This is a genomic window from Canibacter zhoujuaniae (assembly GCF_011752005.1).
In the GTDB taxonomy this organism is placed as follows: Bacteria; Actinomycetota; Actinomycetes; order Actinomycetales; family Microbacteriaceae; genus Canibacter; species Canibacter zhoujuaniae.
In genome coordinates this window covers 115,343-172,368 of the sequence record NZ_JAAIJZ010000003.1, presented here as the reverse complement: position 1 = coordinate 172,368, position 57,026 = coordinate 115,343, and the positions used below count along the sequence as shown (strand labels likewise).

Sequence of the window (57,026 nt, the reverse complement as noted above, 5' to 3'; positions counted from 1 at the left end):
GCCGTGACGACTCACGCGGCGAGAGCTACACCTTCACTATCAGTGGTAAGGATGTTGCGCGTAGCGATATTGACTTCGGTGTTGTTGGCACCGGCGTTATTACGGGCAGCATTTTCAACGACGGTGATCGCGACGGTGTTTTTGATGGGGCTGAGAATACTTTCGAGAATGTTGTTGTAGGTCTTTATGATGCTGACGGTAATCCGGTGCTCGACTCTGAAGGTAAGCCGATTACTGCGGTTACTGATAAAGACGGCGGTTATGTAGTTGAGAAGCTGTGGCCGGGAGAGTACACCTTGCGCATTGTTGATGTGCCTGCTGGTTACAAGTTGACCACTGATGAGGTGCTTTCGGTAGAGCTTACGCCTGAGCAGATGACTGCTGAGCAGCAGGACTTTGGTCTGATTGGCGCTGGCAAGGTGACCGGCACTGTCTGGAATGATGCGGATCGCAGTAATCTGCCTGACCCAAGTAAGGGTTTCCCGAATGTGAAGGTTAACCTTTTCGATGCTCAGGGTGAGCTGATCGGGACTTCTGAGACTGATGAGAATGGTTTCTTTGAGTTCGGTGATCTTGAGCCTGGTAGCTACACGGTGAAGATTGATCCTGATACTGTGCCTGCTGGTTTTGAGTTCAGTTTTGGTGCTGACGGCTGGTCGGTTACCTTGGATGCGGGCAATGAGTGGACTGCTGAGGCTAATTTCGGGCTTGTGAAGTCGCCTGAGCCGATTAAGGCTGCGCCTCGGAAGCCTGGTCTGGCTATCACTGGTTCTAGTGGTGAGTTTGCTGTGATCGGTGTGATCTTGGTTGCGCTTGCTGCTGGTGTGCTGCTGGTGGCCGGTCGCCGCAAGGAGGAGCAGGAAAGCTAGCTAGCTGACTAGGTTAGTTGTTGGGGGTTCGGGTGTTACTCGGACCCCCAAACTATTACCCCAAGCTACCGCTATTTGTGAACGATTATCATTAAGGGGTATGCTGGAGGGTATGCTAAAAAACGGTTTACGAAAGAGAATCGCCACCCTAATCGGTGCTTTCGCAGTCTGCGGTCTCGCGCTTGCTGGATGCGCCACAGGCGGCACCTCTGACACCGGAGCAGCACAGAGTAGCGGCAGCGCAGAAGGCAAACTTAAAGTAGTTGCGAGCACCACCCAGGTGCAAGACTTTGTTGCGCAAATTGCCGGTGATCGTGTGCAACTCACCGGGCTTTTAAAACCGGGTGCCAGTGCGCACAATTTTGATCCAACCCCAGCTGATCTAGTCGCACTCGGCGAGGCAGACATTCTCTTTCTAAACGGAGTCGGGCTTGAAGAATTTCTCGACTCGGCAATTAAATCGAGTGGCTTTCACGGCAAAATTGTTGAGGCGGCAGACGCTGTAGACCTAGAGGCCGCTGCAGAGATAACCGCAAAATCTGCCGCGCAGGGTGAAGCTGATCACGACGGTCACGCTACCGAAGCTGAGGATCACGATCACGATCATGATCACGATCACGGTGGTGTCAATCCGCACATTTGGACAGCACCGAAAATGGCTCGGCAGATGCTTGACCCAATTGCAGAGGCGCTGAGTAAAGCAGACCCAGAAAACCGGGAGTACTATCACGAAAACGCGACAGCCTATGGTGAAAAACTAGCTGCGCTTGACAGCTGGATTGCGTCAGAATTCGCGAAGGTGGATCCTGCTAAAAAACGGTTTGTGAGCAGCCATAATGCTCTCCTGTACTACCTTGACAGTTATGGCATAGAGTTTGTTGGCAGCGTGATCCCGAGCTTTGAAGATAACTCCGAGCCGAGTGCTGCGGAAATTAACGAGCTTGTTGCCAACATTAAAAAATCGGGTGTGCAGGCTATCTTCTTTGAGTCAAGCGTTAGTGATCGGCTCAGCAAAACCGTTGCAAACGAGGCAAACGTGGTGCTTGTCACAGATCCGATTTATGCTGATGCTGTCGGTGTAGAACCGCCGGCAAACACCTACATCGGGGCAACGATCGCCAACACAGAAAATATCCTGCAGGCGTGGGGATACGATCCTTCTCCTGTGCCACAAGAAGTCACAAACTAGTGCGGGAGTAAAAGGCGGCATTCGATCTGGCACAACCTTGTTCGAGAACTGTCTAACCTCACACCCCAGTCAAGCGATACAGCGAGATGAGTAAAACTTTAACAAGACCGATCCCGCCACGAAAGCCTGCGCAGGCAGCAGCCGTGGTTGATCTGCGAGACGCCAGTTTTGGCTACGCCGGCAGGGCAGCGGCAGCAAACATCACCGCCACCCTGCATGCGGGCGAGTCGGTTGCTTTAATCGGGCCAAACGGCAGCGGAAAATCGACGCTGCTGAACGGTCTCGCCGGGCTTACTGAGCATCTTGGCGGCAGCGCGCAGGTGCTCGGGGTGCGGCCCGGATCCGCAAACAAACAACTGGGGCTGCTGCCTCAAGCAGACAGTCGCAACCTGCAGATTCCTGTGTCTGTGCAGCAGGTCCTCGCAATGGGTCTCTACAGTCACCGCCGTGCGCTGCAACCGATCGGAAAAAACGGCAAAGCCGCCATCAGTGAAGCCTTGTCGACTGTAGGCCTGACAGAGCACGCGAAAAAACTTTTCTCAGACCTCTCCGGCGGGCAGCAGCAGCGTGCAATTCTTGCTCGCGCTCTCGTCGCAAAACCACGCCTACTGCTGCTAGATGAGCCGTTTAACGGTCTCGACCGGCCCAATCGCGACGCCTTACTGCGCACTATTACAGCTCTTAGAGAGAGCGGATGTGCCGTTGTTGTGAGCACGCACGACCTTGAGATAGCGCGAGATGCCTGCACTCACGTGATGCTCCTCGACCAGCGTATGATCGCGTTCGGCACTATTGCCCAAGCGCTCACCCTTGAAAACGTCGCGGCCACATTCCACGACACAACTGTTGAGATAGACGCGCACAAACTCACTACTCGCCACGAAGACACCGGGCATCAGCACCACGTGCACCACGGCGACCACATTCACGAGATGCACACGCACGCCGCCGCAGATCCTGAAGAGTGCCCGTGACCTTCACAGACTTACTTGCCGCCTTTCAACTGCCGTTCATAATGCGCGGTTTATTAACCATGCTCATGCTCGCAGCTGCAGCCAGTATTATCGGGCTTTTCGTGAGTTTTCGAGACCTCGAGTTTGTCACTGACGGGCTCGTGCACGCGGTGTTTCCCGGTCTAGTAATCGGCTATATTATTGGCGGATCAACACTCCTCCTACCTGGCGCGCTTGTTGCCGCAACGATCGCGGTCGTGCTTATCACCCTCCTCACGCAGCGCGGCAAGCTCGGTAATGATGCGGCTGTCGCGGTGATCCTCACCAGCGCGTTCAGCCTCGGCATCGTGCTCGTTTCACGGCAGCAGGACTATGTGAGCGCCTTGAATGCGCTGTTATTTGGGCATCTGCTGACCGTCACCGCGACGCAGCTGATCGCCCTTAGCTGTGTAGCGCTGCTCTCAGTGCTCATGATCCTCATGACTTGGCGACGACAGATCTTCCGTGCGCATGATGTGAGCGGTTTCCGCGCCGCCGGTTACAGTGTGCTGGCTACCGACCTCATCCTCGGGGTTGCGATTGCGTTTCTGATAGTGGCTGGTGTGCAAGCGCTCGGTAATCTGCTGGTTACAGCGCTGCTTATCGTGCCAACAGCAGCCGCTCGGCAGCTCACTAACAGACTCTGGGGAACGGTGCTCCTGGCGTTTCTGATCACCGCATTCGCCAGTTTCGTAGGCATTGCTTTTGCAATTTGGTCGTCATTCGCGCTGGGCGTAAACACCCCCGCGGGTGCAGCGGTAGTGCTTGCCCTCATCGCAATATACGGGCTGACCCTGCTGCCTTCTCTAGCTCGCAAACTACAGAGCAGAAAGGTTGCGCAGTGACACTAAGCTATCTCGAACGCGCAGCCGTTGAACTTCTGCTGCTCTCCATGCTTGCTGCGATAGTCGGGCCGCTGATTGTGATGCGTGGGCGGGCTTTCTACTCGGTAGCGCTCAGTCACGCAACCTTCCCCGGTGGCGTAATAGCCGCAATGCTGGGGATTAATGTGCTTTTCGGGCAGGCGGTTGCTGCCCTCCTCCTGACAGTGTTGCTCGCTTTGCTCAGTCGTGTTAAGCGACAGGGGGCGGGCACGGCAACGGGTATCGTGCTGGTTTTCGGTTTTGCGCTCGGATCCCTGCTCGCTTCCCTGCAGGGTGGCAGCTCAATTCCGGTTGAATCGCTGCTTATCGGTTCTCTATTCGGTGTGCAAACAACAGATATTGTGGTTGCCGCAGTAGTGCTTGGCAGCGTTGTCGCAGTGCTCGGTTTCACACATAGAGCACTGTTTTATGACACATTCGATCGCATCGGATTTCGGGCGGCGGGCGGCAATCCACTGCTGCCTGAGTTAGTGGCGACAGCCATCACCGCCGCAACAATCGTTGTGGCAATGCCGGCCGTGGGCGCAATTCTTGCGGTCTCGCTTGTTGTTGGGCCGGCCGCAACCGCACAGCTTTTAGTGCGAAACATCGCCTGGGTGCCGCCGGTCGCATTCATTTTGGCGGTTACCGCCAGCGCAGTCGGCCTGTGGCTGTCATGGCATTTTGCAGTTGCCGCCGGAGGCGCAATCGGCCTGGTTGTCGCGCTCTTGTTTTTGCTGTCACTCGGTGTGCGCGCGATCCGCACCTGACATATTTAAACTAAACACATTACAATCTTGTGCAGAGCCCTAAGGAGCGAAAATGGTTGTAAAGCGGAACACCTGGCAGCGTGAGGCTGTGCGGGCGGCCATGGCGGCCGAGACCGGGTTTGTGAGTGCCCAACAGCTGCACGATCGTTTGCGCGCTGAGGGCAGCACCATCGGGCTTGCAACCGTCTACCGTTCGCTCGCCACCTTGGTGGAACTGGGTGAGGCAGACATGCTGAACTCACCCGAGGGTGAAAACCTCTTTCGATTTTGCAGCACAGACCACCATCACCACCACCTCATTTGCCGCAAATGCGGGGCAGCGGTTGAGATTGCGGCCGCCCCAGTTGAACGCTGGGCGCAAGAAGAAGCAAAGCGACACGGCTACAGTGACGTAAAGCACGTGATCGACATCTTCGGTATCTGCGCTAAATGTCGTTAATCTAGCGCGGTAATCAAACTTGCGCAGGCTGTGCTAACTAGCGTAAGCTTGATTCTTGGCTGTGTTCTCTCCTAGGAGCGCAGACCGTGACCCGTGCCAACCGGCCGGGACGCAGACAAGAGATCTTGGGAAGAATCACTGCGATTCTTCGGTACTGAGAGGAAACATTTATGGCAGCAGTGTGCCAGGTGACCGGAGCCGTTCCAGGCTTTGGCCACAACGTATCACACTCACACCGCCGCACCAAGCGTCGGTTTGATCCAAACATTCAGAAAAAGACCTACTTCGTGCCTTCACTCGGCCGCAAGGTTACCCTGACCCTGTCAGCAAAGGGAATCAAGGTTATCGATGCGCGCGGTATCGAAGCCGTAGTTGCAGATCTGCAGAAGCGTGGGGTGAAGCTCTAAAATGGCAAAAGCTCAAGACGTTCGCCCAATCATTAAACTGCGCTCTACCGCAGGCACCGGTTACACCTACGTAACCAAGAAGAACCGCCGCAACACTCCAGATCGACTCGTGCTCAAGAAGTACGATCCGGTAGTTCGTAAGCACGTTGAATTCCGAGAGGAGCGCTAATCATGGCGAAGAAAAGCATGATCGCTAAGAACAAACAGCGCCAGGAAGTTGTTGCGCGCTACGCAGAGCGTCGCGCAGAGCTGAAGAAAGCTCTCGTAGACCCAAACGGCACCCCTGAGAGCCGTGAAGCTGCTCGTCGTGGCCTGCAGAAGCTGCCACGCAACGCTTCTCCAGTGCGTGTGCGCAGCCGCGACGTAATCGACGGTCGTCCACGTGGCGTACTTTCAAAATACGGCGTCAGCCGTGTGCGTTTCCGCGATATGGCACACCGCGGTGAGCTGCCAGGCATCACCAAGTCAAGCTGGTAAACGCTTATACATATACTGACGTAAGGGCGGGCACTGTTAAGTGTCCGCCCTTATGCTTTTGCATTCTAGGTGTGCGGATGAAGCGGTATCGTTATGGATGGATTCAAAATCGAGAGCTGGGAGAAGTAAATGCTGCGACACGTTGTGATGTGGAAAATGAACGGCGCCACCGTCGAGGCGCGAGCTGAGCAAGCCGCCGAGTGCGCTGCGGCGCTTAAGGCTATGGACGGTAAAATTCCGACTCTAGAGCATATAGAGGTGCATGCGGAGAGTCTTGGAGCTGAGGGCAACTGGGATTTAGTTTTAATCACTGACTTTGCAGACGCGGCAGCCCTTGCAGAATACAGCGTGCACCCGGAGCATCTGCAGGTTGTCGAGATAGTGAAACCGCGCTCTGCTGCGCGCGCCGCAGTTGACGCCGAATATTAAAGACGATGTAACCCTTGCGCCTATCTCAGCTATGGAAATCGAAGATATTTGCAAGCCTCGAAAAGCGCAAAATCGGGTTAAAAACCATAAAAAACTCTGAGAAACCGGAAAATTGCGGGGCAAACACTAAAAAAGTCGCCGCAAAACACCGCTAATAGGCGATTACTGGGGTAAATTAGCGTCAGATCAACTGATCGACTCCGTGGCACCGTCACGGTGGAAACTCCCCTTGTGGGGCTTCCCTTGAGTCTTAAACAATTAGGGTGGATACCCCACTTTGAAAGGATGACAAATGTCACTCAACAAGACTGAACTCGTTGCAAAGGTAGCTGCAGAGACCGGTCAGAGCCAGGCAGCAGTAAACAGCGTAATCGACGGTCTCTTCAGCGCAGTTGCTGAGACCCTCGCTAACGGCGGTAAAGTTTCAATCCCAGGTTGGGTAACCTTCGACACCATCGAGACCGCTGCTCGCACTGGCCGCAACCCACAGACCGGCGAGACCATCAACATTCCAGCTGGTAAGCGTGCAAAGGCTACCATCGGTTCAAAGCTGAAGGCAGCTGTTAAGAAGTAAATCTTTTAAAAGAATTTAGATCCCGGGGTCGCAGCTATCGCGGCCCCGGGATTTTTGTCTCCGGTAGGCTAGACGGGTGAGTAAATCTGTCCGTATCTTTATACCAGCGCTAATACTGCTGCTGGTGACGACAGCGCTCACACTCGCCGCCGGTCTCGATATGGGTGGTGCTAGCGCTGCACGAGCGCTGCTGGATCCCGGTGTTTTTGTGCGTTATGCGGTGCCGGCCTCGCGCACGGTTGTAAACGTGGCTCTGGCGATAACGGTCGGCTCTCTCGTTCTTGCACTCTGGGCGCTCGACCCCAAGAGTAAACTGTGGGGAAAAACGATCGACCTTGCCGCCGGTGCGGCAGCAGTGCTGACAGTTGCCGGGATGCTCGCAACAGTGACAACCTTTATTGATGTCAGCAATCAGAGCTTCAGCGCAGACGCACAGTTTGGCGCGGCGCTGCTTCAGTTCATTACCGAGTTCGAGCTTGGACAGTACTGGTTCTTACTGGTTTTAAGCGCGGCTCTCACAACTGTGCTCTGCTTTGGAATCCGCTCTCGGAAGCTCCTGCTGCTGCCGCTTCTCACAGCTGGGCTGACACTGCTGCCGCTTGCGGCGCAGGGCCATGCCGCTGGCGCAAGCGGGCATAGTCTCGCCGTCAACGCAATTTTTATGCACATAACAGGCGCTGCAGTCTGGCTCGGTGGGCTGGTAGCGGTGTCTTTAATAGCAAGCAGTGCAAAACCACAGCAGCTCGTGAATATCGTGCAGCGCTACTCATTTTTAGCGCTGTGGGCGTCGTTTATCGTCGCTGCATCCGGCGTCGTTAGCGGCGTTATTCGCCTGTCAACTGTAGACGATATTTGGGGCACTGGTTACGGCAGGCTGCTGATCGCCAAAGCTGTCACCTTGGTGTTAGCTATTGCCTTCGGGGCGTGGCAACGGCTGCGCATTATTAACTCACTGGAACGCGCAGCAACCGGGGCGGTTGCCGGAAAGCAGGGGTTTGCCGCGATCCGCAAGACTTTTGTAGCTCTGGTGCTTTTGGAGCTTGCCGTGATGGGAGCAGCCTCTGGTTTTGCTGGTGCCCTCGGCCGCACTGCAACCCCGCAACCTATCGAAGTAGCGCGTGAATCACAGCGCGAAATCACCCCTGCAGAGTATCTAACGGGGGATCCGCTCCCGCCTGAGTTTACACCTGCAAGCATATTCAACGCGTGGAAATTCGATTTGCTGTGGGCTTCTTTCTCGCTAGGCGGTATTGCGCTCTATCTCTTCGGGGTGTGGCGCTTGCGAAAACGCGGCGATAGATGGCCGATTCTGCGCACTGCATCTTTCATAACCGGAATGCTGCTTTTGGCATACGTCACGAACGGCTTCTTAAATGTTTATGAGGCATATCTGTTTAGCATGCACATGCTCGGGCACATGTTCCTGACTATGTTGATTCCGACCCTCCTGGTGCTTGGCGCGCCGGTAACTCTGCTGCTGCGGGCGGCCGCAAAACGCCGCGACGGTTCTTGGGGTGCGCGTGAGTGGGTGCTGTGGCTGACTGAGACCCCGTGGGCAAAGTTTGTAACGCACCCGATTGTGGCGTGTTTTATTTTCGCAGCCTCACTCTGGGTGTTCTATTTCACGCCGGTGCTGCGCTGGGCGATGGAGTCCCACCTCGGGCACCAGTGGATGATTGTGCACTTTTTGCTCTCCGGCTATTTTTTCACCCTGACGCTGATCGGCATAGATCCGGTGCCGAAACGCTATCCGCACACACTGCGCATGGTTTTATTACTCGTCACTATGGGGGCGCACGCCTTCTTCGGAGTTACGATCATGAGCGGCACCGGCCTGCTTGCGGCTGATTGGTTTGGTGCGATGGGGCGCACATGGGGGGCGGATCCTTTACGCGATCAGCAAAACGGCGGCGGTATCGCTTGGGGCATTGGAGAGCTGCCAACTCTTTTGATTATGCTGGTCTTGGCGTGGCAGTGGGCGCGTTCGGATGAAAAAGAGCAGCGCCGCCGTGACCGCGCCGCTGAGCGCTCCGATGAGGCAGAGTTGCGCGCTTATAACGAGATGCTGCAGCAGCGTGCGGCACGCGACGCTGCAAAGCAAGCGCGCCGCTAACTGGAGCGTAAATAAAAACCGCCACAAGGGGGAGCTGGGAGGCTGCTTGTGGCGGTTTTATAACCTGGGGGGATATTCGCGAATTCACCTATAGAGTGTTGCGTCAAGGCAAAAAGTGACAGCGTTTAAAAAAAGTAACCTTCGGCGTGTCGCCTGGTATCGGCCGGATTTTACGCGTTTGCAGATGCGCCGGCTGATCGTGCAATAATGGAAGAGAGCCCATCTCTAGGGCGAAGGGCATTTATGCGAAAGCTTAATTATTTTAATCCGAAGCGGGCAGAGCAAGAGCTGTTAACAGCGGCCCGACAGGGGCAGGCTGATGCCTATTCTGCGCTGTGGAAAAAACACAATCGTGCGGTCACCGCCGCGATGCGCACACTGGCCTATGACAACGCTGAAGATGTCACCGCTGAGGCATTTGCTCAGGTTTGGGAGCGGCTCCAGAAAGACGCAGAACCAATAAAGAACTTCCGCGCCTACCTCATGACGGTTGCGCGCAACATCGCTGCGACTTGGTATCGTGACGCAACTAGGGAGCGGGCACGACTGCTGCACGAGATCGCGTTGGATGCCGCCGATGTGTCGGTTGAGGAGCGTGAAAACCGCCGTGATATCGCTCTCGCCTTCAAACAGATTCCACCGCACTGGCAGGAGCTGCTGTGGCTGCTCGATGTTGAAAAGTTGCCTCGCACCCTCGTTGCAAATCGGCTTGGGCTCAGCCCGAACACCGTGACCGTAAATGCGCGTCGCGCACGCGAGCGCCTGCGTGAAGAGTGGCTGAGCGTGCAGCTGCCGGTGCAACTGATCGGATCCCACTCTGACACGCTCAAAAATCTACCCAGATATGTGCGCGGATCACTCAGCGCAAAGATGCGTCAGCCTCTCGATGAGCATCTCGAACACTGTGAAAGCTGTGGGCGCATCTACGCTGCGCTCAGCGATTCTGACAACCGCCTGGGTCGGGCGGCTGTATTCGCGCTGTGGACGGGCGGCGTTGGCGTTGCTGTTGCGGCGGCGCAGGGCACTGCTGCGACAACCCCAGCTGCAGCAGCGGTCTTACACATAAAGAACTTTGTTCCCCAACAGTTGTTGAGCTCAACTGCTGTTGCGGCCGGTGTTGCCTTGGTAACAGTCGCCGGTGCGGCTGCGGCAGTCACGCTGCCCACCTCCCCAGCCACGCAGGAAGCTACCAGCTCTGACACCTCTAATTCTGCTGCTAGGGATAGCTCTAGCGACACACGCGCAAGCGGGGAGGAGGGCACACCGCTTGCAGACTTCGACGATGTTGAGCTCGCAGTTGGCGATCTTGACGGTGACGGCGTTGAAAACACCCCTGCGGATCACGCTATCGCCCACGCTCCAGATAACAGCGAAACTCCGCTTCAGCAATCCGGCGCAGTCGCTGGACCATTTTCATTCACGCAGACTGGTGCCGCTAACCCCCGTAACGAACGCGCAGCTGAGGCACCGACTAGTGTGCCCGTAGATGTTTCACAGCTAATGCCGGTTGGCGGGCCCGATCCGAAACCAATTACACAAGTGATAGTGCCAGAGACTGCCGAAGAGCCCGCTGATGAAGATCCAATAACCGACGACTCTAGCGCCGTGCTCACGGAGCCAGAGCAGACGGAAGCCGAGCCGCCCACCCTAGACGTGAATGAACCTGATTACTCAGAGACCTCTGACGGCTCGAGCTCACGCGACCGATCGGCAATCCTTGAGTGCGGTGACAGAGAGTTTCTTGGTGAACTTTCCTGCATTTTCAGTTTTCGCTAGTCGGTTAGACTAACCAGTTATTTGCGCATCTTTCCGAGAGAGGGCGCACGAAATCTAACGCTGGAAAAGAGCGATAGTCTCGAAGTGATGCGTGTGCGGGAACATATCCAGCCCGTGCATTTCTAAGAGATCGTATCCGCCAGCCAGCAGTGTCTGCGTATCACGCGCTAACGCTACCGGATCGCAAGCAACATAAACTATATTTTTCGGTTGCAGCGCTATTAGGCTTCCGGTTACGGCATTACCCGCCCCCGCACGTGGCGGATCAATTACCACGGTGCCCTTCTTTAGACGGTCGCGGGCTATCGCCGATCCCTTATATAGGTCACGTAAATAGTGCTCAACCTTGGCGGTTAGCGCCTGCGCGCCCGCAAAATCTGCGAGGTTTTCGGCGGCAAGATCGGTGGCAGACTCAACCGACTCGATAGAAGTAATTTTGGCTCGCTCACCGGCCGCGTCAATAAACGCTGCCGCCAGAAGACCAACCCCGCCATACAGATCAAGATTGTAACCACTCGGGTCAACGGCGTCACCGAGTGCGGTAACGGCCGCAGAGACCTCACCGTATAGCCGTTCTGCTGCGCCGCGGTGCACCTGCCAGAAGCCGCCAGCACGCACCTGAAAATCACGGTTGTTAACGGCCTCATAAACCACGTCTGCCGCGCCAACGGGCGCCTTTTCACCTCGGTAGGTCAGCAGCATACGCGGGTCATCGGCGCTTGGTGCCACCAAATCGACTCGTGTAACGTCAGGCATCCGTTCATCAAGCGGAGCAATTAAGCTGAGCTGGTCAGAGGCGAGAGGCAGCGACTTGACAGGAATTACCCTGTGGCTGCGGGCAGCGTAGGGGCCGACGATCCCGGTTTCAGGGTCGGTGTGCAAACTCACTCGGGTGCGCCACCCCAAACCGTTCTCGTAGTCGTCACCCAGCAGCGGGTCGATGCTGACATTGGGGACGGCGTCGGCCGCGATCCGCCCCTGCCTGATCAGCGCATCTCGCAACACCTGCGCTTTCAAATCACGCTGGTGACCGAGTGCGATATGGCCGAATTCTGCGCCTCCCACACGGTCTTGCGGATCGCGGCTAATGTCGGCCTCAGCCCACACATGCGCTGTGCGGAAGGGCGACGGCTGCAAAACCTGCACAGTGACCGCGCGAGCAAAATTCTTTTTAAGTTCAATAATGCGTGCGCGCACCTGCTCGCCCGGCAGAGTGTCTGAGATGAAAACAACGCGCCCGCTGCTGTGGCGCGCGACGCTGACGCCACCGTGGGCGATGCCTGTGATATCAAGGACGACATCATCTCCGACGTGCAGTTCTGCTGAAGTAGTCATTTAATTAGTGTATCTAGGGTGTTAGCGCAGCGGCTTAGGATTGAAATATGCGTTTAGTTCTTGCCTCGACTTCTCCGGCGCGGCGCGCGGTGCTCACCGCCGCCGGCATCACCCCAGTTTGTTTTGCGCCCACTGTTGATGAGGCCGCCGCAGTTGCAGCTGCTGAGAATGAACAGGGCACGCCACTCACCGCAGCGGAAACAGTTGACCTTCTGGCAAAACTGAAGGCGCGCGATGTTGCTGCCCGCTACGGCAGCGCAGCTGACGGTCTGGTGCTCGGGGGCGACAGCGTTTTTCTGCTCGACGGCGAGGTGCTCGGGAAGCCGCATTATCCTGATGTTGCCCTGGGACGTGCGAAAAAACATCGCGGTCGCACCGGCACGCTGCACTCCGGTCACTGCTTGCTTGAGGTTAAAAACGGTGAGATTGTTGGGGAGGCGTCGCTAACCGACACGGCTCTTGTAACGCTTGCTCCCGATGTTACTGATGCGGAGCTGGCTGCCTATGTTGCAAGCGGTGAACCCCTAAAGCTCGCTGGTGGATTCGCGATTGACGGTCGTGCTGGCGCGTTTATTAGCGGTATTCAGGGCAGCCCGAGCTGTGTTATGGGGTTATCGCTGCCTGCTCTGCGTCAGCTGGTGCGTCGCTTAGGTTACGAATACACCGCCCTGTGGACTGCGTCTGCATAACTTCCGTTTGAGTATTACAAAGCAGCGTTAAGACAGAGATAGTTTGCGCAGTAGAATTGCGAATGAACCGCAAATTTGCGGCGCAATAATTGAAGGGACCGATAACTGGTGGCAGATTTTGTTGACATCCGAGGTGCAGAGCAAAACTTCGGCGACAATGCCGCACAGCGCGAAGTGCGCGCGAACGATCGTGGCTTTGTCTTTCACTCATGGAGTGCACAGGGTAAGATCGATCCGCTGCCCGTAGCCAAGGGCGAGGGTGTGCGTTTCTGGGACTACGACGGAAAAGAGTATCTCGACTTTTCTTCACAGCTTGTAAACCTGAACCTGGGTCACCAGCACCCTGATTTGGTGCAGGCTATCCAAGAGCAGGCGGGGCGGCTTGCAACCATTCAGCCAGCATTCGCTAACGATGCGCGCGGCGAATTAGCGCGTTTGATCGTTGAAAGCAGTTTTGAGGGTGCGCGTTCAGTGTTCTTTACCAACGGTGGTGCAGACGCGAACGAGTATGCGATTCGGCTGGCTCGGCACCATACCGGCAGGCAAAAAGTGCTGTCACGTTTCCGCAGCTATCACGGCTCAACAGGCACTGCGATCACGCTCACCGGTGAGCCCAGGCGGTGGGCAAACGGTGTGCTCGATATCAACGTTGTGCACTTCTTCGGGCCGTATGAGTATCGGTCAGAGTTTTATGCTGAGTCGCCAGAGCAGGAGGCTGAGCGCGCTTTACGGCACCTTGAGCACACTATTGAGCTTGAGGGCCCGGACACAATCGCCGCGGTCATCCTCGAGACAGCAACCGGCACAAACGGTGTTTTGGTGCCGCCGCCAGGCTATTTAGAGGGTGTGCGTGAGCTGACTAAAAAGCACGGCATCATGCTGATCTGCGATGAGGTGATGGTGGGCTTTGGCCGCTTGGGCAGCATGTTTGCTTTCCAGCAGTTTGGGATCACTCCGGATCTCGTGACCTTCGCGAAGGGTGTGAATTCAGGCTACGTTCCACTCGGCGGCGTAGTGATCAGCGAGGAGATCCACAACACCTTCTCAGAGCAAACCTTCTTCGGCGGCCTCACCTACTCAGGACACCCGCTTGCCTGCGCAGCTGGTGTGGCCACCTTTAATGTTTTCGAACGTGATGGCATTGTTGAGCGAGTGCGCGATTTGGGCGAGCGTGTTGTGCGCCCGGCACTTGAGCGGTTGGTCGAAAAGCATGAGTCGATTGGCGAAGTGCGCGGTCGTGGGCTGTTCTGGGCGTTGGAGCTGGTTGTTTCACGTGAAACACGTGAGCCGCTTGTGCCGTTCAATGCGGCAGGTGACGCAGCTGCGCCTATGAACGCTGTTGCGGCAGCGTGTAAGAAAGCTGGTTTGTGGCCGTTCGTAGCCGGTAACCGTTTGCAGATTGCGCCGCCGTTGATCATCTCGGAGGAAGATCTCGTGCGTGGCTTAGAGATTATTGACGGTGCGCTTGACGTTGCAGATGCTGAAGCGGCAAAGCTGCGTGGTTAAACCAGTTAGTTACTCAAAAATTTATTATCACCATTAGATAACGTTTTTGCCTGAGCTTAGGTAAAAGTGATTCAGCCTGATACTCCTAGTAGGCTTTTGGTGAAAGATATTTGCGTGCGCAACGAAGCGATACTGTTGCAGGATGCGTTCGCAACAGCACGGAGGATATATGAAGAAAAAATTTTATGGCTCAATAGCTTTAGCTAGCACAGCTGCGCTGCTGCTTGCTGGCTGCGCTGGGGGCGGCGACAACAGCGGTGGCTCAAGCAATGGAATTACCGTCGGCACAACCGAGGTGGTTACATCACTCGATCCCGCTGGTTCTTACGACAATGGTTCATTTGCCATCGCGACAAATGTTTACCCATTCCTGCTGAACAACCCAGTGGGTGAGGCAACTGTAGAGCCAGACATCGCAGAGACAGCTGAGTTCACCGGCCCAACCGAATACACTGTCACCCTCAAGAAGGGTCTGACTTTCGCGAACGGTCACGACCTCACAGCATCTGATGTTGTGCACACATTTGAGCGTATGCTCAACATCGACGACGCAAACGGGCCGCAGAGCCTGTTAGAGGGTATGGAGTCTGTAAAAGCAACTGATGATCTCACTGTTGTTTTCACCCTAAAAGCTGAGCACGATCAGACTTTCCCACAGATTCTGTCAAGCCCAGTGGCTCCGATCCTCGATGAGGAAGTATTCCCGGCTGATAAATTGCTTGACGATGCAGCCGTTATTGAAGCCAAGCCGTTTGCTGGCCAGTACACACTCGAGCGCTTCGACAAAGGCAACCTTGCCGTGTTTAAAGCTAACGACGCATACAAGGGCATTTGGGGCGCTCCAAAGACTGAGCAGATTAACGTTCGCTACTTTGCAAACGAGTCAAACCTGAGCCAGGCTATCGAAACTAAAGCTGTTGATGTTGCATTCCGTTCACTCTCGGCAACCGATGTTGCAAAGTTTGAGAAGACTGACGGTCTGAACGTTGTGCACGGCCCCGGTGGCGAGATTCGCTACATCGTGTTCAACTTCGACACCATGCCCTACGGCGCAGCAACTGCTGAAGCAGACGCTAACAAAGCTCTTGCTGTGCGCCAGGCGGTTGCAGATTTGATAGACCGTGAAAAGATTGCGCACGAGGTGTTCAAGGACACCTACACCCCGCTCTACGGACATGTTCCTGCCGGGCTTGAGGGTGCTGCTGAACCGTTGAAGTCTCTGTACGGTGACGGTAACGGTGGCGCTGACGCTGCGAAAGCAGCTTCCCGTTTGGAAGCTGCCGGTGTTGAGACTCCGGTTACCCTTGACCTGCAGTATGTTGCTGAGCGCTACGGCGCTGCGGCCACCGAAGAGTACGCGCAGATTAAAGCAATGCTCGAAGCTGATGGTCTCTTCAACGTAAACCTGCAGACCACTGAATGGGGTGTCTACTCAAAGGAGTACAGCTCTGGTGCATACCCAGCCTTCCAGCTCGGCTGGTTCCCTGACTACTCAGACGCTGATAACTATCTCACGCCGTTCTTCCTTGAGGGTGGCTTCTTGAAGAACCACTACAACAACGAAGCGGTAAATACCCTGCTGCGTGAACAGGTGGCGACAGATGACGCCGCGAAACGCGCCTCACTCATTGAAGAGGTGCAGAACCTCACCGCTAACGATCTGCCAACCGTCCCACTGCTGCAGGGCGCACAGGTTGCAGTAGCGGTTGATGGCATCAGCGGCGTTACCCTTGATCCATCATTTAAGTTCCGTTTTGGAACCTTCGCACGCTAGGTTAGTTAGCTGAGACAAGCGGGCGGGTCTCTCGATACTCTCGAGGACCCGCCCACATTGGCTTTAACAGGAAAGCAAAAATATGGCTGCAGTAGCTGAGACGCAGGCAGTGTCTGCGACGAAAAAGAAGAAGTCGGGCGGTGGGCTCGGGCGTTATATCTTGTGGCGCGCTGTGCTGATCATTCCGACTGTGTTTATTTTGGTGACGATGGTGTTCCTTCTGATGCGCACCATCGGAGACCCAATCACCGCGTCTATTGGTGGAAAACTGCCACCCGATCAGCTCGCTGCCCGCATTGCGGCGGCCGGCTATGATCGGCCAGTTTTGGTGCAGTACTTCGAGTACCTCGGGCAGGTTTTTACCGGTAATTTCGGCACCACAATCACAGACAACCGCCCGGTTACTGAAGTGCTGCTAACCTTCGGTTCGGCAACTTTGGAGCTTGCGTTTTACACTCTGATTGTTGCGTTTATTGTCGGTATCCCGCTCGGTATGGCCGCAGCCTACTACCGCGACAAGGGGCCGGATGCGGCACTGCGCATGTTTGCGATCTTTACCTATGCAACCCCGGTCTTCTTCTCCGGTTTGATAATGAAGCTGATCTTTGGGGTCTGGCTTGGTTGGCTTCCTGTGTCGGGCCGCGCCTCGGTGAACACTGAGATCGACATCCAGCTGAATGTCGCAAACCCAACCGGTATTTACCTCATCGACGCCATCCAGACCGGGAATCCGGCAAACATTATCGATGTGCTGCGTCATGCGGTGCTGCCGGCGCTGACACTTGGCATGATGACAGCTGGTGTCTTCCTGCGTCTTGTGCGCACCAATATGATTGGCACTATCGGCCGTGAATACGTTGAGTCTGGCCGGTCACGTGGTGTGTCTGAGTTCAGACTTATCACTAAACACGCATACCGGCCGGCCCTGATCCCAGTGATCACTGTGATTGGCCTGCAGATAGCGCTGCTGCTCGGTGGCGCTGTGCTCACCGAAACCACATTTGAGTGGAAAGGTCTCGGCTTTCAGCTCGCCTATTATCTCTCAGGCCGCGACTTTGTTGCTGTGCAGGGTATTGTGGCGATGCTGGCGGTCATCGTTGCGCTTTCCAACTTCATCGTGGATATACTTGCGGCGCTCATCGACCCACGAGTGAGGTACTAACTATGACTGTGAAGAAATGGCACAACCTGCCACTGATTAAGCAGTATCGGATGTCTGTTGGCTGGCAGCGTTTTATGCTCACGGTGGGTCTCGCGCTCGTCGGCCTGTTTGTGTTTGTTGCGCTGTTTGCCCCGCTGTTGGCGCCGTACTCACACAATCAGCTGTCAAACGAAAACGGATCTTTTGGATCTCTGTCAGCGCCGAGCATAGCCCACCCGTTGGGCACAACTATCGCTGGATACGACGTGTTATCCCGTGTTATCTGGGGTAGCCGGACAGCGCTGTTCGTGATTGTAATCGCCGTGCTCGCATCTATCTTTATCGGCTCACTGCTCGGTCTTATTTCGGGTTACATTGGCGGTGTTATTGACCGTGTGCTCGTGATGATCTCTGATGCGGTGTATGCGTTCCCGTCACTGCTGCTTGCGATTGTGCTGTCGATTATGATCTCCGGCGGTCAATCGAGCATGTGGGGCGGTATATTGGCCGCGGGATTCTCGATCACAGTTGTGTTTATTCCGCAGTATTTCCGCGTCGTGCGGTCAGAAGTTGTGCGCATCAAGGCAGAAGCATTTGTGGAGTCTGCGCGCGTTGTTGGCGCAAGCCACATGCGGATCATGTTCCGCCACGTGTTCCGCAACTCGACCCGCTCGCTGCCGCTGGTGTTTACGCTGAACGCATCTGAGGCGATCCTCACTTTGGCAGGTCTTGGATTCTTGGGTTTCGGTATCGAGCCAAACTCTGCCTCTGAGTGGGGTTACGATCTGAACAAGTCACTCAGCGATGTAACAAACGGTGTCTGGTGGACGGCGCTGTGGCCTGGACTTGCAATTGTGCTCGTCGTGGTCGGGCTCACCCTCACAGGTGAGTCACTCAACGATCTGGCAGACCCACGTCTGCGCAGCCGCCGACGTGCTGTTGCAGGATCGGGCACCGTCGCGAACACCTCTGTTGTGACGATACCTGATGTAGCGGCGGGCTCTGTTACAGTCGGGGAGGTCGCGGCTGATCCGAAAGAAGCAGGCACGAGTGAAGGAGGTGCCCGATGAATCAGGTGCTAGATATTCAAAACCTTGAGGTTACTTTTTCGACCGACCGGGGGCCGGTAAAAGCGGTTGATGGCGTGTCACTGCAGGTTGCTCCGGGTCGGGTGCTTGCGGTGGTTGGCGAATCTGGCTCGGGTAAAACCGTGTCGGCGCGCACGGTTTTGGGCTTGCTGCCGGAGACTGCTGCTACAAACGGCGCTGTTTTGCTTGCGAACACCACTGAGCGCGGCGGCGTCAGCGATGTAATTACGCTGAGCAAAGATGAACTGCGAAAAGCGCGCGGGCGTGACGTGGCGATGGTTTTCCAGGAGCCGTCAACTGCGATGAACCCGGTGTTTCCAATCTGGTGGCAGATTGCAGAGGGGCTGCGTGCGCACGGTAAATACACGAAAAAAGAGCTGCGCTCCAAGGTGCTTGAGATGCTGAAGCTGGTGGGTCTGCCAGACCCTGAAGCGCGTCTCGACTACTACCCACACCAGCTGTCTGGCGGGCAAAAACAGCGCGTCATGATTGCGATGGCGCTGGCCTTGCGCCCGGGTTTGATTGTTGCTGATGAGCCAACGACCGCGCTTGATGTGACGGTGCAGGCGGAAATTCTCGACCTCTTGCGCAGGCTGCGCGATGAGCTGGGAACAGCAATTCTGCTGATCACCCACAATATGGGTGTGGTAGCCGATCTGGCCGATGATGTTGCTGTGATGTATCAGGGCAAGGTTGTTGAGACCGGCTCGGTTGAGCAGATTTTTAAACACCCGCAGGAGGATTACACAAAGACCCTGCTCGGCGCTGTGCTGAAGCTCGGCGATGGGCGGATCCGTGCGGCCAGTGTGCATGAGGCTGAAGCTGCTGCGCATGCCGCAGGTATTGCACATGAGCCGAAGCCGAAGGGCGAAGTTTTGGTTGCAGCCCGCGGTCTAGAGATCCAGTATCCGGGCCGCTTGGGGCGCCCCGGTTTTAAAGCTGTGCGCGGTGTTGACTTCGAAATTCGGGGCGGTGAGGTTTATGGTCTCGTCGGTGAGTCCGGCTCGGGTAAGTCAACAATTGGGCGCGCGATTGCGGGTCTCACCGAAGCTACTGGCGGGTCTTTGCAGGTTTTCGGCCACGAGATGGTCGGGTTTAAAGAGAAGGCTTTTAAACCACTGCGCAAAGACATTGGATTTGTTTTCCAGGATCCCGCATCAAGCTTTAATCCGCTGTTAACGATTGCTGAGAACGTTGCTGAACCGTTGATTGTGCACGGTAAAGCGAAAGACGCTTCTGCTGCTCGCGCGCGAGTCGATGAGCTGTTGGAGGCTGTGCAGCTGCCGCGCAGCTATGGTGACCGCTTCCCGCACGAGCTTTCCGGCGGGCAGCGCCAGCGTGCCTCATTAGCGCGAGGTTTGGCGCTTGATCCGAAACTGTTGATTGCTGATGAACCGACAAGTGCCTTAGACGTAAGCGTGCAGGCGCGTGTGCTTGAGCTGTTTGCGGAGTTGCAGCACGAACTGGGTTTCGCGTCTCTCTTCATCACCCACGATTTGGCTGTTGTTGATGCTTTGGCTGACACGGTGGGTGTGCTTTTCCACGGCGAGCTTGTTGAAGCAGGGCCGGCGCAGCAGGTGTTGAGCGATCCGCAGGAGCTTTACACGCAGCGTCTCTTAGCTTCACTGCCAGTGCCAGATCCTGCCGAGCAGGCAGAGCGTCGCGAGCTGGCACGGAAGCTGCGCGCCGCAGCGGGGATTAGCTAACCGTTACATCTAAAAAGCCGGTCTGGATGGTAAACCAGACCGGCTTTTTAGATGTCAGAGACTATTTTGTGCCAAACAGTTTTTGCAGGCGCTGGATGCCCTCAACCAGTGCCTCATCGCCCAGTGCGTAACTGAAACGCAGATAGCCGCTCGGGCCGAACGCCTCGCCCGGCACCGCCGCGACCTCGGCCTCTTCAAGAATGATGTCGGCGAGCTCAAGTGATGTCTGAGGGGTCTTACCGGCAACCTCAGTGCCGAGCACCTCAGAAACATCGACGTAAGCGTAGAACGCACCCTCAGGCATTGGGCAGTTGAAACCACGCACTTTATTTAGCTCAGCAACGATGAGCGCACGACGACGCTCAAAGGCCTGACGCATTTCTTCAATCGGCGCAGTGTCGCCCGTCAAAGCCTCAATCGTTGCGCGCTGCGCAATGTTGTTGACGTTGCTGCAGAGGTGTGACTGGAGATTCGCGGCAACCTTAATTGCGTCAGCAGGGCCGACCATCCACCCCAAACGCCAACCGGTCATAGCGTAGGTCTTAGCGACACCGTTCACAAGCAGTGTTTGCTCAGCGAGCTCTGGCACAGCCTCAACAATTGAGACAGCCTTTACGCCACCGTAGGTGAGATTTTGGTAGATCTCATCGGTAATCACCCACACGCCGTTTGCGAGCGCCCATTCACCGATAGCCTTTGTCTCTTCAAAGTTGTAGACAGCCCCGGTTGGGTTTGATGGTGACACGAACACAACAGCTTTAGTGCGCTCTGTACGGGCAGCCTCAAGCTGCTCGACAGTGACCTTATAGTTTTGATCTGCTCCTGCATAAATCGGCACCGCAACCCCGTCAGCTAGTGCAATCGCCTCAGGGTAGCTGGTCCAGTACGGGCCTGGCAAAATAACCTCATCGCCCGGGTTAATAATTGCCTGGAAAGCCATATAAACCGCCTGTTTACCGCCGTTGGTGACGATAATCTGTGCAGGATCCACCTCAATGCCACTGTCGCGCTTAGTCTTCTCGGCAATTGCCTTGCGCAATTCTGGGAGACCCGTTGCCGCGGTGTAGCGGAAGTTTGCCGGATCATCGAGCGCAGCGCGTGCTGCATCTACGATGTGGGGTGGGGTTGGGAAATCAGGCTCACCCGCAGCGTAACTAATTACCGGGCGACCCTCGGCTTTGAGGGCTTTCGCTTTTGCGTCGACCTTGAGCGTTGCTGACTCGGCGATTGCCGCCATCTTCTTTGAAACACGTTCCCTTGTCATGTCTTTATCATAGTGCAGTTAGACAATCGGAGCGTTATACCGTATGCTTGACAGGTGCTAGTAAATAGCATTAATTTTTATGTCCGCAACACATAAAAATCACCCAAAGGGCGGTGGCTCAATTGGTAGAGCAGCGGTCTCCAAAACCGCAGGTTGCAGGTTCGAGTCCTGTCCGCCCTGCAAATAACTCACACAGTGGGTTGATTAAGAGAGGAAAATGCGTGAGCAGCACTGAGATCCAGGCATCTGCGGCGGGTCGGGCAGCAGGCAAAAAGCCAAATATTTTTGCGCGCATCATTCTCTTCATCAAGCAGGTTTTTGTTGAGCTGAAGAAGGTAACCACTCCAACTCGTAAAGAGCTTTGGAAGTATTTCCTTGTGGTGCTCGGGTTTGTTGTGCTGATGATGCTGTTTGTGACAGTCATCGACCAGTTGTTTGGTTTGGCGACCTCATTCCTGTTCGACGGCTCAAGCTACTAAGAGCTTGCTCAATAGCTATTAAGGAGCGATTGTATGACTTCTGAAAATAACGTGGAGGAAACCCTCGAAAACGCGCTTGACAAAGCTGCTGTGGAGGCGAATGGCGAGGCCACTGCTGCCGCTGTTGATGCAGATAGCGCAGAGGGTGAGGATCGCGCAGTTGATCCTTACAAAGAATTTAAGCGCGAGCTGCGCCGCAAGCCCGGTAAATGGTACGTCATTCACAGCTACGCGGGCTATGAGCGCAAGGTAAAGCAGAATCTGTGGCACCGTCGCGAGATCATGAAGGCGACCGAAGACATCTACGAAGTAGAAGTGCCTATGGAAGAAGTCATGGAGGTGCGCAACGGCCAGCGAAAGATGGTTTCGCGTGTGCGCATTCCCGGCTATGTGATGGTGCGCATGAACCTGAATGAGACAACCTGGTCTGTTGTGCGCCACACACCTGGTGTTACCGGATTCGTTGGTAACGCACAGGATCCAATTCCGCTGCGCTTCAACGAAGCTTTCGAGATGCTGAAGTCAACGGTTGAGATTGATGGCGAAGGCAAGGGCGAGGCGGCTGCGCGTGCTGCCGCTGCTGGCAATGTTGACATTGATTTCGAGCGCGGCGAGACCATCACCATCACCGGTGGCCCATTCGCTGGCTACCCAGCAACGATCAACGAGATCAATGCGGCAGCCGGCAAGGTTGTTGTGCTTGTTGCGATGTTTGACCGTGAAACCGCGGTTGAGCTTGGGTTCGACCAGATTGAAAAGATGGTCTAAAATTAGAGACTTGTGCATCGATTTTCGGTGCACTTACTTGCCAGCTTGGTAAGTAACCTTCACTGCATCGGTGAAGTGCCCCAAAACTCACGTGTTTCGGGGCGCGCCACAACGGCGCAACTACCGCCGACAGAAATACTGTCGCGTGGGAGAGGCCCTCGGGCTTCGATGAAAGGAAAACTCATGGCGAAGAAAGTTGTGGGTCTGATTAAACTTCAGATCCCTGCTGGCGCCGCTAACCCAGCACCTCCTGTAGGTCCTGCGCTCGGTCAGCACGGCGTCAACATCATGGAATTCTGCAAGGCATACAACGCAGCGACTGAATCACAGCGCGGCAACATTATTCCTGTAGAGATTTCTGTTTACGATGATCGTTCATTCGATTTCGTGCTTAAAACTCCACCAGCAGCTGAGCTCTTGAAGAAGGCTGCAGGCGTGCAGAAGGGTTCAGGCACCCCGCACACCGTGAAGGTCGCAAAGGTTACTCGCGACCAGGTACGTCAGATCGCAGAGCAGAAGATGGCTGATCTAAACGCTAACGATCTTGACGCAGCAGAACTTATCATCGCGGGCACCGCTCGCTCAATGGGCATTACGGTCGAATAGGAGGGGCGTAGAAAATGGCTCAGAAGTCAAAGGCATACCGCGCCGCTGCCGAAAAGATCGAGGCAGGCAAACTTTACACTCCAGCAGAGGCAGTAACCCTCGCTAAGGAGACCGGCTCAGCAAAGACTGACAGCACCGTTGAGGTTGCTGTGAAGCTCGGCGTTGATCCACGCAAGGCTGATCAGATGGTGCGTGGCACCGTTTCATTGCCACACGGCACCGGTAAGACCGCACGTGTGATCGTTTTCGCTATCGGCCCGGCTGCTGAGGCAGCTATCGCGGCTGGCGCAGATGAGGTGGGCGGCGACGAGCTTATCGAGAAGGTTGCTGCAGGCTGGACCGATTTCGATTCAGCAGTTGCAACTCCCGACATGATGGGTAAGGTCGGTCGTCTTGGTAAGGTGCTCGGTCCGCGCGGCCTGATGCCAAACCCAAAGACCGGCACTGTTACCCCAAATGCTGCACAGGCTGTGACAGACATTAAGGGCGGTAAGATCGAGTTCCGCGTTGACAAGCACGCTAACGTGCACTTCATCGTTGGTAAAGCATCATTCAGCCCAGAGCAGCTGACCGACAACATTAATGCTGCGCTGGAAGAGATTGCACGTCTTAAGCCAGCATCATCGAAGGGTAAATACTTTATCAAGGGTGCGGTTTCAACCACCTTTGGTCCTGGTATCCCGCTCGATGTAACCGGTCTCTAAACACTGGTTGATTGTTTTTTGGGGCTCCGCCGCACGGTGGGGCCCCAATTTTTTTTATGAAAGTTCTTTGTATCGCGGCCAAGGCTTAACCAAACTCTTACGGGTCGGCAATGTTTGTAACAAGCTGTGGGTAATCGTAAAACATGTGAGGATTTCCACAGATCCACCTGCAGCTAAACACCTGCACAATAACTATGTTTGGCTGGTGGTATGAGTTTAGACACAACCGCAGTTATGCAGATCGTTTTCGGCGCGACTGTGCTGCTTGTGTGCGCTGCGATTGTGACGCTCATAATCTGCCAACAGCGACGATGCAAATTCTGTCGCGACTATGGAGTGCCGAAAAATGTTAGCTGGCAACTAATCTGGCTGTTTCCGCTGGGGCGTGAATATATAGCGCAGTTGCGAGCGGCGCATGTCACTAATATTGCAGATATCTCTGAGACGGTTGGTGAGATGCCGAAAGACGCCTGGGCAGAGATAAAACTGCCGGAGACAGCTGTCGCGCAGCTTAGGGGGCTAAGCAGCAGCGACCGCAGTGAGCAGACAACAAGCTACAGTTCAGGCAAATCGTTGCCGCAGCAGCGAAAACTTAAAGTCTGCTACACAGACGAAGATCTCACTGCGAAATACGAAACAATATTTGAGACGGCCAGAGACACTGTGCGGGCGCATTACAATTAACTAGGAGGTAAACGTTGACGACACCACTGAATGCAGATGCTCCCGGTAAAATACGTGTTGGCGTAATCGGAGCGGGGCAGTTAGCGCGCATGATGGTGCCCCCAGCAATTCATTTGGGGCTCGATATTAGCGTTCTCGCAGAGGGGCCGAATATGAGCGCCGCTCGTGCAGCTGATGCAGAGGGCGACTATCGCGACCTTGAAACGGTGCGTGAGTTTGCTAAGACAGTTGATGTTGTCACCTTCGATCACGAGCATGTGCCAACAGCCATTCTTGAAGCGCTTGAATCCGACGGTGTGCGGGTGCATCCAACCCCCGCCGCCCTGCAGTACGCGCAAGACAAAATTTTGATGCGCCAAAAGCTCACAGAAATCGGTGCGCCAGTGCCTGAGTGGGCATCAGTTTCTGATCCTGATGAACTGACTGCGTTTATAGCTGAGCACGGCGGGCGTGCGGTCGTGAAAACAGCTCGCGGTGGCTACGACGGTAAGGGAGTTAGAGTCGTTAGTTCCGCTGCTGAGGTGGCTGATTGGTTCGCCGCACTAGCAAACACCGACACGGAAAAAGCAGAAAACGAGCCAGGCCAGGCTGCACAAGCGCTTCTGGTCGAAGAGCTTGTTGACTTTACGCGTGAACTGTCGCAGCTTGTCGCACGGCGCCCAAGCGGCGAGATCGCAGCCTGGGAGGTTGTTGAAACTGTGCAGCGCGACGGGGTGTGCGCTGAGGTTGTTTCCCCCGCGGTAGCGCGAACCGCAAACGAGCAAACCGCTGCCGCACAGACAGCGAAACCGTCGGCAAGCAACAGCCAAAATACTGCGCTGGCAGACACCGCTCGCAGCATTGGCGAACAGATTGCTACAGGGCTTGGTGTGACGGGTGTTATGGCGGTTGAAATGTTTGAAACAGCAGACGGCCGCTTACTGGTTAATGAGCTGGCGATGCGCCCGCACAATTCCGGACACTTCTCAATCGAGGGAAGTATCACCAGCCAGTTTGAGCAGCACCTGCGTGCTGTTACAGACCTACCGCTTGGTAGCACAGCAGCCACAGCAAAAGTTGCGGTTATGATCAATGTGCTCGGCGGGCCGGCTGAAGGCCCGATGCCGGTGCGTTACGGTAAAGCGCTCGCAGCATTCCCGCGCGCTAAATTTCACTCATACGGTAAAGATCCACGCCCCGGTCGCAAAGTTGGTCACGTCACTGTGACTGGGAGTGATCTGGCAGAGACTCTTGATTATGCGCGGGCAGCTGCCGCCGTTTTCAACAACTAACTTCTAACCCCAATAAGCTGCAGGAGAAAAGATGTCGCAAACGCCACTGGTCGGAGTAATTATGGGATCCGACTCTGACTACCGAGTTATGGCAGACGCTGTGGCGATACTGCGAGAGTTTGGTATCGCACACGAAGTGTCGGTTGTGAGCGCCCATCGCACGCCAGAGAAAATGGTCGATTATGCCCGGTCAGCAGCTGCACGTGGTTTGCAAGTAATTATTGCTGGCGCCGGTGGGGCTGCCCACCTGCCGGGAATGGTTGCCTCAATGACCACACTGCCGGTTATCGGTGTGCCAGTGCCGCTAGATAAGCTTGACGGCCTAGATTCACTGCTTTCGATAGTGCAGATGCCCGGCGGAATACCGGTAGCAACTGTCTCGATCGGCGGTGCGAAAAATGCTGGAATTCTTGCCGCACGTATTATTGGTGCAAACGACCAGGCGGTGAGCCAGAAACTCGCGCAGTATGCGAGCAGTTTAGAGCAGCAGGTGGCCGCTAAAGATCAAGCGCTGCAAGAGCGGGTTACGGCTGAGGCCTAGGAGCGCTTAAATCTCAGCGTGAATCTGCCAGATTTCACGGGCGACTCGATCCCATGAGTAGACTCCTCTGCGATCTGCGGCTAGCACCTGAAGCGTTTGCAACTGCGCAGAAACCTGGGAGTCGCTATCGAAAAGATCTTGTAGCAGGCGCTCAAGTGTCTCCTGATTGCTGAATACGGCACTGCCTTCCTGCGCAAATTCAGTGACCTCATCGTGCTCAGCGTGCGCAATTGGGATGCCAGCCTCAAGCGCAGCATACACCTCATAGCCAGCCCCTAAGTGCTGCTGCGGCAGCACTAAGAGCTCTGCTCCAGCAAGCACAGCACCAATATCTGTCGCTGCTTCAAGTGCCGGATAGCAGACCCGATTATCTGCGGCAGCTGGTGTAGCGCTGTCGGCAGTAGCCGATTGATCCGAAAGAAAATTAAAACTGGTGTCGAGCGCCACCAATTGCGGTGCCTCGCGCACAGCGGTAACCGCTTTCACCAGTGATTCCAATTCTGTGCTGCCGGCCGGCGCAGTGGTGACAATATAGTGTTTCGGCAGGCCAAGTTCTTGACGACGCTTTTTCGCGTTATCTCCGGGCAGAAACTCGGTAGGGGCCGCCAATGGAACAACGTTGACACGCGTGGCGCCGTGCTGCGCCTGCAATTTTTCTGCAAGCGTGTGGGAGGTTGCGAGAATTCTGTTCGCGTTTTTTACTGCGCGTTTCAAAAGCGCCCGCGGTGCACGGGTAACAGGATTGAGCGGTGAACCGACGCTCGCCTCTGGCAGATGCGTCACGGACACGGTGACTTGGGTGCCATCCGCATTCGAAAGCGGGCTCGTTGGAGCCAGGGGTGTTAGCGCGTGCACAAACTCACCGCTCAAAGGATTCGCTGCTGCGCTAGCACGCCACACTACGGGCAGAGTTTTTGCCGCTAACGGAATTTCAGAAATAGTCAGATTCGGATCGGAAATCTTAGGCAGCTGCGAGCCGCGCGGGAGCAGATACTCAATCTTGCAACCACGGGGTGCTGTTGCAAGGAGAGCCGCTGTGAGATCTTGCAGCGCAAAGCGATTTGCTTCGTGATCATGATCAAAAAACGTCTCACCTATGACGTTTAGAACAGTCATCGGAATCCTCCCGAAAGCAAATCAATACAGTGTTAATTTTAGAGCGCAGATGCTAGAGAATTGCTGGTGACGCACCACCGCAACAGACATCTAAGAGTGGCTAGCACACACAGCGCAATAAAATCACAGGTACCCTTATAGTTATGCGCGTTTTACTGACCGGCGGCGCCGGCTACATTGGCTCACACACGGCTGTTGTTCTCGCCGAACGCGGACACGAGGTCGTGATTGTTGATGACTACTCAAATGCTCACCCAGAGGCGGTGCGGCGCGTTGCTGAAATTGTGGGCAAAGCTGTGCCGATGGTGGAGGCGGATCTTGCGAACCAAAAGGCCGCCGCACAAGCGTTTACAGATGCCGCTGCGGCTCTTGGCGGTGAATTAGACGCGGTGATCCACTTCGCGGGTTTAAAAGCTGTTGGTGAGTCCGTTGCGCAGCCAACCCGCTACTACCGCACAAACATTAACTCAACACTAAACGTGCTCGATCAGATGCGTGCGCACAGCATCAATCGCTTGGTTTTCTCAAGCTCAGCAACGGTCTACGGAGACCCTGAGACGAACCCGATCGCTGAGACACAGCAGGTTGGGGTCGGTCTCACAAACCCCTACGGCTGGTCCAAGGCAATGAATGAGCAGATTATTCGTGATGCGGCGGTTGTGCAAAAGGGTTTCAGAGCGGTGCTGTTGCGCTACTTCAACCCGGTGGGTGCCCATGAATCTGGACGCATCGGCGAAGACCCGAGCGGTATTCCAAACAATCTCATGCCGTTTGTCGCGCAGGTTGCTGTGGGTAAAAGAGAGCAGCTGTCTGTTTTCGGCAGCTCATACCCAACACCTGATGGAACGGGAGTGCGTGACTACATCCACGTTATGGATCTTGCTGAGGGGCACGCCGCAGCGCTAGAGGCAGCGGGCGAGGGGGTTGCTGAATACAATCTCGGGAGCGGCAAAGGATCGAGCGTGCTTGAGGTTGTTGCAGCTTTTGAACAGGCAAGCGGCAGGCCTGTGCCGTATCAGATTGTGGACGCCCGGCCCGGTGATGTGGCAGAGTGTGTGGCGGATCCGCGGAAAGCTAACGCCGAACTAAACTGGCAGACTACCCGCTCACTAGCTGACGCCTGTGCTGACTCATGGCGTTGGCAGTCGCAAAACCCGAACGGCTATGCAAAAGACGGGGAGGTGACGGCATAATGGCCACAAGCCAGCTCGCAGCGCAGTTGGAACAACCGTTAAGGTATCCAGATACCAATTCAGAACCGTTTATGACCAAGCGCGCTCGCTGGTTGGTTGTGCTCGGCTTCCTGCTGCCGGGCACCGCGCAGATTACCGCGGGTAAAAAGAAACTAGGCCGCTTCGGGCTGGCAGCTTCAATTTTTATGTGGTCTTTGCTGGCGCTTGCCGCGCTGGGTTTTTTTCTCTCGCGCAGTTTTCTTATAAACCTACTCACGAACACTTGGGTGCTGCTGGTAATCCAGATACTGCTGATCGGTTATGCGGTGCTGTGGCTGGTGTTGGGTCTTGACACGCTGCGAATGGTGCGCGTGCGCAAGGTGAAGAGCGCGTGGCGGCTCCCCGTTGTGCTGCTCTCACTCGTGCTGACAGTTGTGCCAGCGTTGGGAGCCGGGTGGGCGGCCAACACTATTAACGCCGGGCGCGGGCTTATCAATGATCTCTTCCAAAACCACCAAGCCGCGGTGGAACCGGTGGACGGGCGCTACAACATTCTGCTGCTCGGCACCGACGCTGGCGCAGATCGTGAGGGTATTCGTCCTGACAGTATTTCGTTAGTCAGTGTTGATGCTGAAACTGGGCAGGCGCTAATTATCGGTCTGCCGCGCAATCTTGAACACGCGCCGTTTCCGGAATCCAGCCCGATGCACACCCTGCACCCGGACGGCTTTGGTATCGGCACCTACTGCTACACCGGTGAGTGCTATCTGAACCACATCTACACCGAGGTGCAGGAGTTCACTCCAGAGCTCTACCCGAAAGCAACTAAGCGAAGCTCGACTCCGGGCATTGAGGGCACAAAAGATGCCGTTGAGGGCGCCACAGGTTTGCATGTGCAGTTTTATGTGCTTATCAACATGGACAGTTTTGAACGTTTGATTGATGCTCTCGGCGGAGTGGATATTAATGTGAAAGAGCCTCTGCCGATCGGTGGTGATGCTTACGGGAACGGTGTTGAAGGGTACGTTGAAGCGGGACAGCGCCGACTGAGCGGCTTTGAAGCAATCTGGTATGCGCGCAGCCGCTATGGGTCAGACCGTGGTGACTATGACCGCATGGAGCGCCAGCGTGAACTGCAGGCGGCCATTGTGGCGCAGATGACACCGGAGAACGTGCTGCTGCGTTTCCAGGAGATTGCTGCCTCTGGCAGCTACATTGCAGACACCGATATTCCAAAATCGATGCTCGGCACATTTTCTGAACTTGTTATGAAGACAAAAGAATATCCAGTGCAGCGTCTGGAACTGGTGCCGCCAGCAGTAGACACCGCTGATCCAGACTATGCGGCTGTGCAGCAGCTTGTGCGAGACGCGGTTGCAACTGCCTCAGCACCAGAAGAAACAGAGTAGCTACAGTGAATCCAGTTGAAATGCATGTCACCGCGGTGCTGGTGTCATACAACCGCAAGAAACTTTTGCGCGAAGCGCTCGCCGCATTGGGTGCCCAAACCCGACGCCCAGACAGACTGATAGTCGTCGATAACGCCAGCGATGATGGCGCTACTGAGCTGGCAGCCGATTTTATCGCCGTTTGGGGCAACCGCGGCAGGCTGATTCAGCTCACACAGAATACTGGCGGCGCCGGTGGTTTTACGGTGGGTATCGCAGCCGCGCTGCTGCCGGATAGTGACGGTCGGATGAGCGACTGGGTCTGGGTTATGGATGATGACACGGTGCCACACCCTGATGCCCTTGAAAACGCGCTGCAGGCGCATGCTCGTTTCGCTGCAGCCGGTCAAGATTCGCTCGCTGTTATGGGGTCGCGGGTTGTTTGGACGGACGGCAATAACCACCCGATGAACACCCCTAAGCCAAAGATTCTCGCCGCTGACCGTGAGAAAAAGCGTGCGGCCGCTGCCGGCGGCACTGAGATCCGCTCTATTTCTTTCGTATCCGCATTTCTTAGAGTGCCGCGAATTCTTGCAGAAGGGCTTCCCGTTGCAGACTACTTTCTCTGGAACGATGATTTTGAATACTCCGCCCGGCTGTTGCGTGGCGCGCGAGGTCTTTTCGTGCCAGACTCGGTTGTCACACATAAAACTAAACTTCGTGGCTCTAGCGACACAGACCCGGGTGAGCGCTTCTACTTTGAAGTGCGCAACAAGACCTGGGTGTTTAATCAGTCGCGCGCGTTAAAGCTCTGGGAGCGTAACGCCTACCGGGCAGCAACAGTTAGGCGCTGGCTGCGCACAGTAAAAAATTCCACGAATCGCAAACAGCTCGCGAACTGTCTGCGCAGGGGTTTACGTGACGGGATCGGCACAAAACCACGCTACAACAGTGAGGTGCTACTGGGTGCTGGGGTGCCGGATGATGTGGCGGCGGTCATCGCGCACCTAGAAGAGCCCACCTTCAAAAGAAAGACCGTAGCCGACTGGAGCAGCAAAACATGAGTGACGCTAAGCAGACAGAGAACACACTGAAAACTGCTCCCTTTACGCTGCTGATGAGTGTTTATGCCGGTGATACTGCCCACGATTTGAAACGCGCCTTCGAAAGCTCCGTGCAGGAACAAACCTTAGCCCCCGCAGAAGCGGTTATCGTGCAAGACGGTCCGGTGAGCCCGGAGCTTGCGGCAATGCTTGAAACAATCGCGGCAGCAGCGCCGATCCGCACGAAAATCATAAAACTTGCGCGCAATCAGGGGCTTGGCGCCGCGCTCAATAACGGCCTTGCAGCCTGCAGTTACGAGTATGTTGCGCGCATGGATGCAGACGATGTGAGCCTGCCTGAGCGCTTCGCCACCCAATGGGCGCGGGTGCAGCGTGACAACCTTGACCTGCTCGGCACCGGCATGTATGAGTTCAGCAGCGATCACACAACGCCCGGGATGCGTCGAGTGCCGCCCACCGGCGCCGCTATCCGGACACACATCCGGACTCACAATCCCGTAAACCACCCAACCATGCTGTACCGCAAAAGCGCGGTTGAAGCGGTTGGCGGTTATGACGAGATGGGATCGATGGAAGATTACTACCTCGTTATTCGGATGCTCGCAAACGGGTCAAAAGTCGATAATCTTGCTGAACCACTGCTGGCATACAACGTTGGCGACACGACAGCGAGCGGAGTTTATAAGCGTCGTGGCGGTATCGAACCATTGATAACCGAGGTGCGCATTCAATGGCAGTTGCTGCGGGCGGGGTTTATCGGCCCTGTGCGTTTCATTGTGAACAGCGCAGTTAAGGGCACCTATCGCTTGCTTCCGGCAGCTTTGAAGCGTAAAATTTTTAGTCGTTTTGTGGCAAACGGTCTGCCGGGCGAAAGGGGAACAAAATGATCGCTGACCCGCTCGATACAACAGTAACTTTGCTGCAAGACCTGATTCGTGCAGCGTGTGTGAACGACGGCACAGACCAATCCGGACAGGAGATTCGGGCAGTCCGGGTGCTGCAAGACTTCCTTGCCGGGTCTGACGCCGAGATTGAGGTCTATGAAGCACTGCCGGGCCGTGGCTCGCTGGTAGCGCGCGTGAAGGGCACCGATCCTAACGCACCAAAGGTTGGCATGCTCGGCCACCTTGACGTTGTTCCAGTTGAGCGTGAGGCCTGGGAGCGCGACCCCTTCGGCGGCGATCTCATCGACGGTGAAGTTTGGGGTCGGGGCGCGGTCGATATGCTCTTTCTGACCGCCTCATTTGCGACTGTTCTGCGTGAAGTCGCGCTCGCGGCTAAAGACGGTCGCCCACCACGCGGGGATCTGCTGCTGATCGCCGTAGCCGACGAAGAAGCAGGCGGTGAGCGCGGCATTAAATGGCTTTTGCAGAACGCCCCAATCGTGCGTGAGGTAACAGAGATTATCGGTGAATCCGGCGGCATGCGGTTCGGTAATCACCTGGCTATCGAAGTGGGGGAAAAGGGCAGCGCCGGCCGCAAAATTAAGGTTAAAGGTGTGCCCGCCCACGCTTCTATTCCTTTCGGATCAAATGGCGCGGTTTCGGTTTTGGCAGAAGCAGAACGACTTTTGCGCGAAGCTAAAGCCCCTGTCGTTTTGGGTGAAACATGGCAGGCGTTTGTGACCGCTCGCGTCAGTGATGAAACCGTAGCTGAAAAGCTGCGGCACCCGAGCACCGTTGCAGAAGGGATCGCACAGCTCGGTGTCATTGCTGGCTATGCGCATGCAATTTCGCGCACGACGTTTGCGCCAACCAAGGTAAGCGCGGGATCCGCACACAATGTGATTCCCGCAAGCGGCACACTAACCCTAGATATTCGCACTCTGCCCGGTGTTAACGACGCAGCGGTTGATGAGATTTTGCGTGACACACTCGCGCCTTTGGGTGCGGATTTTGAGATTAAACACCTGCTCGGGTGGGCGGCCACACAGTCGCCAACCGGCTCCGATCTTTTTCAGGTGTTGACTGAGGTTGCAACTGAGGTTTCTGGCGCCCCCACGATCCCGCTCCTGGCCGCCGGCGGCAGCGACTGTCGCTTTTACAGAGAGCTTGGCATTCCGGCTTATGGCTTTGCTGTGCTCAGCCCGCAGTGGACGTATGAACAGTACCGTGAACGCATTCACGCGCACAATGAGCGTATCGACGTTGAATCGATCAACCTCACTCTAACCGCGCTGCGCACCGCAGTGGGACGCAGAATCGGGTAGCGCGAGTTTCGCACTTTACGCTGCCTATCTGCGGTTGTGTTCCCGCATGAACTCGACAGCCTCGTCAATCGGGCCGTCAAACGCTTTGCGGCCGTGATCTAGCACGATCCCGCGCTCGCAGAGACGCTTCACCTGCTTTGCATTGTGGCTCACAATAAACATGGTGGTGTTACGTTCCTTCAGCTCTTCCAGCCGATCCATACACTTATTAGCGAAATTTGCATCACCGACAGCAAGCACCTCGTCAACAAGCAGCGTGTCTACCTGTGTGTGGATCGCTACTGCAAAACCGAGCCTTGCGTACATGCCGGAAGAATAGAATTTTACTTCAGTGTCGATGTATTCACCGATCTCAGCGAACTCTTGGATCGCATCGAATTTCGCATCAACCTCTTCGCGGCTCATACCCAAAATTGCGGCGTTGAGATACACATTTTTGCGTCCGGAAAGATCCGGGTGAAAGCCCGCGCCAACCTCAAGTAGGCCGCCCAGTGTGCCGCGGGTGCGCACCCATCCGCCGTCGGGTTGCATAACACCCGAGAGCAGTTTTAGAGTGGTTGATTTGCCTGAACCGTTGTGCCCCATAACCGCGACGGACTGCCCTTCGGGTACGGAGAATGTGAGGTCTTTTAACGCCTCGAATTTACTGGATGTTTGCTTGCCACGAATCTTTGCAACAAAGGTTTCTTTCATTGACTGAGTGTGTTTAATTGCAAAGGTTTTGGTGACCCCGTTGAGCACAATTCTCGGGGGAGAAGTATCGCCTGGCCGCGGTGCCTCCATCGGATTTGGGAGGTTTGGATCAACAACCGGGAAGTTAGAGTCGCTGTGCAAAGATACCCTCCATCTTACGGAATGACAGCTGCCCAAAGAACAGGCTCAGAATCGAAATACCAACTGCTGCGAGAATATAGATCGACATATGCCCTGGACGTTCAGCGCCTGGTGATATTGGTAACCAAATACCATCGTGTATCAGCTCGATCGCAACGGTTACCGGATTTGACATATAGATGTGATAGAACCAACTCGGCGCAATGTCGCGAATCATTTGGAAGCTGTAGAGCACCGGGCTGGCCCAGGTGGAATACATAAGAATTAGGTCAACAATATTCTTTGCATCGCGGTAAATAGCGTTGATACCGCCGAAGAACATGCCGACACCCAGCCCAAAGACGAGCAGTAGCAGCACGCCGCCGAGAAGTGATAAGAGGGCGGTGAAGCTGAACTTCCAGCCAAAGATAATTGCGATTATGAGCAGCAGCGAGGCTTGTGGCAGAAAGTGCACCATTGCCACCAGGGTTGACGAAACAGGGAAGAGCTCGCGCGGTAGAAAAATTTTGCGCACAAGGCCTCTGTTGTCGACGATACTCGAGGTGGCGTTTCTGAGAATTTCAGAAAATAGGCCGACCCCAACGATGCCGCAGAACAGGTAGATGGGATAGAAGTCGATGCCGCGAGTTGCGCCGAACACCAGCCCCACTACGAGGTAGTACATCAAAAACTGTGCTGCTGGTCGAATATACGACCACACCCAGCCGAGCACGGAACCGTAATACCGTGTCGCGATTCCTTTATTGGTCAGGAGCGAGAGCAGATAGCGGTTTTTGAAGACGTCTATGAGGCCGCGGCTGTGACCGGGGCGGCGAAACTCAGGATGGTTTTTATACTGCGCATAGTGGGCAGACATTGCCTGCTCACGCTGCTCAGCAATTTCTGGTCGCAGCGAGGGAATGGTCGCCTCGTATGAGTATGATTCAGTGGAGTCGCTCATCGTGCCTACCCAACCTGCATAACCTTATCGCTGGCACGCTCAGCCCACCAGTCAACCAGTTCTTGCAGTGATTCGAGTTTTTGTTGCAGCTCTGCTGCTGTTAGGGGTGTCTGGTTTTGATAGGCGAGCGCGAGAGTCTCACTCAACTCTGGTGCGAACCCCGCACGCTCAAGACCAACAGTGTTAATGCCTTTGATGCGTGGTGGGGTGCCGAAGACTTTCGCGAACGGCGGCACATCCGCGGTTACTGGCGTGCCCATGCCGACCATTGCGCCGCCGCCGATCACCCTGCGCTGATGCACGACCGCATTCATGCCAATGTTGACCCGCTCGCCAATTTCGCAGTGCCCGCCAATCGAGACACCCGCGGAAACGGTGGTGCCATCACCGATCTGTACGTCGTGCGCCAGATAGGCACGATTTAGGATCCAAGCATCTTTGCCCACATATGTTGGGCGGTGGCTCCCCTGATGAATAACCGCAAGTTCGCGCACCACCGCACCGGCTGCGATAACCACGCCAGCTCCACCGGTCTCGCCGGCCCAAGCGGCGTTTTGCGGCAGAGAGGAAATTTCTGCGGGCGCACCAATCTGCGCCCCCGCACCAATAAAGACGTCGTCACCGATGGTTGCAGGGCCGAGTATCACCGCGCCGGGGCCGATTTTCACATTCTGACCGAGCGTGACGTTTTCGCCGATATATGCGCTTTCAGCTATATGGGACATAGTTACATCAATTCTATGGTTTTACCAGACTTGCCTGACTCTAAAGCGGCTTCTACGATGCGCAGAGTTTCAAGACCTTCACGCAGGGTGACATGATCCTGACGAACTCCCAGAATCGCATCGCGGAAAGCCTCATGTTCGTTCTTTAGCGGTTCTGTCTTATTCAAAGCAAAACGGGTTACGGTGCCTTCGCTGACGCCGCGGAAACTGGTAACGGCGTGCCAGTCTCCCTCGCCAACACCGTTTTCGTAGTATGTGAGGTCAGCGGTGAGGGTGTCGGCCACCATAGCGCCACGCTCACCTGTCACAACGACGGTGCGCTCCTTAAACGGAGTGAGCCAGTTAACGATGTGGTTGACCATAATGCCGTTTTCAAGCTTGCCGGTGATCGCGACCATATCCTCATGTTCGCGCCCCGAGCGATGGGTTGTTTCTGCCGCAACATGTTGGTAAGCAGACTGAGCAAGCCACGCGGTGAGATCAATATCGTGACTGCCAATATCTTTCACAACACCAACGTCTGCAATGCGGACTGGGAAAGGCCCCTGACGGCGGGTTTGGATCTGATACACCTCACCAAGCTCACCGTCTGCTATCCGTTTACGCAGCTCAATTAGCGCCGGGTTGAAGCGTTCAATATGGCCGACAGCTGCGGTGAGATTAGCCTCTTCAAACGCAGTCACCAGCCGCTCTGCCGCTTCTAAGTTGTGCGCGACCGGCTTTTCAATCAAAGAGTGCACCCCGGCAGCGGCGAGCTTCAGCCCAACGGCTTCGTGGAATCCGGTTGGCACAGCAACAACCGCTACTTCGATACCGGCGCTGATCAGGCCGTCAACAGAGTCGAAGAGTGGCGTGCTGCCAGCGACATTGTGCGGATCGCCCATCGCGTCGGCAACAGCAACTAGCTCGGCACCTTCGAGTTCGCGGATGACGCGGGCGTGGTGACGTCCCATCATACCTAAGCCGATGAGGCCGTATTTTAATGCCATGTTATTCCTCTTTTCTTCGTGCCTTAATGCTAGCGCTACGATCAGTTGCAACCGGTAATTTCGTAGAGTTTAGCGTCGCCTTCTGCATCAATTTGCGTCAGGATCGGAGACCTATCCAAATAGTTGAGACCTGGGAAGTCTTCCGGATTAATGGGTTTTTGCCTTGGAATCATTTCACCGTCAAACTCGGTTGCGGTAGTTTCGACAGGCAGGGTGAGGGTGATAGGTTTTACAACTTCACCATTCTCATCAACCTCTGTTTTAATAGCGTGCAGAATTCCCTGGTGGATGAGATCTTCTACCTCATCTTGATCTCGAACCTCATAGATCACAGGACCGAAGTCGAGCATATGGGTAATTCCGAGTTGGCTGGTGAGAGTGCAAGCTTCTGCGGCTGGCAGAGTAGCAAATTCGTGTGCGAGCTTAACATTCTCAGGTGTGGTTTGGAACCGCAGGTGTTTGAACAGAGTGTCACGGTTGCTAATTGCCTGCGCGAAGCTCGTTCCCGTCCAAGGGTTACCCGCGATCAGAGCATCCTCAGGAAGCTCATCAGGCAGCCGCTTAAGGAGCTGCAGCTCATCATCCGATACAAAAGCGATATTTTCCGGATCAGCGAAGGTTGAGTATATGTCGTGCAGCTGATTGTATATCGAGGCGCCTTTGCCAGCGCTAAACAGCAACCCAAACACAACTGCAATAGCGATAGCGGGCTGCAGTGATTCTCGCCAGCCCGCTACAGGCTTAAGGTCCGCTGCACTGCTGAGCTTACCAATTATCCACCCGACAGTGATTGCCGCAAGCGGGATAGCGAAAATTGGGATGTAAGCCGCTAGGCGATGCGCATCGTTGTACCAAATTCCTGTAATGAATGTGCGCAGAGGGTCTGGGAAGCTGACCGCCACAATATAAAGGGCGCCTGAGATAGCCCAAGAGACAATGAGCCAGATATGTTTGCGCATCAGGATTAGCAACAGTAGGCCGCTCACTGTCAGTAATGAAATGGGGACAGCAACCGCATTGTTATTTAGAACGGTGTTAAAAAGGAACTGCGCAAGCGCTATGAATGGTGTTCTATTAAACTGCCTGTCGTTGTCTCCAGTTCTGAGCACCACGAATGCGACTGTGAGAGCTGACACAACCGCAATAGTTAACGCACCGACAGCGTATTTTTCTCGAGCATCAGCGTATTTGAAGCTGCGGATTAGTGCCGTAACCAGCAGTGGCAGCATAAATATGAGCGCAGCGATAGCAGAGCTAGGGTGAGCGAAAGCAGACGCCCCAAAGGCACCGGCGGCAAAAACTAGATACCCGATTTTAGTGTTTGATGTGCGGTTTGGATAGATGTTTAGCGCTCGCAGCACAGCACCGAGCGCAATGGGAATAAGAGCGGTCCCGAGCAGAGAAGGGTAGAGGATCCCCCAGGAGAGGAGATGGTAGGGGAAGTTCGGAAATAAGCCAGCGAGCAGAGCGGTTGCGAACTGGTATCGTTTTCCGTTTGGCAAAATCGGTGAGACAAAGAACAGAATTGCTACCGGCCAGACAATGCCTGCCACAGCAAAAGTTAGCCCGTTGGTGGCGGCAGCAACGCTTGCGCCGCTCAACTGGCTTATCAACGCCACAGTCGCGTGCCAGAGAGTTGGATAGAAGGATCCAGTTGTGCCGTCAGTGCTGGTCAGTGAGAAATTAAGGGGGGAGGGGCTAGCGCCCTCCAAAATATGGGTGACAGCGTTTAGATGGAAGAGGTTGTCGAAGCTGCGTGAGAAATTTTCTGGATCCCCAATGTTGTTAATAACGCTTTGTGAGAAAACCGCCAGGGTGACAAGCGGCGGAACAACAGCTAACAGAGTGACAGATACGGGACGGGGATCCTGCGACGCATACTCTGAGTGTGTCAGCCAGCGTCTAAACGGCAGCAGAGCTATTCCGACTATGACTCCCACGATGAGAGGGAGCAAAATATTCCATTTGACGGCAAATGCACCTGCAGCTAGTGTGCTTATTCCAATTACTGCGAATGATGCTGCAATGCTGCACGCCCAAAACGCAATGCCTGTCAGGCGCAGTGAGATTGCTGTGAGCAAACCGGGGATAGTGATAACAGCAATACTTACTATGAAAATTAGTCCGAAAGCGAGCCAGCTCACAATATCACCCTTAAAGTCTGCTGCGACTACTTAGATTGGTAGCGCTTGTTTGCCTCGGACAGTGCCATGGCACGCGCGAGCTTGGTAACCCGCGCGTCACTTCTAGCTTTTGCGCGAATTACAGCGCCTCCGAATAGCACTGCGGCAATAATAAAAAGATACAGTAGCAAATCAGTGCCGCGACCGACACCTAGAAAATTGGCTATTTTTGAGATTAGGCCTGGAAAGAGAATCGAGACGATTGCGAGCAGCGCGAAAGCCAAAGCAGCAAGTCTTTTGATGGCGAGCTGTTTCTCGCCACGGAGTGCTCTGAGAGTGAATACTACGCCGAGTATCACCGCAACGATCAGAAGAATCTGAATTGCCATTAACGCACCACCAAGTCAATCAAGATATTTACTGAGTTTAAGAGTGACTGACCCTTAGCTTTTGAATAGCTGGTGTAGAGCACCTCGACAGGTTCTTCAGCCCAGGGTAGATCGCACTTTCCGAGCTGAATAATAATTTCAGTGCCGTGCGCCATGCGATCCTGTTTGAGATCGATTTTTTTAAGCGCGTCGCGGCGAATTAGCCGTAAACCGTTGTGCGCGTCGGTGAGTTTCATGCTGGTGGCAAGGTTCGTAACGAAAGCAGCGGTTTTCAAAACCAGTTTTTTAAGCGCTCCGGGTTGGGTGCGCGTATCCAGGAATCGAGATCCGACTACAATCGCTAAATTTTCACATCGCGCCCGTTCGAGCATGCGCAGTGCGTCCTCAACCCGGTGTTGACCGTCAGCATCAAAGGTAATGACGTAGTCTGCGTTTTGCTGCAGCGCAAATTCAAATCCGGTTTGCAGGGCGGCGCCCTGGCCGAGGTTAATTGGGTGGTTGATTACGAAAGCGCCCGCCTGTTTTGCGAGCGTTGCTGACGCATCCGTGCTGCCGTCGTCGACACAAATCACGTGCTTGAAATGCTGTTTTAATTCTCTGATAACTTCAGCTATGACCGTGGCTTCGTTGTAGAGCGGGATCACCACGAAGGTGTCGTGATTGAGTGCACTCTGGGTCATCGGCATGTGTCTATTCTCTCAGAGAGCGATTCAAAACGTTGTAAATTCGCAATATAGGGGTAATCTCGCTAGTGAATACTCATTATTTATGAAAGGTTGGGCGTTATGACCGACTTTATTCCAGCGGCAAAACCGCTTATCGGTGATGAAGAGCGTGCGGCGGTAGATCGTGTGCTGCGCAGCGGTATGATCGCGCAGGGGCCAGAGGTTGCGGCCTTCGAGGAAGAGTTCGCTGAACACTTTGTGCGCGGGCGTGCAACCGTAGCGGTTAACAGCGGCACAAGCGGCCAGCACCTTGGTCTGCTCGCTAGCGGGATCGGCCCCGGTGACGAAGTTATCGTGCCATCATTCACTTTTGCGGCTACGGGTAACTCTGTCGCGCTTACGGGCGCAACCCCTGTTTTTGCTGATATCGAGCCGGATACATTTACGCTCGATCCGGCAAGTGTGCGCGCTGCGGTGACCGAACGCACTAAGGGGATCATGCCGGTGCACCTCTACGGTCACCCATTCATGGTCGATGAGATTCAGGCAATCGCAGACGAGTTTGACTTACAGATTTTTGAAGATGCGGCGCAGGCGCACGGTGCTTCCCTAAACGGCCGCCCGGTTGGCACCTTCGGTTCTTTTGCAATGTTTAGCCTCTACCCAACCAAGAACATGACCAGCGGTGAGGGCGGCATGGTGAGCTGTGCGACTGAAACAATCGCGCGTAATGTGCGTTTGCTGCGTAATCAGGGAATGGAAACACAGTACGCGAACGAGGTTGTCGGCTTCAACGCTCGCATGACAGATATTCACGCGGCAATAGGCCGTGTGCAACTGACAAAGGTTGATGGGTGGACCGAGCAGCGACAGCGCAACGCACGCTTTTTGAGCGATGCGCTCGCAAACGTGCCGGGTGTGACCGTGCCGGTTGTGCGCGAGGGAGCTGTGCATGTGTACCATCAGTACACAATCCGTGTTGATGCGGCCGAACGCGATCGCTTGCAGCGTGCGCTGCGTGAAGAGCACAATGTTGGCACAGGTGTTTACTACCCGATCCCGAATCACCGTCTGCCATCGCTTGAGAAGTTTGCACCTGGTTTAGAGCTGCCAGAAACCGAGAAGGCGGCTGCAGAGGTGCTCTCACTGCCTGTGCACCCATCTCTATCGCAGGCGGATTTGGATCGGATCGTATCCGGTGTAAGCGCCGTGCTCGGGGCTGGCGCTTAAGACGCCGCCGCTTTTTCAAGCACGTTAACAACTGTTCTTCCCGCCGCTTTGAGAGAGAAATTCTCAGCAGTCCAATCTGCTACCGCGCGGCGGGAAGAATCGTGCAGAGGTGCGTTTGCGAACTGGAGCATTGCCTCATATATTTCGTCAACTGCATAGTTGGTGTGAAGGCTAAACAGCTCGGGGTTTTCATCGAGAAAATCTTTGGTCGGGCCGACACCTGAAAATATGACGGGGCAGCCCGCGGCAAGCGACGAATAAATTTTTGTCGTGAATGCAAACTCGTAGCCACCTTGCGGATCTAAGGTCGCTAGGCTCGCTGTTGCAGATTGCAGCAACGGGAGTAGCTCACTGACCGGACGCGGATCAAGTATTTCAACACGATCGGCGATATTTAACTCGCGTGCGGCGGCCATAATTTCGTCTTTAACTGTGGAGTTGCCAACAAAAATGAGACGAAACTCTGGCTTTTGGCGCAGCAGTTTCGCAAACGCTGGGATCAGAATTTGTGCCCCGTGCAGTTCAGTGAATGTTCCGGCATAAATAAAATAGGGTGAGATTGGGGCCTGTGAATAGTGGAAAGAGTCAGTATCAGCTCCTGTGCCAGCCACGATCACCTCTGCCGCCGGTGCCAGCTCTAAAATACGATTGCGCGCGTTAGATGAAACGGTCGTCAACGCTTTAGCGCCGTTCAGCGCAAACTTCTCGATCCGACGTAAAATACTAAGCACCGTCTGTGACTTAGTGGCGTGCGCTGCCGCCTCCGACCACAGGTCTGCAGCTCGATAGACGTAGGGGATCCCACGCATTTTGCAGATCACTCGTGCCACCGCTCCCGTAGTTGGCGGCGGCTCAACAAAAACAACATCCGGTTTTTTAGAAAATAGCAGTCTGCACGCAAGCGGAATATCGAAGCTCATGTATTGGATGTAGCCGCGGACGTATCCCTCACGGTCACGCAGGACCGGGAATGACTTTATTTTTTCCAAGGTTGGCAGTCGTTTGCGACGCTTGGGCAGGTTCACTGTGAGCACGCGAACACTGTGACCACGGGAGGTTGCTTCATCAACCACGGCGCCTAAATAGATGGGGGCGGCCCCTGGCTCGGGTCTATAAATTCGACTGGCAATAACAATATCCATGGCTGTTAGCTATTCTACGGCGGTCTGCGAGCTTAACCCAGTACGATTCAACATATGAGTGTTAAGTATGCGGCTGTTGATTTCCGGAAAATTCTGACGTACCTTCCGGCCGGTACTAAACGCTATATGATCGTTTACTCTCTCGTTGCCTCGTTGCTTTCGCTGTTAGACGTGGCGGCGCTGATGGCTCTGGCCTTTTCTGTTTCTGCGGTGCTTGCCGGAAAACCAATTGTGGTGCCGGTTTTAGAGTGGTCGTTTGGGTCAGAGTATTACCTGCATGTAATTGCCACCATTTCTTTTGTGATTCTTTTAAAGACTGTTCTCTCGCTTTTGCAGCAGTGGTTTGCGACCCGAAAATTTGCCGCGTTTGAGATGAGTCTTGGTAAAAGACTGTTTGACGCCTACTTGGGGGCGCCGTGGGTAGAGCGGTTGAGCAGAAGCACCTCACAGCTTGTAAGAATGGCAGATGTCGGTGTGGCAACGATTAACGCCGGTATGATTTTGCCGATTTTGGGTCTGCCCTCAATGATTGTTTCGGCTGTTGTTGTGGTCGTGATTTTATTCGTTGTGCAACCGGTAACAGCTATTGCGACGCTAACCTATCTGGGTCTAATTGCCCTTTGTATATATCTGTTGCTCTCGCGACGCACACAGGAAGCTGGTCGAGTTAATCGTGATTATTCCTTTAAAGCCGCAGGTTTAATGACAGATATGGTGGGGGCGCTTAAAGAAGTGACCCTGCGCAATAAGTTTGGCGAGGTTTCTGAGGTAGTTCAAGACAGTCGTTTTCACGCGACAAGAGCACGAGCAAACCTGCAGTTTTTGGGATCGATTCCCAAATTTATAATGGACTTCGCTCTCATCGGTGGGTTTTTAATTATCGGCGGAGTTACTTTCTTCGTTGAGGGAACCTATGAATCTGCAATAAATGCGGTAGTGCTTTTCGCTGTTTCTGCAATTCGCTTGATTCCTGCGTTGACGGGTTTCCAAGGGACGATCAACGTTCTGAATGCGAACGGCCCGCAGGTGCGAGCTGTGATTAGAGATATTGAGGAAGCAGAACGCTATATAGAGCTGCGTGAAACAGTGGGCCGTGAAAAGCTGAATTCTGACCCTAAAATGCTCTCTATTCAGGACATAAGTTTCACCTATCCGAACCGTGAAACACCAGCTATTGACCGCGTTTCTGTGGATATAAAAATGGGCTCCTCTGTGGCCTTTGTTGGTGAATCTGGCTCTGGTAAAAGCACCCTTGTTGACATACTGCTTGGGCTGTTCGTGCCGCAAGAGGGGAGCATTTTAGTTAACGAACAAAACCTCTCAGATGTTTTGGCAGACTGGCGTTCTCGTGTGGGCTATGTGCCGCAGGAGGTATCACTGTTTGATGGAACAATTGAGCAAAATGTCGCACTGACCTGGAAAGGTGAAATTGACCGAGATCGGGTTATCGAGTCTCTGAAAAAAGCTCAGTTGTGGGAGGCCACGCAAGCACGGCCGGGTGGGCTGAAAGCGACTATCGGTGAACGCGGCATTGGTCTTTCAGGCGGTCAACGGCAGCGTCTTGGTATTGCCCGCGCACTGTACGCTGATCCGTCTGTGCTTATTCTGGATGAAGCAACCAGCGCCTTAGACACCGAAACAGAAGCAGAAATTTCAAAAGCTATTCGTGAGTTGCGTGGTGAAGTAACAGTAATCGCGATTGCGCACCGACTTTCTACGGTGCGTGACTTTGATTGCCTGCACTATATGGAGCATGGAAAAGTGCTTGCCAGCGGTCGCTTCGATGAAGTTGTTGCACAAGTGCCAGCTTTTGCGCGCCAGGCGACACTTTCGGGGCTGCTTTAAGGAGGGCAAATGGAGCAGCAGATAGATATTGTGATTGCCGCTCACGATCCCGCTAGGCCGGTGCAGCGCGCAGTTGACTCGGTTTTAGCCTGCCCGGCTGCCCGTGTGATTTTGGTTGCCCACAACACAGACCCAACTGCGTTTGGGTTAAAAGAGCACCCTCGCTTAATTTTTATGCGGCTAGACGGTAGCCCGGGTATTCCTGGCGCACCAAAAAACGCCGGTCTTGCGCGCGCAAACCTGCCCTGGGTGGGGTTGCTAGATTCGGATGATTATTTTGAAGAGGGCGCATTGGAGGCGATGCTGCAGCATGCTATTGCAGAGAATGCAGATGCGGTGCTAGCGCCACTTCTGATAGTTGGAAACCGTCACAAAAGCAGGCTTCCCTCTTTGCGCAGCAGCGGCTTAACAGCGGTGCGAGACGAACTTTTTTATAGGACGGGCCCGCTCGGTATTTTCAAACAACAGCTGATGAGTGACGCGCCTGACTTTAACACCTGCTACAAGACTGGTGAAGATCTGCGGGTTACCGCTTATCTCTGGTCTAACGCACGCAATATAGTTTTTCACTGGAATGACCCAGCCTATGTCGTAACTAATGACGCACACACCAGGGCCAGCACAACAAAACGTTCGATCGCAGAGACCGGTGCGCCGTGGCTTGCTGTTTGGGATGAACCATTTATTGCAAACTGGCCAAAACGCCTGAAGGTTGCGTTGGCAACAAAGCTTCTTCGTGCGAATTATCTGCAATTCGATCGTTCAAACTTAAGCGCAGATGAAGAAACTTGGGCTGAGAATTTTCTAAAACGTCTGCGTGAGGTTGCGCCGTTAGCTTTTAAACACATTGCGGAATATGAGTGGAACGGTCAGCCGCATAAATTCTCACTTCGCGACCTACTTTTCTACAGACATTCAATATCGCGGTGGGAATTCATTAAAAAAATACAGTGGATGCAAGATGCTGCCGCAGAACTTAAAGGTAAATTGTTGCGGGGACGGGTTAATCCTAGGAGGAAACTAAACTAATGCAACGGCCAGACATTACTATTGTTGTTCCAGTTCACGATAAGGAGCGACCAATTCGCCGCGCTGTGGAATCGATCCTCCTTGATGAGCGCGCGATACCACTGGTTATTGCGCACAATTTACAGCCAGCAGAATTAGATTTGCCCGCTGATCCGAGAGTTCGAGTGGTCGAACTTGCAGGCAGTAAAGGAATGCCCGGTGCCTGCTTTGACCTCGGAATAGCCGAAGCTGAAACAGAGTGGGTTGGCATTATGGGGTCAGACGACTGGTTTGAACAAGGGGCCTTGGCTGCGATGCGGAAACGTGCAGCCACAGACGGTGCAGATGCCGTGATTGCGCCATTAAAAAATCAGGGGACTCCTTCTAACGTTATTCGCCCACTCACCTTAAGGAAGAAGAATCTTCGCGCAGCCAGGGATCGCGTCTTTTATCGCACAGCCCCGTTGGGAATTTATAAGACAGCTGTAATGCGAAAACCTGAATATCGTTTCGGTGCGGTGTTTCCGGCTGGCTCTGATATGCGTGTTACCGCGGCACTTTGGACGAGCGGGCACAAGGTTTCTTACTACTGGAACGATCCTGCGTATGTGGTTGGGGCTGACGCCAAAACACGCGTCACTTTTACCCCGCGACCACTAGATTTTACGGGAGCACCCTACCTCGGGCTGTTTGAAGAAGATGCGGTTAAAAGATTCTCAGCTGCAGAAAAACACGCCTTAGCGGTGAAGATGGTTAATGTGCATGTTATGAGCGCGGTGATGCTGCGACCAAATAAGTCTGACTGGCAGGGCAACGATTTTGTTTGGTTGTGCGACTATGTAGAGAAGTTGAAACAGTTTGATCCGCGCCTGCACCGCGCAATTTCACGGCGTGACCGCTGGATTTTGCAGGCTCTCTACGAACGCAATATCGACATGCTAGTAGAGGCGAACCAGCGCAGACTGCATGCTCGCATGTGGAACAAACTTTTGCCGGTGAACGTATTTTGGGCTCTTGCAGACCGTCAGGCTGCGTTGCGGTTGGCAATAGTTGGTGTGCTTGCGGCCCGCAGCACGCGATTCTAGCTCGCTGGGGTTTCTAAAACTTTCTCATAGATGCTGAGTAGCTGCTGCAGCACTGTATCAGGGCTGTGGGTGGCTTTGACCCACGCCTTAGCGGCGATGGCATCTGTTCCTAAAGCAGCCTTTACGATCTCTGCAAGCTCTGCAACCTGATCTGTAATAGTGCTCGGGTCAGCAGGACGAGCGTCGAATGTAAAGACCGGGGCGCTCTCTTCGTTCGCCATGGCAATTAGAGGTCGCCCGACAGCCATGGTTTGATAATCGGTCATTGAAAAAGCCGGGAACTTAAGCTGCCCCACAACCGCTTCTGCGCTGGCGAGAAATTTTTGAAATTCTTCAGCCGACATTAACGGGTGCAATACAACACCAGCTGATCCCGCTGAGGCGGCATCTGAGCCCCAGTCGAGCCCGTGCACCTCGAAACCGTCTGAAATTAACCTCTTCGCCAGGGGGATTAATAGTTCGACACCTTTTGTGCTGTCCCATCTAGAAGAAAAAACTATCCTCCCGGAAACGGGTGTAACCGCAGTGGTGAGCGGAGTTAAAAATGTTTGTGGGACTGGATTCGGTAGCCACACTGCGTCCGGGCGAATTTCACGCACCCAGCCTAATAAATCAGGTGTGGCGCAGATAACCGTCTGCGCGTCACGGAGGGTTTTGTTGATTATCTGGCGGAGGCCGGGTTTTTGCCAATCTCGGCGAATGTCGGATCCGTGCAGATGCACGATAAATGGGCGCTTCCCCCAAACCATATAGCCGTTTGTTGCAAAGTGTAGGTGCAATAGATCGTACTTATGAGACTCTTTGCGCCACGCTATTAAATCACAGAGGCGACTCCACAGCACTCTAACTGGATTTCCACGCCCAGGTGGGATTCTGCGCAGATCCCAAGAGAGATTCTGAGCTCTAGCTGCAGCTACAAGAGTGCTCGGAACACCAGCAACCTCATTGATATGAGCTACGCTGAAGCCATCGGTCTGCATTAAGCCGCAAACTTTCTATAGAGGCTTTGCAGCATAGGAATGTAAGGATCGGGCAGATGATGATCAAGCACCCACTGCCTGCCATTTAGGTTGTTTGCTGCGGCGACAGGATCGTGCAGCGCTGGCCCTATTTGCTCAACCACATCTGCAACCGAGCCTTCAAATACGGGAGGGGTTGAGCCGTCATCGGGGCGTGGTAGCCGTGATCCGAGAACTGCCACGGGCAACCCCATAGCCATAGCCTCAAACTCTGACACTCCGAGCATCGGGTTTGCCTGCCCGATCGCGACTGTGGCGCCGCCTATCCACTGCATGTAGCTAGTGTGATCCATTTTAGGCACCAAACGCACCCCGAGTTTTGCGGCTGCAGCGGCGTCGGCACCCCAGTCTAAGCCTTCAATAGTGGCCTCTGGATAAGCTTTCGTTAAGGCCTTAATGAGCGGCCACTGCCGGCTCGCGCCCTTAATCTCTTCCCAGCGTGACAGGAAGATAATTTTCGGAGCTTGGTTGCTGTCAGGTTGCCAGGTGGTGAGCCTATCGGGATCAATAAATGCTGGCATAAACTGTGCATCGGGGCGGGCTTCTTCAGCGTTTTCCTGTGTGTCCAGATTCGTGTAAAACACAGCTTCGGCCTGGTCCATATACCCCTGCATTCGTGATTTGCGCCGGCCTCTTGCCCAGTGGGTGCGGATATCGGTTCCGTGCAAATGAAGCAGAAGAGGCCTTTTCGGCATCGGCTTCCGCCGCGCCTCAGACACCGCTGTGCCATAGTGCACATGCAGCACATCAGATTCTCTAATTGCGCGCATGTGCCCCAGACGTAGCTTTGCTTGAAAAAGCATATTCGCTACACGATTTTTTGGACGATTTGTTGGGCGCACCGCTTCAGCACCTAGATAGCCCCAGTCGTAACCCATTCTGCCGGCGGCCTTCACTAGCGCCGCGCCAACATCGGCGCAGTCGTGGAAGTGGAGCACTCGCGGTTCTGACATGGATATCCATTCTCTCGTATTGCCTCCATCATATCTAGCGAGAAGCGGCTAAAATGAGCCTATGAAAATTGCTGTTGTTGCTACCGGAAAAATCGGTCTCCCGCTTGCCACTCAGTATGCCTCGATGGGGCATGAAGTGGTTGGTGTTGATGTTAACCAGGCGCTGGTTGATTGCATTAATCGGGGGGAAGAACCGTTTCCTGGTGAGGCTGGTTTGGCAGAGAAACTTGCCGAGCAGGTGCCTGCCGGTAAGTTGCGCGCAACAACAGATTACGCTGCCGCAATTCCGGGCGCTGACGCCGTTGTTATCGTGGTGCCGCTGTTAGTGGATGAGGAGACCTGGCAGCCGGACTTTGGCTGGATGGACGCTGCAACGCGCTCTCTTGCAGAAAACCTCACTCCCGGCACACTTATTTCCTATGAAACAACGCTGCCGGTGGGCACCACACGCGGTCGCTGGATGCCAATGATTGAAGAGATTTCAGGTCTGAAAGAGGGCGAAGACTTCTTCCTGGTTTTCTCTCCTGAGCGTGTGCTGACCGGCCGAGTCTATGCTGATCTGAAGAAATATCCGAAGCTCGTTGGCGGTCTGAGCGAGGCCGGCACCAAAAAAGCGATCGAGTTTTACGAGTCGGTGCTGACATTTGACGAGCGGCCAGATCTCGCACAGCCAAACGGAGTGTGGGATATGGGCACCGCCGAGGCGGCCGAGATGGCGAAACTTGCAGAAACCACATACCGCGACGTGAATATCGGTCTGGCGAATCAGTTCGCGCGCTATGCAGACACTGTTGGGGTTGATGTTTACAAGGTGATCGAGGCGTGCAATTCGCAACCGTTCAGCCACATTCACCGCCCGGGTATTGCTGTCGGTGGGCACTGCATCCCTGTTTATCCGCGACTGTATCTATCAACAGACCCGGCTGCAGATATTGTGCGCACCGCCCGTAACTACAACGCTACGATGCCAAGCTATGTGGTTGATCGGGTGCAGCAGATAGTTGGGGATCTGACGGGTCAGACGGTTGTTGTGCTCGGCGCTTCCTACCGCGGTGGGGTGAAAGAAACCGCTGTTTCGGGCGTCTTTCCAACAGTTGCAGAGCTAAAGGCGCGAGGCGCAAATGTGCTTGTGCACGATCCGCTGTTTAATGCGACAGAGCTTGCTGCGCACGGCTTTGATGCATACGAGCTCGGTAATCCGGTTGATGTTGCAATTTTGCAGGCGGATCACGCTGAATACCTCGACCTGACCGCTACGGATCTGCCGGGCATCAAACTCTTCGCTGATGGGCGTAACTTCACCAAACCTGAAGCGTGGGTCGGCACCCCACGTATCGTTATTGGCGGTTAAACGCTCTACGGCTATTTTTTAGGAACCTCACCGTTACTGCAACATAAATGATTTTTGGGCAGATAAAATGTGCCCATGGATCTTGTTGTAGTTGGTTCGGGACTGTTTGGCCTTACTATTGCTGAGCGCGTTGCCTCAGAACTGAATAAAAAAGTCGTAATTATTGAACGACGCAGCCATATCGGCGGCAATGCGTACTCAGAAAACGAAGCTGAGACCGGTATTGAGGTGCACCGCTACGGCGCGCACCTCTTCCACACCTCCAACGAAACAGTGTGGGAGTACGTTAATAAGTTCACTAGTTTCACAAACTACCAACACCGTGTTTACAGCAACCACAAAGGTGAGGTGTATCCGCTGCCGATCAACCTTGGCACGATCAACCAGTTTTTCCGGGCTGCGCACTCACCAGAGTCTGCGAAGGCTTTGATAGCTGAGCAGGCTGCAGAGTTTGACTCAAAAGAAGCGCAAAATCTTGAAGAAAAGGGCATCTCGCTGATTGGGCGCCCGCTGTTCGAGGCCTTTATTCGTGACTACACCGCGAAACAGTGGCAGACCCCAACCACCGAGCTGCCGGGCTCAATCATTAGCCGCCTACCGGTGCGTTACAACTACGACAACCGTTATTTCAACGACACCTATGAGGGCCTTCCGGTAGACGGCTACACGGCGTGGCTTGAGCGCATGGCGGCGCATCCAAATATTGAGGTGAAGCTAAACACCGACTTTTTTGATGAGTCACAACCGCTGAACAAAAAAGCGCTGGTTGGTAAGGTGCCGATTGTCTACACCGGTCCGGTTGACCGCTATTTCGATTATGCGGAGGGTGAACTGCAGTGGCGCACTCTTGATTTTGAAGAAGAAGTTGTCAACGTTGGCGATTATCAGGGAACGAGCGTAATGAATTACGCAGACGCTGACGTTCCCTACACTCGCATACACGAGTTCCGTCACTTCCATCCGGAGCGCGACTATCCAAAAGATAAAACCGTGATCATGCGTGAGTATTCGCGTTTCGCGACAAAGGATGACGAGCCGTACTACCCGGTTAACACGCCTGAAGACCGTGAGATGCTGCTGAAGTACCGTGACCGCGCGGCAGCCGAGCCGCAGGTGTTCTTTGGTGGCCGTTTGGGCACCTACCAGTATCTAGACATGCACATGGCTATCGGTGCCGCGCTGTCAATGTTCCGCAACGAAATTACTGAAATTTTTTAGCAGACACAGATAGCTGAGATGCTTGGCTGCGCTGCCGCTAGTGATCGCTAAGCGGTTGTTTTGTGCGCGATTGGAACCTGACTCCATGGCACACGTACGGGCTCCTCAAAACGGCTTGGCAGCTCATAATCTAGGCGGCACTTAACCGCGAGCAGCACGAGCAGCACCCAGCCACCTTCAACTAGCAGCCGGCTCTCTGCGAGAGATTGGGTGAGCAGCGCGACAAAAACAAGCAGCGGAAACAGTGCGCTAGTTGCGTAAGGCAGCGGTGCTCCAACCCCGCGCCGTGGCTGATCAATTGCGCGACACCACACACGCTGCAGGGTTATGAGCACGAGCACCGTGAACACCGCAAGCCCGACATAGCCAAGTTGCAGCCACACATCCAGCCAGGCGTTGTGAGCGTGCATAACCGGCAGGCCGGCTTTCTGATCGAGAGATTTAAAAGGCTCCACCCATGGAGTCCAATAGCTGACCCAGCCCCAACCAAACCAGGGGCGCTCAGCAGCAAGTGCCGTAACTTTCGACCAGATTTCAAGCCGTCCAGTTAAATCGGGGCTCTTCCCGAGGAGCGGTAGCCAAACTGCACGCCCGAAGATTCCAAAGGCAATTACCCCCGCAAGGAGTATGCCGCCGACGGAATATACAGGTGCGCGGCGCACACCAGCGCGGCGTGCCCACAGCGCAAAAAGAAGGGTGCATGAAACCACTAGCAGCGCGATCCAAACGGTTGCAGAGCGGGTGAGTGCCAGCACCCCAAGCGAAACAAACACCCAGAACCAACCGTTAGCCGGTCGCACCAGGCCGCCACGCAACTGGATTGCGAAAACTATTAAACCGAGCAGCGCGAGAAAACCGAGCAGGGCAGAGTTTGCCACCACACCCTGAATAGGGCCGCCCTCAAACAGCAGTGAGCGACTCCAATACAGGAGTTTTGAGACTTTTCCGGAGTCGGGCACATCTACGAAACCCATAAAAATAGGCTCACCAAAGACCATCTCAACGAACAGCTCAAAGAGCAGAGAGAGCCCGAGCAGGTAGCGCAGCGCGGTGCCGAGTGTGCGCAGCACCTCGTGCCACGTCAGGATAGAGGCCAATATCACCGCAATCACAGTGGTCGCGAGCTGCGCGAGAAACCCGAGCACCGTTTCAAAACGGTAAGCAGACCAGGTCACCGACAGCAGTGCGAGCAGCAGGAAGGCGAACAGCGGCTTTGGCACCCTGTACCACTTGAAATTAGCCGGTTTCAAACGCACAAAGAGAACAACACCGACTGCAATAAGCACAACAGCTGAGCCTAAATAGAGCGGCCAGCCGCCGATACTGCGCAGCGCGTTAGAGCCGAGTTGGTGCAAAAACACAAACACCGCGAAAGCGCTGATCCCTATCCGAGTGCGAGTGTCTGACATATTTTTATCGTACCGGGCGGAGTTAGCTTATAGGCCGGAGTATGCGTGCAAACCGTTAAACATGGTGTTTACAATTGCGAAATTGAATATCACCGTCGCATAAGCGATGATCGACAGCCAGGCAGAGCGGGTGCCGCGCCAACCGCGTGTGGCACGGGCGTGGATAAAACCGGCGTAGAGCACCCAGATGACGAAGCTCCACACTTCTTTAACATCCCAGCCCCAGTAGCGGCTCCACGCGTTTTCGGCCCAGATAGCGCCTGCAACCAGTGTGAAAGACCAGAACACGAAGCCGATAATCGCCACTCGATAACTTAGATCTTCGAGGCGCACCGCATCAGGAATTCCGCGCAAGAAGGGGAGGATCTGCTTTCCTTCTTTTTCCTTGTTCGCGCGTCTTGTTTGCAGCAACTGCAGCACTGACATACCAAACGAGAGCGTCAAGAACCCGACAGCGAGAACCGCCACCAGGATGTGGATTACGAGCCAGTAGGAGTCAAGCGCTGCCTGCAGCGGCACAATTTCGACGTAGTAGTTAACTTTTGTGATGCCTAAGAACAGCGTCACGAGACCTGTGATAAGGGTGCCAAGATAGCGCACCTCAACCACGAACTGCGCAAACAGATAGACGCCCACCATCACAAAAGTTCCGGTCAGCGCAAATTCATACATATTCGCCCAGGGCACGCGCTCGGCTCCGATGCCGCGTAAAACGGTTGCTGTGCCGTGCAATAAGAAAGCAACAATCGTCAGGGCAAACCCCGTGCGTGCCCACCGGGTTGGCTTGATTGTAGCCTCTGCGGTCTCTGCAGCCTGTGCGCGCCCAGCCAGATCAAAGGCATAGAAGATGAAGGCGAGAGCGTAAACCGCCATCGCAGAATACAGTGCGGTTACTGAATAGCTTTCAAGAGTCTCGAGCACAACTACTAATCTTACTTGCGAAGCCTGAAATTAAACAGTGTCAGACCACTCCGCCACGATGCCACCGGCTGCCTCAAGTTGTGCGGCCAGAGCGAGCAGCATTCCTTCGGCGCCACGTTTTGCAACGAACTGGATCCCGATGGGCACACCCGCAGCGCTGAACCCTGCGTGGATGCTCATCGCCGGATGCCCGGTCACGTTAAAGAGAGCAGCATTCGCAATACCCTTACGTGCAAGGGTTAGTGATGCACGCCAGCTGAGATTCGCGTAGACGTGTGCCTTCTCCGGAAGATCGACCTGGGTGGGCAGAGCGATGAGATCGGCTCCTTGAAACAGCTCATCTACAGCGTGCGCAAGTTTTTCTGCACGCAGCTGCGCCTGCCGCACAGCAAATGGGGGCACTAGCATGCCAACGCGTGCGGTTTTCTTTGTGCGGGAGGTGAGGTTGCGCCTAAACTGCACCTGCTTTGTTTCGACGTGCATGCCTGACAGATGCAGCGGCACAAATGCGTTGGATGGATCCGGCCAGCGAAACTGTGTCTGCTTCACCTCATGGCCGAGTGCGGTCAGGCGGGGCAGGAATGCCTGCATCGCCATCCCAACTTCGGTATTAATGCGTATTCCCCTAAGGATCGGCGCTAACGCAAAACGAACTCGAAGATTTCTATTATTCACGCCATAGAACTTGCCGGTTGCGCCGGCGCTTACTGCTTCGGTGAATGACTGTGTGGGGGAGTCGAGACGCCACACGTCGTGTGGCTCGTTGCCGCTTATGGTGTCGAGTGTTGTGGCCATGTCTTGGGCGGTGCGTGTTATTGCGCCGAAAGTGGCTAGACCGTGCCAATGTTCGGTGAGCGGTGCGCTTGAGATGCGGCCGCGAGTGGGTTTGAGGCCAAATACTCCGCACGCTGCGGCTGGGATGCGCAGTGATCCGCCGCCGTCAGCGCCGAGGGCGACAGGAACCATTCCTGTGGCAACCGCAACTGCCGACCCCGCGCTGGAACCGCCAGGCGAATAATTCGGGTTCCATGGGTTGAGAGTGGCGCCATGGTATTCACTTTCACCCGCGGGGAACTGCCCAAACTCGGGCATATTAGTGCGAGCAACTACTACCGCGCCGGCATCACGCAGCTTCGTTATGACGGGGGCTGTAAACGCTGTGGGGTTGAGGTTACCGCACCCGCCAAGGGTGGTTACATCTCCGGCAATGTCATATTCTTCTTTAACCACGACGGGCACACCAGCCAGTGGGTGGGTGGGCTGTGCAGCTTCATGTAGATTTTTGTCGACTGCGGCGGCCTCTGCTGTAGCACTATCACGCACAACTGTAATCGCATTAAAACGGTGGTCGAGTGTGGCGATCCGCTGCTTGGCAGCCTGCACCTGCGATACCGCAGTGCTCTCGCCAGCGCGCACCTGGGCGGTTATTTGCGTGGCGGAGTGAAAGCTTGTCATAGCTGTAGTTTAGCTGCGGTCTGTTTTAGAAGAAGCGCATTTGGTGTTTTAATCTACTTTGGCCAAGCAAGCCAAATAGCTAAAGCGAGGCTCAAAACCCCAGGCAGCAAAGCAAAAAGCCAGAGTTTGTTTTCTTTAGCCTTTAATGCACCTAAAAGAATCAAAGCCAGTCTGATGATGGCAGAAAGCACCATGACTCAAAAATGGAGCCGCCTATCGGACTCGAACCGATGACCTTCGCTTTACAAGAGCACTGCGCTACCAACTGCGCCAAGGCGGCATGCGCTAAAAACAAGCGCGGTTAAAATTATAGCCGGTCGAAACCCGTTTTGCACAAGTTGCGACCGGCTAAAAATTATCCGTTTGCTGCTTTAGCGTCTTGGATTGTTTTCAACAGGAACTGTTCGAGGTCACCATCGCGCTGTGGCACCCACTGTTCGCCATTGACAAGCACGGTCGGAGTTGACACAAGAATCTGTGGTTTCCCCTCTTCCTGCAGCTCGCCAGTGGTTGGGTTGCCAACCAAACGTGAGCCTTCGTTTAGGCCGATAATGCCTTCGCTGGTTACCTGGTTAGTAACCCGCGAAGTGAAAGAACCGAAGGGGCGGCTGTTTACACAGCTGGTTAACTCTGCAGTCTTTTCAGTGCCGGCAGAGACCGCAAGATCCAAAAGCTCCTGGTCTTTAAGACCCGGGGTGCCCTCTGCTGGTTGTTTTTCAAACAGAGCCCTTTGCACTTTAAATGCGTGTTCTGGCTGCTTATCGACGACGCATGAGAAGAGGTTAGCGGCGCGGGTTGAGTAGCGGGTTCCTGCGCTGGATGCATCCAAGAAGTTGAGTGGTGTCACCTCGAAGGTGAGATCGCCAGCAGCGGCCTGCTTTTCTAACAGCTCCCCGTAACGCTGTTCAAACGCGCCACAAGCAGGGCAAATAAAGTCGAGGTAGAGCTGCACATGCACAGGTCGCTCCGCAGTGTTAATAGCGGTCGGCACGAAGCTCTCGTCGGCAGCTAAGGCCGGAGTTTTTTCAACCTGCAGATCTTTCCCGAACACAACCCCGCCAGACTGCATGTTTGCCGCGCTGACAGCAGGGCCTTCAGGACGCACCTGCTGCGCGATTGCGAGACCGGCAAGCACTAACACGCCAACAACAACCAGAGCAACGAGCGCCTGAATAGTGATACGGTTGCGTTTAGCTTTCTTCGCCTCCTGCTCGCGTGCCAGTCGAGCCTGTTCGCGCGCCAGATTACGGCGTTCCTGCTTACTGAGATTCTGGTTCATCGTTAGATTTGTTTCCTCTTCTGAAGTCTTAGCGTTGTTCCCCGGTTGTGTGTGCTGTGCCGTCCTCGTCAGGAGCGGTGTAGCTCAACTCAGATTCATCCGGAGTGGTTTCTTCCTCAAGGCCTGCGCCTGCGAGTTCAACATGGTCGGCTTCCTTGCGCACCTGCACCTGCAGGTTGTGAATCATACCCAAAGATTCTTCTTTGATCTGATCCGTCATTGCCTGGAAGAGCTCATATCCCTCGCGCTGGTATTCAACGAGCGGATCGCGCTGTGCCATAGCGCGCAACCCGATGCCCTCTTTGAGATATTCCATCTCGTAAAGATGATCACGCCAGTGACGGTCGATAGTGGCGAGCACAACACGACGTTCTAGCTCACGCATACCGATTTCGCCGAGTTCTTCCTCGCGCGCCTTATAGGCGTGTTCGGCATCTGAAATTAGCTCACGACTGATGTAGTCAGCGCCGTTTTTGCCGAACTTTCCGCCCGCTGCCGCAAGCAGCTCATCAGCGGTAATCCCCATTGGGTAGAGGCGGCCCAGCTCGTTCCAGATACCGTCAAGATCCCAGCCGCCGTCAGCGTTCTGGTGTGCGTTAACAATATTGCGGATGGTGTCTTCTCTAAACTGAGTCACCCGATCACGAATATCGTCACCGTCCAAAATTTGCTCACGATCGGCGTAGATAGCCTGCCGCTGACGGTTTAAAACATCGTCATATTTGAGCACATTCTTGCGGATCTCGGCGTTCCTCGTCTCAACCTGCGTCTGTGCCGACTGAATGCCACGGCTCATGATCTTGCCTTCGAGCACTGCGTCGTCGGGAATGCGTGGATTATTCATCATAGTGCTTGCCAGACCAGACTGGAAGAGACGCATCAGATGGTCGGTCAGAGACAGGTAGAAGCGGCTCTCGCCAGGATCGCCCTGACGGCCGGCACGACCTCGCAACTGGTTATCGATGCGACGTGACTCGTGACGTTCGGTGCCGAGCACATAGAGACCTCCGGCAGCGATTACTTTTTCAGCCTCTTGGGCGACA

55 protein-coding genes and 2 tRNA genes (2 of these 57 running past the window's edge) are annotated in these 57,026 nt (G+C 54.7%); 38 read left to right on the top strand and 19 right to left on the bottom strand.

The annotated features are described in order from the left end of the window. The 13 genes from HCR00_RS06295 to HCR00_RS06235 all read left to right on the top strand — a co-directional run. The coding region annotated (locus HCR00_RS06295) for an SdrD B-like domain-containing protein (RefSeq protein WP_208317313.1) crosses the window boundary (this coding region is incomplete at its 5' end): on the top strand, window positions 1-869 show 869 of its 3,204 nt. The annotated region extends 2,335 nt beyond the left edge of the window. Window positions 870-969: 100 nt separating this feature from the next. Beyond that, complete coding sequence (locus tag HCR00_RS06290) at window positions 970-2,058, top strand: metal ABC transporter substrate-binding protein (protein WP_167143751.1); 1,089 nt, start codon at window positions 970-972, stop codon at window positions 2,056-2,058. An 86-nt stretch (window positions 2,059-2,144) separates the two neighbouring features. Continuing rightward, on the top strand, window positions 2,145-3,032 hold the full coding sequence (locus HCR00_RS06285) for a metal ABC transporter ATP-binding protein (protein ID WP_167143748.1): 888 nt from the start codon (window positions 2,145-2,147) through the stop codon (window positions 3,030-3,032). Next, window positions 3,029-3,895: a metal ABC transporter permease gene (locus HCR00_RS06280; RefSeq protein ID WP_243854576.1), complete on the top strand. Its 867-nt coding sequence runs from the start codon at window positions 3,029-3,031 to the stop codon at window positions 3,893-3,895. Before HCR00_RS06285 ends, HCR00_RS06280 begins: the two co-directional genes overlap by 4 nt. After that, window positions 3,892-4,683 carry a metal ABC transporter permease gene (locus HCR00_RS06275; RefSeq protein WP_167143745.1) on the top strand — a complete coding sequence of 264 codons (792 nt, stop codon included), beginning with the start codon at window positions 3,892-3,894 and terminating at the stop codon, window positions 4,681-4,683. The genes HCR00_RS06280 and HCR00_RS06275 overlap by 4 nt, the downstream gene beginning before the upstream one ends. A 52-nt stretch (window positions 4,684-4,735) precedes the next feature. After that, complete coding sequence (locus tag HCR00_RS06270) at window positions 4,736-5,122, top strand: Fur family transcriptional regulator (RefSeq protein ID WP_166986647.1); 387 nt, start codon at window positions 4,736-4,738, stop codon at window positions 5,120-5,122. Window positions 5,123-5,292: 170 nt separating this feature from the next. Next, entirely contained in the window at window positions 5,293-5,529 is a 237-nt protein-coding gene (gene rpmB, locus HCR00_RS06265) for a 50S ribosomal protein L28 (RefSeq protein WP_166986650.1), read from the top strand. A 1-nt stretch (window position 5,530) separates the two neighbouring features. Continuing rightward, the gene (gene rpmG, locus HCR00_RS06260; protein WP_166986653.1) at window positions 5,531-5,698 is read left to right on the top strand and encodes a 50S ribosomal protein L33; all 168 of its coding nucleotides are present in this window, start codon (window positions 5,531-5,533) and stop codon (window positions 5,696-5,698) included. A 2-nt stretch (window positions 5,699-5,700) separates the two neighbouring features. After that, a complete protein-coding gene (gene rpsN, locus HCR00_RS06255) occupies window positions 5,701-6,006 on the top strand; it encodes a 30S ribosomal protein S14 (protein ID WP_166986656.1) in 306 nt (101 codons plus the stop codon). A gap of 129 nt (window positions 6,007-6,135) precedes the next feature. After that, window positions 6,136-6,435 carry a Dabb family protein gene (locus HCR00_RS06250; protein ID WP_166986660.1) on the top strand — a complete coding sequence of 100 codons (300 nt, stop codon included), beginning with the start codon at window positions 6,136-6,138 and terminating at the stop codon, window positions 6,433-6,435. Between the two features lie 292 nt (window positions 6,436-6,727). After that, complete coding sequence (locus tag HCR00_RS06245; protein ID WP_166986663.1) at window positions 6,728-7,009, top strand: HU family DNA-binding protein; 282 nt, start codon at window positions 6,728-6,730, stop codon at window positions 7,007-7,009. A gap of 76 nt (window positions 7,010-7,085) precedes the next feature. Beyond that, the gene (locus HCR00_RS06240) at window positions 7,086-9,122 is read left to right on the top strand and encodes a bifunctional copper resistance protein CopD/cytochrome c oxidase assembly protein (RefSeq protein WP_208317312.1); all 2,037 of its coding nucleotides are present in this window, start codon (window positions 7,086-7,088) and stop codon (window positions 9,120-9,122) included. A 243-nt stretch (window positions 9,123-9,365) separates the two neighbouring features. Next, window positions 9,366-10,898 carry a sigma-70 family RNA polymerase sigma factor gene (locus HCR00_RS06235; RefSeq protein WP_167143742.1) on the top strand — a complete coding sequence of 511 codons (1,533 nt, stop codon included), beginning with the start codon at window positions 9,366-9,368 and terminating at the stop codon, window positions 10,896-10,898. 54 nt (window positions 10,899-10,952) lie between these two features. Here the strand turns inward: HCR00_RS06235 and HCR00_RS06230 are convergent, their stop codons facing one another. Continuing rightward, window positions 10,953-12,233, bottom strand: a complete 1,281-nt coding sequence (locus HCR00_RS06230) for a class I SAM-dependent RNA methyltransferase (protein ID WP_208317311.1) — start codon at window positions 12,231-12,233, stop codon at window positions 10,953-10,955. Window positions 12,234-12,280: 47 nt separating this feature from the next. Between HCR00_RS06230 and HCR00_RS06225 the strand changes: the two genes are divergently transcribed. From HCR00_RS06225 to HCR00_RS06200, 6 genes are all read left to right on the top strand, one after another. After that, window positions 12,281-12,922: a Maf family protein gene (locus HCR00_RS06225; protein WP_167143739.1), complete on the top strand. Its 642-nt coding sequence runs from the start codon at window positions 12,281-12,283 to the stop codon at window positions 12,920-12,922. 108 nt (window positions 12,923-13,030) lie between these two features. Beyond that, entirely contained in the window at window positions 13,031-14,428 is a 1,398-nt protein-coding gene (locus HCR00_RS06220) for an aspartate aminotransferase family protein (protein WP_166986672.1), read from the top strand. A 169-nt stretch (window positions 14,429-14,597) separates the two neighbouring features. Then, window positions 14,598-16,202, top strand: coding sequence for an ABC transporter substrate-binding protein (locus tag HCR00_RS06215; protein ID WP_243854575.1), 1,605 nt, complete (start codon window positions 14,598-14,600; stop codon window positions 16,200-16,202). A gap of 82 nt (window positions 16,203-16,284) precedes the next feature. Beyond that, the gene (locus HCR00_RS06210) at window positions 16,285-17,364 is read left to right on the top strand and encodes an ABC transporter permease (RefSeq protein ID WP_166986679.1); all 1,080 of its coding nucleotides are present in this window, start codon (window positions 16,285-16,287) and stop codon (window positions 17,362-17,364) included. Between the two features lie 2 nt (window positions 17,365-17,366). Beyond that, a complete protein-coding gene (locus tag HCR00_RS06205; protein WP_243854574.1) occupies window positions 17,367-18,413 on the top strand; it encodes an ABC transporter permease in 1,047 nt (348 codons plus the stop codon). After that, window positions 18,410-20,137 carry a dipeptide ABC transporter ATP-binding protein gene (locus HCR00_RS06200; protein ID WP_167143733.1) on the top strand — a complete coding sequence of 576 codons (1,728 nt, stop codon included), beginning with the start codon at window positions 18,410-18,412 and terminating at the stop codon, window positions 20,135-20,137. Before HCR00_RS06205 ends, HCR00_RS06200 begins: the two co-directional genes overlap by 4 nt. A gap of 61 nt (window positions 20,138-20,198) precedes the next feature. Here the strand turns inward: HCR00_RS06200 and HCR00_RS06195 are convergent, their stop codons facing one another. Beyond that, a complete protein-coding gene (locus HCR00_RS06195; protein ID WP_166986685.1) occupies window positions 20,199-21,401 on the bottom strand; it encodes a pyridoxal phosphate-dependent aminotransferase in 1,203 nt (400 codons plus the stop codon). A gap of 107 nt (window positions 21,402-21,508) precedes the next feature. On the opposite strand from HCR00_RS06195, the gene HCR00_RS06190 reads away from it, so the two are divergent. The 8 genes from HCR00_RS06190 (at window position 21,509) to purE (ending at window position 26,454) form a co-directional block, all read left to right on the top strand. After that, window positions 21,509-21,581: transfer RNA gene (locus HCR00_RS06190), tRNA-Trp, on the top strand. 41 nt (window positions 21,582-21,622) lie between these two features. Continuing rightward, window positions 21,623-21,880, top strand: coding sequence for a preprotein translocase subunit SecE (gene secE / locus HCR00_RS06185; RefSeq protein WP_166986688.1), 258 nt, complete (start codon window positions 21,623-21,625; stop codon window positions 21,878-21,880). 33 nt (window positions 21,881-21,913) lie between these two features. Then, entirely contained in the window at window positions 21,914-22,648 is a 735-nt protein-coding gene (gene nusG / locus HCR00_RS06180; protein WP_166986692.1) for a transcription termination/antitermination protein NusG, read from the top strand. Between the two features lie 183 nt (window positions 22,649-22,831). After that, on the top strand, window positions 22,832-23,254 hold the full coding sequence (gene rplK, locus HCR00_RS06175) for a 50S ribosomal protein L11 (protein ID WP_167143731.1): 423 nt from the start codon (window positions 22,832-22,834) through the stop codon (window positions 23,252-23,254). Window positions 23,255-23,268: 14 nt separating this feature from the next. Further along, window positions 23,269-23,958 carry a 50S ribosomal protein L1 gene (gene rplA, locus HCR00_RS06170; RefSeq protein ID WP_166986701.1) on the top strand — a complete coding sequence of 230 codons (690 nt, stop codon included), beginning with the start codon at window positions 23,269-23,271 and terminating at the stop codon, window positions 23,956-23,958. Window positions 23,959-24,168: 210 nt separating this feature from the next. Then, window positions 24,169-24,642 (top strand): hypothetical protein, encoded by a 474-nt coding sequence (locus HCR00_RS06165; RefSeq protein ID WP_167143728.1) that lies wholly within the window; start codon window positions 24,169-24,171, stop codon window positions 24,640-24,642. Between the two features lie 14 nt (window positions 24,643-24,656). After that, entirely contained in the window at window positions 24,657-25,913 is a 1,257-nt protein-coding gene (gene purK, locus HCR00_RS06160) for a 5-(carboxyamino)imidazole ribonucleotide synthase (RefSeq protein WP_279586806.1), read from the top strand. 31 nt (window positions 25,914-25,944) lie between these two features. Further along, entirely contained in the window at window positions 25,945-26,454 is a 510-nt protein-coding gene (purE, locus tag HCR00_RS06155; RefSeq protein WP_167143726.1) for a 5-(carboxyamino)imidazole ribonucleotide mutase, read from the top strand. 6 nt (window positions 26,455-26,460) lie between these two features. On the opposite strand, the gene HCR00_RS06150 is transcribed toward purE, so the two are convergent. Further along, window positions 26,461-27,570: a glycosyltransferase family protein gene (locus HCR00_RS06150; protein ID WP_167143723.1), complete on the bottom strand. Its 1,110-nt coding sequence runs from the start codon at window positions 27,568-27,570 to the stop codon at window positions 26,461-26,463. 143 nt (window positions 27,571-27,713) lie between these two features. Here HCR00_RS06150 and galE point away from each other — a divergent pair, with 143 nt between their 5' ends. The 5 genes from galE to HCR00_RS06125 are packed head-to-tail and all read left to right on the top strand — an operon-like array spanning window position 27,714 to window position 33,403. Continuing rightward, the gene (gene galE / locus HCR00_RS06145) at window positions 27,714-28,763 is read left to right on the top strand and encodes a UDP-glucose 4-epimerase GalE (protein ID WP_167143720.1); all 1,050 of its coding nucleotides are present in this window, start codon (window positions 27,714-27,716) and stop codon (window positions 28,761-28,763) included. Continuing rightward, window positions 28,763-30,151, top strand: coding sequence for an LCP family protein (locus HCR00_RS06140; RefSeq protein WP_167143717.1), 1,389 nt, complete (start codon window positions 28,763-28,765; stop codon window positions 30,149-30,151). The genes galE and HCR00_RS06140 overlap by 1 nt, the downstream gene beginning before the upstream one ends. A 5-nt stretch (window positions 30,152-30,156) precedes the next feature. Beyond that, entirely contained in the window at window positions 30,157-31,194 is a 1,038-nt protein-coding gene (locus HCR00_RS06135) for a glycosyltransferase (protein WP_243854573.1), read from the top strand. Next, the gene (locus HCR00_RS06130; protein ID WP_243854572.1) at window positions 31,191-32,081 is read left to right on the top strand and encodes a glycosyltransferase; all 891 of its coding nucleotides are present in this window, start codon (window positions 31,191-31,193) and stop codon (window positions 32,079-32,081) included. Before HCR00_RS06135 ends, HCR00_RS06130 begins: the two co-directional genes overlap by 4 nt. Then, a complete protein-coding gene (locus HCR00_RS06125; protein ID WP_167143714.1) occupies window positions 32,078-33,403 on the top strand; it encodes a M20/M25/M40 family metallo-hydrolase in 1,326 nt (441 codons plus the stop codon). Before HCR00_RS06130 ends, HCR00_RS06125 begins: the two co-directional genes overlap by 4 nt. 24 nt (window positions 33,404-33,427) lie before the next feature. On the opposite strand, the gene HCR00_RS06120 is transcribed toward HCR00_RS06125, so the two are convergent. The 7 genes from HCR00_RS06120 to HCR00_RS06090 are packed head-to-tail and all read right to left on the bottom strand — an operon-like array spanning window position 33,428 to window position 40,083. Beyond that, window positions 33,428-34,237, bottom strand: coding sequence for an ABC transporter ATP-binding protein (locus HCR00_RS06120; RefSeq protein WP_341747200.1), 810 nt, complete (start codon window positions 34,235-34,237; stop codon window positions 33,428-33,430). After that, window positions 34,221-35,177, bottom strand: coding sequence for an ABC transporter permease (locus HCR00_RS06115; RefSeq protein WP_243854571.1), 957 nt, complete (start codon window positions 35,175-35,177; stop codon window positions 34,221-34,223). Before HCR00_RS06115 ends, HCR00_RS06120 begins: the two co-directional genes overlap by 17 nt. Before the next feature lie 5 nt (window positions 35,178-35,182). Next, window positions 35,183-35,902 carry a DapH/DapD/GlmU-related protein gene (locus HCR00_RS06110; RefSeq protein ID WP_167143711.1) on the bottom strand — a complete coding sequence of 240 codons (720 nt, stop codon included), beginning with the start codon at window positions 35,900-35,902 and terminating at the stop codon, window positions 35,183-35,185. A gap of 2 nt (window positions 35,903-35,904) precedes the next feature. Further along, on the bottom strand, window positions 35,905-36,891 hold the full coding sequence (locus tag HCR00_RS06105) for a Gfo/Idh/MocA family protein (protein WP_166986729.1): 987 nt from the start codon (window positions 36,889-36,891) through the stop codon (window positions 35,905-35,907). Between the two features lie 41 nt (window positions 36,892-36,932). Continuing rightward, window positions 36,933-39,035: a DUF6541 family protein gene (locus HCR00_RS06100; RefSeq protein ID WP_167143708.1), complete on the bottom strand. Its 2,103-nt coding sequence runs from the start codon at window positions 39,033-39,035 to the stop codon at window positions 36,933-36,935. A gap of 26 nt (window positions 39,036-39,061) precedes the next feature. Beyond that, complete coding sequence (locus tag HCR00_RS06095) at window positions 39,062-39,403, bottom strand: DUF2304 domain-containing protein (protein ID WP_166986737.1); 342 nt, start codon at window positions 39,401-39,403, stop codon at window positions 39,062-39,064. Next, the gene (locus tag HCR00_RS06090) at window positions 39,403-40,083 is read right to left on the bottom strand and encodes a glycosyltransferase family 2 protein (RefSeq protein ID WP_167143705.1); all 681 of its coding nucleotides are present in this window, start codon (window positions 40,081-40,083) and stop codon (window positions 39,403-39,405) included. The genes HCR00_RS06095 and HCR00_RS06090 overlap by 1 nt, the downstream gene beginning before the upstream one ends. Before the next feature lie 105 nt (window positions 40,084-40,188). Between HCR00_RS06090 and HCR00_RS06085 the strand changes: the two genes are divergently transcribed. Further along, window positions 40,189-41,298 carry a DegT/DnrJ/EryC1/StrS family aminotransferase gene (locus HCR00_RS06085; RefSeq protein ID WP_167143702.1) on the top strand — a complete coding sequence of 370 codons (1,110 nt, stop codon included), beginning with the start codon at window positions 40,189-40,191 and terminating at the stop codon, window positions 41,296-41,298. Here the strand turns inward: HCR00_RS06085 and HCR00_RS06080 are convergent. Further along, window positions 41,295-42,440, bottom strand: coding sequence for a glycosyltransferase (locus HCR00_RS06080; protein WP_167143699.1), 1,146 nt, complete (start codon window positions 42,438-42,440; stop codon window positions 41,295-41,297). The genes HCR00_RS06085 and HCR00_RS06080 overlap by 4 nt on opposite strands. Window positions 42,441-42,494: 54 nt before the next feature. Here HCR00_RS06080 and HCR00_RS06075 point away from each other — a divergent pair, with 54 nt between their 5' ends. From HCR00_RS06075 to HCR00_RS06065, 3 genes are read left to right on the top strand one after another with little or no spacing between them, the layout of a single operon-like run. After that, entirely contained in the window at window positions 42,495-44,285 is a 1,791-nt protein-coding gene (locus tag HCR00_RS06075) for an ABC transporter ATP-binding protein (protein WP_167143696.1), read from the top strand. 9 nt (window positions 44,286-44,294) lie between these two features. Next, window positions 44,295-45,314 (top strand): glycosyltransferase family 2 protein, encoded by a 1,020-nt coding sequence (locus tag HCR00_RS06070; protein ID WP_167143694.1) that lies wholly within the window; start codon window positions 44,295-44,297, stop codon window positions 45,312-45,314. After that, complete coding sequence (locus tag HCR00_RS06065; protein ID WP_167143691.1) at window positions 45,314-46,378, top strand: glycosyltransferase family 2 protein; 1,065 nt, start codon at window positions 45,314-45,316, stop codon at window positions 46,376-46,378. Before HCR00_RS06070 ends, HCR00_RS06065 begins: the two co-directional genes overlap by 1 nt. Here the strand turns inward: HCR00_RS06065 and HCR00_RS06060 are convergent. After that, a complete protein-coding gene (locus HCR00_RS06060; protein ID WP_167143687.1) occupies window positions 46,375-47,358 on the bottom strand; it encodes a glycosyltransferase in 984 nt (327 codons plus the stop codon). The genes HCR00_RS06065 and HCR00_RS06060 overlap by 4 nt on opposite strands. Further along, on the bottom strand, window positions 47,358-48,350 hold the full coding sequence (locus HCR00_RS06055) for a glycosyltransferase family 4 protein (protein ID WP_167143685.1): 993 nt from the start codon (window positions 48,348-48,350) through the stop codon (window positions 47,358-47,360). The genes HCR00_RS06060 and HCR00_RS06055 overlap by 1 nt, the downstream gene beginning before the upstream one ends. Window positions 48,351-48,411: 61 nt before the next feature. Between HCR00_RS06055 and HCR00_RS06050 the strand changes: the two genes are divergently transcribed. Together HCR00_RS06050 and glf are read left to right on the top strand one after the other, a co-directional pair. Beyond that, window positions 48,412-49,701 (top strand): nucleotide sugar dehydrogenase, encoded by a 1,290-nt coding sequence (locus tag HCR00_RS06050; protein ID WP_167143682.1) that lies wholly within the window; start codon window positions 48,412-48,414, stop codon window positions 49,699-49,701. Between the two features lie 69 nt (window positions 49,702-49,770). Further along, a complete protein-coding gene (glf, locus tag HCR00_RS06045; RefSeq protein ID WP_166986767.1) occupies window positions 49,771-50,919 on the top strand; it encodes a UDP-galactopyranose mutase in 1,149 nt (382 codons plus the stop codon). Window positions 50,920-50,966: 47 nt separating this feature from the next. On the opposite strand, the gene HCR00_RS06040 is transcribed toward glf, so the two are convergent. The 6 genes from HCR00_RS06040 to secA all read right to left on the bottom strand — a co-directional run. Then, entirely contained in the window at window positions 50,967-52,328 is a 1,362-nt protein-coding gene (locus HCR00_RS06040) for an O-antigen ligase family protein (protein WP_167143679.1), read from the bottom strand. Window positions 52,329-52,355: 27 nt separating this feature from the next. Further along, window positions 52,356-53,249 (bottom strand): c-type cytochrome biogenesis protein CcsB, encoded by an 894-nt coding sequence (ccsB, locus tag HCR00_RS06035; protein ID WP_424945201.1) that lies wholly within the window; start codon window positions 53,247-53,249, stop codon window positions 52,356-52,358. A 30-nt stretch (window positions 53,250-53,279) separates the two neighbouring features. After that, window positions 53,280-54,704 carry an amidase gene (locus HCR00_RS06030; protein ID WP_167143676.1) on the bottom strand — a complete coding sequence of 475 codons (1,425 nt, stop codon included), beginning with the start codon at window positions 54,702-54,704 and terminating at the stop codon, window positions 53,280-53,282. A 204-nt stretch (window positions 54,705-54,908) separates the two neighbouring features. Continuing rightward, a tRNA-Thr gene (locus HCR00_RS06025) sits at window positions 54,909-54,984 on the bottom strand. A gap of 75 nt (window positions 54,985-55,059) precedes the next feature. Next, on the bottom strand, window positions 55,060-55,983 hold the full coding sequence (locus HCR00_RS06020) for a DsbA family protein (protein WP_167143673.1): 924 nt from the start codon (window positions 55,981-55,983) through the stop codon (window positions 55,060-55,062). 28 nt (window positions 55,984-56,011) lie between these two features. Beyond that, window positions 56,012-57,026, bottom strand: partial view of a preprotein translocase subunit SecA gene (gene secA / locus HCR00_RS06015; RefSeq protein WP_167143762.1) — the 3' portion only. The gene runs 1,610 nt beyond the window's last position; only the last 1,015 of its 2,625 coding nucleotides appear in the window; its start codon lies beyond the right edge, outside the window; it ends in the stop codon at window positions 56,012-56,014.

Excerpts from the sequence above, each read along its gene's own strand:
- HCR00_RS06290 (WP_167143751.1), top strand. The coding sequence starts at position 970 with ATGCTGGAGGGTATGCTAAAAAACGGTTTACGAAAGAGAATCGCCACC.
- HCR00_RS06285 (WP_167143748.1), top strand. The coding sequence starts at position 2,145 with ATGAGTAAAACTTTAACAAGACCGATCCCGCCACGAAAGCCTGCGCAG.
- HCR00_RS06270 (WP_166986647.1), top strand. The coding sequence starts at position 4,736 with ATGGTTGTAAAGCGGAACACCTGGCAGCGTGAGGCTGTGCGGGCGGCC.
- rpmB (WP_166986650.1), top strand. The coding sequence starts at position 5,293 with ATGGCAGCAGTGTGCCAGGTGACCGGAGCCGTTCCAGGCTTTGGCCAC.
- rpmG (WP_166986653.1), top strand. The coding sequence starts at position 5,531 with ATGGCAAAAGCTCAAGACGTTCGCCCAATCATTAAACTGCGCTCTACC.
- rpsN (WP_166986656.1), top strand. The coding sequence starts at position 5,701 with ATGGCGAAGAAAAGCATGATCGCTAAGAACAAACAGCGCCAGGAAGTT.
- HCR00_RS06250 (WP_166986660.1), top strand. The coding sequence starts at position 6,136 with ATGCTGCGACACGTTGTGATGTGGAAAATGAACGGCGCCACCGTCGAG.
- HCR00_RS06245 (WP_166986663.1), top strand. The coding sequence starts at position 6,728 with ATGTCACTCAACAAGACTGAACTCGTTGCAAAGGTAGCTGCAGAGACC.
- HCR00_RS06235 (WP_167143742.1), top strand. The coding sequence starts at position 9,366 with ATGCGAAAGCTTAATTATTTTAATCCGAAGCGGGCAGAGCAAGAGCTG.
- HCR00_RS06230 (WP_208317311.1), bottom strand. The coding sequence starts at position 12,233 with ATGACTACTTCAGCAGAACTGCACGTCGGAGATGATGTCGTCCTTGAT.
- HCR00_RS06225 (WP_167143739.1), top strand. The coding sequence starts at position 12,281 with ATGCGTTTAGTTCTTGCCTCGACTTCTCCGGCGCGGCGCGCGGTGCTC.
- HCR00_RS06215 (WP_243854575.1), top strand. The coding sequence starts at position 14,598 with ATGAAGAAAAAATTTTATGGCTCAATAGCTTTAGCTAGCACAGCTGCG.
- HCR00_RS06210 (WP_166986679.1), top strand. The coding sequence starts at position 16,285 with ATGGCTGCAGTAGCTGAGACGCAGGCAGTGTCTGCGACGAAAAAGAAG.
- HCR00_RS06205 (WP_243854574.1), top strand. The coding sequence starts at position 17,367 with ATGACTGTGAAGAAATGGCACAACCTGCCACTGATTAAGCAGTATCGG.
- HCR00_RS06200 (WP_167143733.1), top strand. The coding sequence starts at position 18,410 with ATGAATCAGGTGCTAGATATTCAAAACCTTGAGGTTACTTTTTCGACC.
- HCR00_RS06195 (WP_166986685.1), bottom strand. The coding sequence starts at position 21,401 with ATGACAAGGGAACGTGTTTCAAAGAAGATGGCGGCAATCGCCGAGTCA.
- nusG (WP_166986692.1), top strand. The coding sequence starts at position 21,914 with ATGACTTCTGAAAATAACGTGGAGGAAACCCTCGAAAACGCGCTTGAC.
- rplK (WP_167143731.1), top strand. The coding sequence starts at position 22,832 with ATGGCGAAGAAAGTTGTGGGTCTGATTAAACTTCAGATCCCTGCTGGC.
- rplA (WP_166986701.1), top strand. The coding sequence starts at position 23,269 with ATGGCTCAGAAGTCAAAGGCATACCGCGCCGCTGCCGAAAAGATCGAG.
- HCR00_RS06165 (WP_167143728.1), top strand. The coding sequence starts at position 24,169 with ATGAGTTTAGACACAACCGCAGTTATGCAGATCGTTTTCGGCGCGACT.
- purE (WP_167143726.1), top strand. The coding sequence starts at position 25,945 with ATGTCGCAAACGCCACTGGTCGGAGTAATTATGGGATCCGACTCTGAC.
- HCR00_RS06150 (WP_167143723.1), bottom strand. The coding sequence starts at position 27,570 with ATGACTGTTCTAAACGTCATAGGTGAGACGTTTTTTGATCATGATCAC.
- galE (WP_167143720.1), top strand. The coding sequence starts at position 27,714 with ATGCGCGTTTTACTGACCGGCGGCGCCGGCTACATTGGCTCACACACG.
- HCR00_RS06140 (WP_167143717.1), top strand. The coding sequence starts at position 28,763 with ATGGCCACAAGCCAGCTCGCAGCGCAGTTGGAACAACCGTTAAGGTAT.
- HCR00_RS06130 (WP_243854572.1), top strand. The coding sequence starts at position 31,191 with ATGAGTGACGCTAAGCAGACAGAGAACACACTGAAAACTGCTCCCTTT.
- HCR00_RS06125 (WP_167143714.1), top strand. The coding sequence starts at position 32,078 with ATGATCGCTGACCCGCTCGATACAACAGTAACTTTGCTGCAAGACCTG.
- HCR00_RS06115 (WP_243854571.1), bottom strand. The coding sequence starts at position 35,177 with ATGAGCGACTCCACTGAATCATACTCATACGAGGCGACCATTCCCTCG.
- HCR00_RS06110 (WP_167143711.1), bottom strand. The coding sequence starts at position 35,902 with ATGTCCCATATAGCTGAAAGCGCATATATCGGCGAAAACGTCACGCTC.
- HCR00_RS06105 (WP_166986729.1), bottom strand. The coding sequence starts at position 36,891 with ATGGCATTAAAATACGGCCTCATCGGCTTAGGTATGATGGGACGTCAC.
- HCR00_RS06095 (WP_166986737.1), bottom strand. The coding sequence starts at position 39,403 with ATGGCAATTCAGATTCTTCTGATCGTTGCGGTGATACTCGGCGTAGTA.
- HCR00_RS06090 (WP_167143705.1), bottom strand. The coding sequence starts at position 40,083 with ATGACCCAGAGTGCACTCAATCACGACACCTTCGTGGTGATCCCGCTC.
- HCR00_RS06085 (WP_167143702.1), top strand. The coding sequence starts at position 40,189 with ATGACCGACTTTATTCCAGCGGCAAAACCGCTTATCGGTGATGAAGAG.
- HCR00_RS06080 (WP_167143699.1), bottom strand. The coding sequence starts at position 42,440 with ATGGATATTGTTATTGCCAGTCGAATTTATAGACCCGAGCCAGGGGCC.
- HCR00_RS06075 (WP_167143696.1), top strand. The coding sequence starts at position 42,495 with ATGAGTGTTAAGTATGCGGCTGTTGATTTCCGGAAAATTCTGACGTAC.
- HCR00_RS06070 (WP_167143694.1), top strand. The coding sequence starts at position 44,295 with ATGGAGCAGCAGATAGATATTGTGATTGCCGCTCACGATCCCGCTAGG.
- HCR00_RS06065 (WP_167143691.1), top strand. The coding sequence starts at position 45,314 with ATGCAACGGCCAGACATTACTATTGTTGTTCCAGTTCACGATAAGGAG.
- HCR00_RS06060 (WP_167143687.1), bottom strand. The coding sequence starts at position 47,358 with ATGCAGACCGATGGCTTCAGCGTAGCTCATATCAATGAGGTTGCTGGT.
- HCR00_RS06055 (WP_167143685.1), bottom strand. The coding sequence starts at position 48,350 with ATGTCAGAACCGCGAGTGCTCCACTTCCACGACTGCGCCGATGTTGGC.
- HCR00_RS06050 (WP_167143682.1), top strand. The coding sequence starts at position 48,412 with ATGAAAATTGCTGTTGTTGCTACCGGAAAAATCGGTCTCCCGCTTGCC.
- HCR00_RS06040 (WP_167143679.1), bottom strand. The coding sequence starts at position 52,328 with ATGTCAGACACTCGCACTCGGATAGGGATCAGCGCTTTCGCGGTGTTT.
- HCR00_RS06030 (WP_167143676.1), bottom strand. The coding sequence starts at position 54,704 with ATGACAAGCTTTCACTCCGCCACGCAAATAACCGCCCAGGTGCGCGCT.
- HCR00_RS06020 (WP_167143673.1), bottom strand. The coding sequence starts at position 55,983 with ATGAACCAGAATCTCAGTAAGCAGGAACGCCGTAATCTGGCGCGCGAA.